Origin of the sequence: Pseudomonas anatoliensis (assembly GCF_017976235.1) — a bacterium.
GTDB classification, from domain to species: domain Bacteria; phylum Pseudomonadota; class Gammaproteobacteria; order Pseudomonadales; family Pseudomonadaceae; genus Aquipseudomonas; species Aquipseudomonas anatoliensis.
On sequence record NZ_JACVHC010000009.1, the window covers coordinates 1 to 56961 of the forward strand.

Below are 56961 nucleotides of genomic sequence, written 5' to 3' on the forward strand. Positions count from 1 at the left end.
GAACCATGACCTGGTCTTCGTGGCCTTCCTGGTAGGTGTTGCCAACGGAGTCAGCGGTGAATGCGCCTGCAGTGATCAGGCCTTGTTTTTCGCCGGTAACCGACATGTACGCTGGTGTTGCCATGGGGTGCTCTCCTTGCGGATAAATTTAAGGTGCCCGGGAGGCGAAATCGCCCGGTGGGTGCCTGACTGTTATCAAGGAGCGTGCCAGGTTTTGCAAAGTCCCCGGAGCGCGGGGGGCAAAGTGCTCTGGACTGCGGTTGCGAGGGTTTTTTACACAGAATCGAAGGCGAAAGTGCGCAAGAAGTTGCGCAGTACTGCGCAACTTCTTGCGCACTTGGCTGCAGGCCTCGTGACGTATAGGCTGTAGCGCTTCAGAGGGGTGTTTTATTATGGGGTACTGCGCAACTTCTTGCGCAGTACGGCCGAAGGCCGTCACTGGCAGTGCGATGAGTCAAAAGCAAAAAGATCGCAGCCTTCGGCAGCTCCTACAGGAAAAATACATTCCAGATGTAAGAGCTGCCGAAGGCTGCGATCTTTTGATCTACCGACGACCTGCCGTTAGATTATTTTCAGGCCCAGCACTTGCGCGCATTCTTCAATCGAACGCCTCTGCGTCTCGGCATACAACCCCAACTCATCAATGGTCGGGCGCCCCAGCGCCTGTTCGAACGCCTGTCGATTGGAGTGCTCGCCATAGTGCGCCTGCGCCGCATCCCCAAGGTTCGACTGAAAAATCCCCGCCGCACTGACCGGCAGGAAATCTTCGTACACCAGTGGCTCAGCTTTCACATAGCCATCGCGCAACAAGCCCTCCAGCGAGGTATCACCGAGACTACCCGCCCCCAAGCCTTTTTCAGTAGTGAAATAGCGAAAGTACGCCAGGCTCTGTTCACGCATGCCGTCGACGCTGTCGGGAAATTCGCCAAAGTGTTGAATCATCAGCGTGTTGTAGCGTGAGGCATTGCCTTCGTTGGGGAAATCACCGAGCTCATCGCGGGCAGCATTCAGTAATCGGTCATACAGCGCCCGGCCCTTGGGGGTCAGCGCGGCGCCGCGTTGTTCGATTTCGCCGAAACGCGCGCTGTGGCTGCCTCGGGTTTCGCTCTGATCGGTGAATGCGATTGGCTCATCCAGCGCTTTGAAACTGGTCTGGCGCAGCAGGATCGGGCATTGCCGGCGAGGCGGGCCTTCGACCACCGCTTTGGGCGTGATGCCATGGGCGGGCATCTGTTCCTGGACGATGTCGATGTCCAGCGTGCGTGGGGTCAGGTGATTGATGTGTGGGCCTTTGAACGCCACGACATCAGCGATCAACCGGTGTTGGGCGCTCAACGTCTGGTACTGCGCAGCGGTAACAGTTGCGCTGTGATGCCAGCGAAAGGTTTCCAATGCCTGTAGGACGAATTCCTGCGATTCGGTTTCGTCGAGTCCGCCAGCCGTTTCAGCCTGGGCGATCAAACGCAGCGCCGCGTCGGTAAAGATCGAACGTTTGGCCAGGACTGACTCGGCGAAAGCGCGCAGCTCAGGGTCTTCAATCAACTCCAGCCGCAACAACGACGTGAACACCCGGAACGGACTGGTCTGCAGCGCATCTTCATGCACCGCGCGAAATGCCGTGGAGTGCACCGGCACGCCCGCAGGCGTCAGGTCGTAGTAACCCACCGGTTGCATGCCCATGACCGCGAACAAGCGGGCGAGGGTGGCCAGTTCCGTCGCGGTGCCGACGCGGATGGCGCCATGGCGTTCCATGTCCAGGCGTTCGATTTCGCCGGTGCTGTCTAGCTGCCGAGCGATGCCTGGCTCACGGGAAAGCACGTCACGGTTGGTCTGTTCCACCAGTTCCATCAGTGCGCCGTACAGAGGCACCTCTTCGCGGTACATGTCGGACATCGCTTTGGAGAAGCGTTGGCGGATCAGGTCGGGGCTGACGAAAGGCTGCACGGTCATGAAATTAATTCCTGCCACGGTCACGTAATGGATAGGAGAAAAGATCGCAGCCTTCTCCTGCGCGGGCAAACGAAGAATCCTACGAACTTCATTCTGCCAACGACTGATCCACCAGTTCGATCCAGTGCAAAACCGGTGTGCGTCCGGCGCTGGCCAAGTGGCTCTGGCAACCGATGTTGGAGGTGACGATCAGCTGCGGGCGGCCGCTTTCCAAGGCATTGAGGCGGTTGTCGCGCAGTTGCCGCGCCAGTGTCGGCTGGGTCAGGGAATAGGTGCCCGCCGAGCCGCAGCACAAGTGGCCGTCCGGCACCGCCGTCAGGTTGAAGCCGAGGCGGGTCAGCACCGCTTCCACCGCACCGCCGAGTTTCAATGCGTGCTGCAAGGTGCACGGGCAATGCACGGCGATCCGCTGTTCGCTGGCGGCGCAGACCTGCTCCAGCGGTTCTTGCGCGAGAACCTGCACCAGATCGAGGGTCATTTCGCTGATCCGCCGTGCCTTGTCGGCATAGACCGGATCGGCCTCGAGCAAATGCCCGTAATCCTTGATGAACGCGCCGCAGCCGCTGGCGGTCTGCACGATGGCTTCGGCGCCGTTTTGCAGATGTGGCCACCAGGCGTCGATGTTCTGCCGGGCGCGGTCGAGGCCTTTGGCCTGGGCGTCGAGGTGATAATCCAGCGCACCACAGCAACCGGCCTCGGCTACCGGGATGACGCTGATGCCGAGTCGGTCGAGCACACGCGCCGCGGCGTCATTGGTGTTCGGCGACAAACCCGGTTGCACGCAACCTTCCAGCAACATGACGCGGCGCGCATGCCGAGGGGCGGGACGCAACCCCGACGTCAGCATGGGCTGCGGCAGTTTGCTTTCAAACATTCGCGGCAACAGCGGCCGAAACGTAGCGCCCACCCGCAGCAAACCTTTGAACAATCGCGGATTCGGCGCCAGTGCGCGCAGGCCTTCACGCAACAAGCGTTGCGCCGCCGGACGCGGCACCGCTTGATCAACCACGGCCCGACCGATGTCGAGCAAGTTGTGATAGTCGACGCCGGACGGGCAGGTGGTTTCGCAATTGCGGCACGACAGGCAGCGGTCCAGATGCAGTTGCGTTTGTGCGGTCGCCGGTGCGCCTTCGAGCACTTGCTTGATCAGATAGATGCGCCCGCGCGGACCATCGAGCTCATCGCCGAGCAATTGATACGTCGGACATGTCGCGTTGCAAAAGCCGCAATGCACGCAGCTACGGAGGATCTTTTCCGCCTCGGCGGCGCGGGGCAACTGTCGGGATTGCTCGCTGAGGGTTGTTTGCATGGCTAAAACTCCGCGTACATCCGGCCGGGATTGAACAGCCCTTGCGGGTCGAGTTGCGCCTTGAGTTGCCGGTGATAGCGCAGCAGCGTGGCGGGCAATGGCTGGAACGGTGACGAGGTGGCGCCATGGGTGAAGCAGGTAGCGTGGCCGCCGAGTTCCTGGGCAAGGATATGAATGTGTTGGCTGTCGGATTTCAACCAGCGTTGCGCGCCGGCCCAGTCGATCAGTTGCGCGCCGGGCAGATCCAACGCGCCGAGATTGTTCGGCAGCGACAGGCGCCACAATGGCAGGCCTTCGTCAAAGAATGGCGAACGTTGCTCGTTCAAATCACGCCAGAACAGCGAGTCCAGTGGTTCACCGCCCAAGCGTTGATGCGCCGCCGTCACCGAGCCCTCGCCACCCTCAAGTCGCAGATACAAACTGTCGCCATCGTGGCACGCGGCGCTGATTGGCAGCGGTTGCTGGCCCCATTCGGCGAGATTGGCCAGTGCCCGAGCGCAATCGATATCCAGGCGAATGCTCAGGCATTGCCGGGGTTTGGGCAGGACTTTGAGCGAGACTTCGGTGAGCACGCCGAGGCAGCCGTAACTGCCGGCCATCAGCCGCGAGAGGTCATAACCGGCAACGTTTTTCATCACTTCGCCGCCGAAACGCAGGTGTTGGCCCAGACCGGTAATCACTCGTGTACCCAGAACGAAATCGCGCACCGAGCCAGACCATGGCCGCCGAGGGCCGGACAAACCCGTCGCAATCATGCCACCGACCGTGGCGCTTTCACCGAATGCTGGCGGCTCGCACGGTAACATTTGCCCGGCGGCATCCAGTGCCGCGAGCAACTCGGACAATGGCGTCCCTGCGCGCACGCTGACCACCAGTTCGGTCGGCTCATAGCGCACGATGCCGCGATGCACGCGGATGTCGAGTACCTCACCGGCCACTTCGCGACCGAGAAACGCCTTGCTGTTGCCGCCCTGAATTCTCAGTGGCGTGGCATTGGCCCGCGCTACATTGACCTGATCGAGCAGGATGCTGGCGCCGTCGAAGTCAGCCATCAGAAGCGCTCCAGCTCGGGAAATGGCAGTTGCCCGGCATGAATGTGCATCGCGCCAAACTCGGCACAGCGGTGCAGTGTCGGGATGTTCTTGCCGGGGTTGAGCAGGCCTTGCGGGTCAAACGCGGTTTTGACGGCGTGGAACAGGGTCAATTCTTCGCTGTTGAATTGCGCGCACATCTGATTGATTTTTTCGCGGCCGACCCCGTGTTCGCCGGTGATGCTGCCGCCGACCTGCACGCACAATTCCAGAATTTTGCCGCCCAGAGCTTCGGCGCGGTGCAGTTCGCCGGGTTGGTTGGCGTCGAACAGAATCAGTGGATGCATGTTGCCGTCGCCGGCATGGAACACATTCGCCACGCGCAAACCGTATTCCTCGCTGAGGCGGGCGATGCCTTGCAACACGCCGGGCAATTCGCGCCGCGGAATGGTGCCGTCCATGCAGTAATAGTCCGGCGACAAGCGGCCGATGGCCGGAAAAGCGTTTTTGCGCCCGGCCCAGAAACGCACGCGTTCAGCTTCGTCACGAGCCTGACGCACCTCGGTTGCACCGGCCTCGGTCATCACGTCGCGAACCCGCTGGCAGTCGTCGTGGACATCCGCTTCGACGCCGTCGAGTTCGCACAACAGAATGGCTTCGGCGTCGACCGGGTAACCGGCGTGAATGAAGTCTTCGGCGGCGCGAATGGCGAGGTTGTCCATCATCTCCAAGCCGCCGGGAATGATCCCTGCGGCGATGATTTCGGCCACGGCGCGTCCGGCCTTTTCCACGGAATCGAAACTGGCCAGCAGCACTTTGGCGACCTGTGGTTTGGGCAGCAGTTTGACCGTGACTTCGGTGATGATCCCCAGCAAGCCTTCGGAACCGGTGAACAGCGCAAGCAAGTCGAAACCAGGCGAATCGAGGGCTTCGGAGCCCAGGGTCAGGCGTTCGCCTTCAATCGTCAGCACTTCGATTTTCAGCAGATTGTGCACGGTCAGGCCGTACTTGAGGCAATGCACGCCACCGGCGTTTTCGGCGACGTTGCCGCCAATCGAACAGGCGATTTGCGACGATGGATCCGGCGCGTAATACAGCCCGAACGGCGCGGCGGCCTGGGAAATCGCCAGATTGCGCACGCCGGGCTGAACCCGCGCAGTGCGGGCGGCCGGGTCGATGTGGAGGATGGTGTTGAAGCGCACCATCACCAGTAACAGGCCTTTTTCCAGCGGCAACGCGCCGCCGGACAAACCGGTACCGGCGCCGCGGGCGACCACCGGAACGTTTTGTTGATGGCAGAGTTTAAGCAGGGTTTGCACCTGCTCGAGCCGCCGGGGCAGGGCGACCAGCATCGGCGTGGTGCGGTAGGCGGAGAGGCCATCGCATTCGTAGGGTTTGAGTTCTTCCTCGCGCCAGAGAATGTCGAGGTCGGGGATGGCCTGTTGCAAGGCCTTGAGCAGATCGGCCTTGTTGACGTCAGGCAGCGGACCGTCGAGGCGTTCGTCGTAAAGAATGTTCATCTCAACCTCTCAACCACTCCCCCTGTAGGAGCTGCCGAAGGCGGCGATCTTTTGATCTTGCTTTTGATTCTTAAAAACCAAAGTCAAAAGATCGCAGCCTTCGGCAGCTCCTACAGGGGTGTGCAGGTTTTCATTTTTGCTTGCCCAAAAACTCTCGATACAAGCGCGCGGTGTCTGCGGGCTGTTCGACCATTGGCATATGCCCGACGTGGTCCCACACATCCACCTGCAAATTGGCGATGCCTTTGCTCCAGATCGGCACGCTGCTGACATCGATCAAGCGATCCTTGCGGCCCCACAGCAGCAGCGATGGGCATTTGATGTCGGCCAGTTTTGGCTCCATCGGCGGGCTGGCGCGGAAATCGCGGAAGATCTCTTCCAGTTCATCGCGCTGGTTTTCATAACGCTGGGCGATCGCATCCAGCACGGGTTTCGGCACCCAGGGCGGCGAGGCCATGGTCATCGCATAAAACTGCTGGAATTCTTCCCGGGAGTTGATCAGAAACGGGTTGTGCCCACGGGCCAGGTGGCGCTCCATGTCGCTGACCTCGGGCGCGGCGACGCCGGCCGGGTCGATCAACGCCAGCGAAGCGATCCGCTCCGGATACGTTGCCGCCAGCCAGGCCGCGATGTAACCGCCCATGGAGTTGCCGATCACGTGCACTTTCTCCACGCCGCAGACGTCGAGCAACTGGATCATGCGCTTGGCCTGAACCGCAATGTCGTAGCCGCCACCCGCCTTGAAGCCGGTTTCACCGTGGCCGGCCAGATCCGGAATGATCACCCGGTACTCGCGCACGAAATGCCGGGAGAAGCGCAGCCACAGGTTTTTGTCGCCGCTATAGCCGTGCAGCATCAGGATCGCACTGGGCGCTTCATATGGCCCGCCCTGCCAGGTCGAGACTGTCATCTCGGCGATCGGCACTTCGATCTTGTGCAGTTTGTACAACTTGGCCTCAATGGCCATGTTCAGGTCATACAGCCAATGGCCGACCGCCGGATAACTCAACCAGCTCCAGGCCACGAACACCGCGAGGGCGACAAACAGCAAAAGCATCGACGTCTTCCTTATACGTAGTCAGGACAAAATGTGGTCGGCCGGTTTCAGCGCCCGGGTCAAACGGTGATAGCTGAAACTGAAGCCGGGAAACATCGCGATCACATGACCGCTCTTGCTTTGATACCAACTGTGGCAGCCGCCGGACTTCCAGACCGTGCGCTCCATCTCCCGGTGGATCATTGCAGTGTAGGTACGTTCTGCCTCGGGGCGCACTTCGATGCTGCGCAGACCTTTGGCTTGCACGGTGCGGATGCAGTCGATGATGTAGTTCATCTGCGATTCGATGATGAACAGCGCCGAAGTGTGGCCAATACCGGTATTGGGCCCGGTGACGATAAACAGGTTGGGAAAGTCCGGCAGGCTGGTGCCGAGGTAGGCGCGAGGATATTCGGCCCAGACATCTCTGAGTTGCACGGCGTTCTTTCCGCTGACGGGGTAGGAAATAACGCCGTCGGTAGCGTCATAACCGGTCGACCAGACGATCAGATCAACATCGATGTGCTCGCCGTCCTGGGTGTTGATTCCGCTTTCATCGATTGACGCGATGCCCTGCTCGCGGCTGTGCAGGCTGACATTGGGCCGGGTCAGTGCCGGGTAGTAGGTGCTGGAGACCAGCACCCGTTTACAGCCGATGGTGAAGTCCGGCGTGAGTTTTTGCTGGAGCACGGGATCGGGCACTTGGCGTTTGAGAAAGCGCAGCGCCTGTTTCTGCACCATGTGAATCGCCGGTTTCGAGTATTTGAAGGCGATCACCCGTGTCTCGAACTGCCAGTAAATCAACCAGCGCAGCAGTTTGTAGGCCGGTTTCAAACCGAGTAACCAGCGCTGAAACGGCCCGAATACGCGATCGGCTCGCGGCAGCACCCAATGCGGCGTGCGCTGGAATACATGCAGTTGCTCGACCTGCGGGGCAATAACGGGGATTACCTGCGCGGCGCTGGCTCCGCTGCCGACGATGGCCACGCGTTTACCGCGATAGTCGTAGCTGTGATCCCAATTGTTTGTATGAAATGTCTTGCCCTGAAAGCGATCCTGCCCAGGGAAGTGCGGGATTACCGGTTGGCTCAATGGCCCGCTGGCATTGATCAGGAACTGCGCATGGAACGTGCCTTTGGTGGCGGTGTGGACGGCCCAGCGTTTTTCCGTGTCATCCCACTCGACGTGTTCGACATTGGCTTGCAGCTCCACGCGCTCACGCAGGCCGAACGTATCGATCACGTGCTCGGTATAGCGATGCAATTCCGCTTGTGCTGCAAACATCTGTGACCAGCGGTACGGCGCGAACGACAGCGAATAAAGCGGGGAGGGCACATCCACCGCCGCGCCGGGGTAGGTGTTCTGGCACCAGGTGCCGCCAAAGAAGTCGCGCCGTTCCAGCAAGCGAAAATCGTCGATCCCGGCCTTGAGCAGGTTGATCGCCGCGCACTGACCGCCAAATCCGCTGCCGATGATCAACACTTGGTAAGTCTGCATGGGCCTCCTTCTTATAGTTGTTTTTCCGTTTTACTCCTTTCATGTATAGCCAAAAATTTGCACGGTGCCCGGTCGCAAGGGTTACCGCATCTTTCCCCATTCCTCCGTCCACCCCAAAACCCTGTAGGAGCTGTCGAGTAAAACGAGGCTGCGATCTTTTGATCTTGTTTTAAGGTTCAAAATCAAAGGATCGCAGCGTGCCGCAGCTCCTGCATTCAGGGCGCTGACCGGTGATGGCTATTTAACGTTGCCCTGTTAGACTCCGAAGACGTCCGCCCTGCACTTTGCAGGTTCCGTCGAGTGGTCGAGGCCCTTATGGGAAAAACGGGAGGAAAGGGACTTTCATTGGCCAGGAGGCTGTACACATCGAGAGTCCTCGGGCTGCTGCTTGGGCTTTTGTGTGTGTCTGTGTCGATGTACTCGCTCGATCCGCCGTTGTGGGTCTGGGCGCTGATGTTGTCCAATGGCCTGGTCTGGCCTCATCTGGCTTATCAGCTGGCGCGCCGCGCTCGAGTGCCTTTTCATGCCGAACATCGCAACCTGTTGATCGACGCCTTTTTCGGCGGCTTCTGGGTCGCCGCCATGCACTTCAATCCACTGCCTACTGCAACAACCATCTCGATGATGGCGATGAACAACGTTGCCATCGGTGGGGCGCGTTTTCTGCTGGCCGGTTCTGCGGCGCAGCTGCTAGGCGTCGGCGTTGGGTTGGTGGTGTTTGCCCCGGCGTTCATTCCGCAAACCACGCCGGCGCAGATGTATGCCTGTTTCCCGCTGCTGCTTTTGTACCCGTTGGCGCTCGGCTGGATCTGCTTTCGGCAGGCCTATACGCTGGGCGTGCATAAACGTGAATTGCTGGCGCTGAGCCGCACCGACAGCCTCACTGGCCTGCTCAATCACGGTGCGTGGAAGGATCAACTGGAAATCGCTTTTCAGCGTTGCAAACGGCAGAAGCAGGGCGCGGCCATTGCGTTGATCGACATCGACCACTTCAAGGCAATCAACGACACCTACGGGCATGTGGCCGGCGATATTGTGTTGCGACAATTGAGCAAGATGCTCAAGCAGAACCTGCGTGCGACCGACGTAGCCGGGCGTTACGGCGGCGATGAGTTCTGCGTGATTCTGCCGGAGTTGCCGCTGTTCAATGCGGCCCAGGCCATGGAGGCGTTGCGTGAGCGTTTCGCGACGTTGGGTTATGAGCAGAATCCGGCGTTGAAGGTCAGTTTGAGTATTGGCCTGGCGGCGTACGATCCGGCGCACCCCGATGCGACCCGTTGGCTCAGTGATGCCGATCAGGCGCTGTATGAAGCCAAGGCGAGCGGACGGAATCGGGTGATTTGTAACAGCGATAGTTTGCCAAAGCAGCCGTTGCTGGACTCGGTCTGAGATAAATCCCCCCTGTTGGAACTGCGGGAACCACGTCGGATTTGTGGTGTGGCCGCCCCTCACCCTAACCCTCTCCCGGAGGGTTAGGGTGAGGGCTATTTCGTAGGAAAAGTGGAAGGCATGAGCGGCGCACAACTTTCCAAGACGTTTCCTACAACGTACCCTGTTGCCGCGTTTCGGTATCGACCCCTATAGTTCGGGCTCGCGGAATTTACCGCGAACGACCTTGGCCGGTCGGAAACCTGAAACGCAGCAGCTTCCATCGTGTTATGGCAGCTGTGCGCGGGACACCTGCGGGTGTGCCGGATCTTTCAGGTATCTGGTCGGCCAACCCGCACACAGCTGCCACCTTATTCGTTTGGCCGCGAACGGTGGTTGCGACACCTGGAGATACACCGATGAACGACCAAGTAACGCCACGCTACCTTCCCATCGACACCTATGACGCCGAATCCCCGGTGCTCTTCATCAATACCCACAAAGAACTCAGCGACATGGCGGCCTGCGCGATGCACCGGTTTGTGGTCGTGCGCGATTTGGCGGACACCTTGTCCAGCCTCAACCTCAAAGGCATTTCAGACTTTGACCTGACGCGGGTCACCAGCGCGGTGCACCTGTTGATGCGGGAAGGGTGTGCAATTCTGGATGTGATTCAAGCGCGGGCGGCGCAGCGGGAAGAGGCTTACAAAACCCCGGTTTAGCGGTGTAGCGGCTGACGCTATCGCGAGCAGGCTCACTCCTACATTTAATCCATGTCGAGCACAAACGTTGTGTTCACTGAAGATCCACTGTGGGAGTGAGCCTGCTCGCGATGGCGTCAGCTCGGCCAGCACATCACTCTTTGACGCTCATATATTCCTTCGCCCAGAGAATGTATTCCTCCGGCTGGGTGTAGGTGTGCGTCAGTTCGGTCGCGCTCAGGTCGGAGGCCTGGGTAAAGATCTGCCGCTGTTCACGCAAGCTGTCGTATGTGGCCTTGATCGCCGCGAAGTAAGCGCCGTGGCCGTCGATGGTCACGCGCACACCCAGTTCGGCCAGACGCTTGTCGTCGCGCAGCGCCGGGTTGCCGTAGGTGACCAGCATCAGTGGCACGGTCAGGTGCTCGGCGATCTGCTCTAGCTGATCGAAGTCCTGCACGCCAACCATGCAGATACCATCGGCACCCGCACCCTGGTACTGGCGGGTGCGGCTGATGATTTCCTGGATCGGCAGGATCCCGGCATTGGTGCGGGCGATGATCGCCATTTCCGTGTCAACCCGGGCTTCCAGCGCCGCGCGAATTTTGCCAACGCCTTCGGCCACGGTGATCAGGTCGGTGGATTTGCGCCCGAATTGCGCGGGCAACAAGGTGTCTTCGATGGTCAGGGCGGCAACGCCGGCGCGTTCCAGTTCGACGATGGTGCGCATCACGTTGAGGGCGTTGCCATAGCCGTGGTCGGCGTCGGCAATCACCGGCAATTGGGCGACGCGGCCGATGCGGGTGGCTTGTTCAGCGAACTCGCTGAGGGTGATCAAGGCAAAGTCCGGTGCGCCCAGCACCTGCAACGAGGCCACGGAGCCACCGAGAATCCCTACTTCAAAACCCAGGTCAGCGGCAATCCGGGCGGACATCGGGTCGAACACCGAAGCCGTGTGGTAGCAAGTGTCGGAGGCCAGCAGTTGACGGAAATTGCGGCGCAAATCTTGATGAGAAAGCCTGGTCATACGAGTTCCACCAATACCAAAGGAATGGAACGGCTTGAGCAAAGGTGTCAACGCCGAAGGATGAAAAGGCTATCACGCGAATGGGTCAAGGATCATGACGAATTTTCGAGGGGGGCATTTTCAGATGATCTTTAGCTGAAAGGATTCATCTTTGGTGCGGGGATTTGACTGTGGGGAAGGATTTATCTGTGGTGAGCAGATCTGTAAGGGCAGGGAATTTACCTGTGGCGAAGGATTTATCTGTGGTGAGCAGATCTGTAAGGGCAGGGAATTTACCTGTGGCGAGGGGATTTATCCCCGATGGGCTGCGAAGCGGCCCCCTTATCCGCACAACTGATTTTCTTTCAGGTACATCGCGGTTACCGGTTTTGCGACTGCTGCACAGCCGATCGGGGATAAATCCCCTCGCCACAGGTGATTTTCCCTAACGGGAAAATGCGATCTCCGAGGTTCAGGCAGCCACAGCCTGCTGCTGTTGATTGGGCAGCATCACCGCCCGCACCGAATTCCCCGGTTGCAGCTGCAGGCGTTTGGCCGTGAGACGGTCGATGACCAGGCTGCTGCCGACCCGGCGCGCCGGTGCGACGGTGATACGGCAGTTTTCCAGGCGCCGGTTGTGGATCAGCCACAGCGGTGCCTGTTCGTCCGGGCTGCCAAGGCTCAAGGACAATTCCAGGCTGTCACGTACCGTGCGGATGTTGCGGATCGGCGCTTCAATCACCGGCCCACCGTCGAAAATATCGATATAGCCCTTGTGGGCGAAACCCTCGGCCTGAAGGATTTTCAGCGCCGGCTCAGTGTTCGGGTGCGCCTGGCCGATGGCCGCTTGCGCCTGTTCGGTGAGCAGGCAGGTGTACAGCGGTTGGCGCGGCATCAGTTCGGCGATGAACGACTTGTTGCCCAGCCCCGACAGGTGATCGGCGTGGCAGAAATCCATCTGGAAGAAGTGCCGGCCAAGGCTGTCCCAGAACGGCGAACAACCCGTTTCATCGGCGCTGCCGCGCAGTTCGGCGATCATCTTCTCGCCAAACAGATGCGGAAACTCGGCAACGAACAGCAGACGCCCCAGCGACAGCAAGCGACCGTTGCTGCCGTGGCGATGGTCATGGCCCAGGAACAACGAGCACAGTTCCGATTGCCCGGTCAGTTCGTTGTTGAGGAACAGGGTCGGGATCTGCCGTTGAATGCCCAGATCCGGCGCCGAACTCACGGTCAACCCGACCCGATAGTTGTACCAGGGTTCACGCAGGCCGACCGCCCCGGCCAACGCACTGACACCGACCACACGCATGTCATCGTCTTCGAGCACGAACAGATAATCGGCGTCGGCACGCTCGACCTGCTCGGCGAACGCACGTTGTGCCCAGCGCACCCGGTGGGACAGGCGATCTTCATTGACCGGCAGGGTGGTGAACCCCGGGCCGGCCTGTTCTACCAGCGCCATCAAGGCTCGCAGGTCGCTGACTTTAACCGGGCGGACAATCATGCTGTAACTCCTTCTGCGCGCCTGTTCGGGCACTGTCGTTGGGTGCGGAACCGGACGTGGCTCACAGGGCGATCAGCCGAATCGGGCTGCCATTGGTCACGTTCAGCGCCGCACACATTGCAGGGGTGAGGGACAGGGGTTGATCGGGTTGGTAATCGAGTTCGGCGACGATGGCGCGAAAACCCTGCAGCGCATCATTGCTCAGCAGGTAACGGCCACGGGCATCAATGTGGGGTTGTTGCTGCACAGGCGCGATCTGGCTGCGGACGATCGAGTGGATGCTCGTCGTTCGCGCAAACAGTGTCGGGCCGGCGTCGAAGAGGTCGATGTAGCTGTTGGTTTCAAAGCCTTCACGCTCAAGAATGTCGAACGCTTCCTGGCCGTCCGGATGAATCCGGCCGATACAGTCCTGAGCCGCTTGCGGCAGCATCGGGACATAGATCGGGTATTGCGGAAACAACTCGGCGAGAAACGCGCGGCTTTGCATTCCGCACAGCCGCTCGGCTTCGACGTAAGGCAGATCGAAGAAGTGCTTGCCCAGCGCGTCCCAGAACGGCGAATGGCCGTTTTCGTCGCTGTAGCCGACGATTTCGGTGATCACTGCGTCGGCGAAGCGTTGCGCGTGGGCCGCGATGAACAGCAATCGTGCCCGTGAGAGCAATTCGGAGAATGGCGTTCGCACCAGCGCGGCGTCGATATGGAAACCGCGCAGCAGCGTGTGGTCGTTGAGGTCGTGACACAACGACAGCGCCGGCACACCGTGCTCGATGTTCAATTCCCGCGAGGCACTGGTGAAGTGACGGTTGCGCAGGCTGTAGAACGGTTCGTCGAAGCCGGCGGTGGCGAGAATCTCCGAGCAGCCGACCAGACGTTGACTGTCGAGGTCTTCGAGCACGAAGAAGTAGTTCTCCGGGCCGTGGGCCGTGGCGTCACTGGCAAACGAGGCACAGGAACCGGCGATTTTCTCGCGCAATCGCTCGCTGTCGTCCGGCAGGGAGGTTACCCCCACCAGACTGTCACGGGCCAATTGTTGGAGCTGGGTCAGGTCAGTCTGCTCGACTGGGCGTAAGACCAGCATGGATGTACTCCTGTATCAAAAGGTTCGGCAAATTTGCCGAACCTGACTATCACTGTCGGTTTCCACGCATTAAATCGGCGGTCGCCTGATTTGTTGTCAGACGCCGCTCTTTTTCTTGTCAGCCGTTGCTCGGGTCAGGCAGCGCGGTACTGGCGCTGAACTTGTTGAGGAAGAACAGGTACACCAGGCCCAGAGCGATCCAGATCAGGCCGAGTTTCTGCGCATCGACACCCATGTTGACCATGATGGCCGCGACGATGATGAAGCCGATCACCGGACAGATCAGGTGGCGCACAACCTGACCGGACTTTTGCCGACGCCAGTAGTAGTTGATCACTGTCAGGTGCAGCAGCATGAAACCGCTGAGCGCGCCGAAGTTGACCAGCGAGGTCAGGGTGTCGACCGAGTTGATGAACAGGTAGCAGATCACCAGCGACAGCACCGCCACCAGATAAATGCTCATGTACGGCGTGTTGTGTTTCGGATGAACCCTGGCCAGTATTTTTGGCAGCTTGCCGTCACGGGCCATGCCGAACAGCAGGCGCGAGACCGCAGATTGCGAAGTGACCGCCACAGCGATACCCCAGGACAGCGCCGTGGTGATAGCCGTCAGGGTCGCCAGCCAGCTACCGGCTGCGAGTTCGGCGATTTCATAGAACGCGGTGTCGGCGGACTTGAAGCCCAGGCCTGCTGCCAGATCGGTAGCGATCCAGGTTTGCACCACGAAAATCGTGCCCATTACCACCAGCGTGATCAACGCAGCTTTGCCAACACTACGACCCGGGTCGCCCTTGATTTCTTCGGCGAGGGTGGAAATCGCATCGAAGCCCAGGAACGACAGCACGGCAATCGACACGGCTTGCATCAGCAGGGCGAAGTTGAAGGTTTGCGGGTTGTACAGCGGCGCCAACGTCAGCTCGCCATTGCCGCCACCGTTGTGCAGGGCGGTCCAGGCATAGAACAGGAAGACGCCCAGCACGACCAGTTGCGCCAGCAGAAAGACAATGTTCATCCGTGCGGTAAACGTGATTCCGCGCAAGTTGACGAAGGTGGCGCTGACGAGGAATGCCAGAATGAAGCCGACTTTCGGAATGTCCGGGTACAAGTGGTTGAGCGCCATCGCCGCGTACACGTACAGCAGCGGTGGGATCAGCAGGTAGTCAAGCAGCATCAGCCACCCGGCGATGAAGCCGACGTGTTGATTGAGGCCGCGTTGCGCGTAGGAATACACCGACCCTGCAACCGGAAAAGCGCGGGCCATGCTGCCGTAGCTCAACGCGGTAAACACCATGGCCACCATGCCGATGATGTACGCCAGCGGCACCATCCCCGGTGCCTCGGCGTTGACGTAGCCATACACGCCGAACGGGGCGATGGGGATCATGAAGATCATCCCGTACACCACCAGGTCGGTGAGCGTCAGGCTACGTTTCAACTCTTGCTTGTAGCCGAATTCTTCAATTTCCATGAAGCGCAACTCCTTGTAAGCCAATCAGTCGTTTTAGTTGTTATATCGGTCCATCGTTTACAGCTTCAGCAGTGTTTTCCATTACAGCAGTGGCGCGAGGTATCCGGCCCAGCGCGACACCGCTTCGGGGCTGCGCAGCAAGTCGTTGCGCACCTCGATCAGCACCGAATCCAGGCCACGGGCATCGCCGTGTACCGGGACTGTCATGTCGCCCAGCGGATCAATCCTGTACGGCTGATTGCCCGCGACTACCAGCGGATGTGCTTCGAGGCCGTCGAGCACTTGTTGGGCGTAGGCCTTGGCCTGGCCAAACAGCACACCGACTTCCATGGTGCGCGGCTGGCCGTAATACACCGGCGTAAAGCTGTGAATCCCGACTATGCGCACCGGTTGGCCCTTGGCAATGCGCGCGTCGATCAGTGTTTGCAAGCGCGTGTGAAACGGCTTGAACAGCGTTTGCCGACGGTACTCGCGCGTGGCTTCGTCCAGCTCGCGGTTGCCCGGCACCTGATAGATCTCGCTCTGCGCCGGGATGCTGTCGGGGGCATGCCGTGGCCGATTGAGGTCGATCAGTAGCCGCGAATAGTTGGCGCTCAACAGCGTCGCGCCGAGTGTTGCCGACAATTGCTCGGCCAGTTCCAGTGCGCCGATGTCCCAGGCGATGTGCTCGCGGGCGGCTGTATCGTCCAGACCCAGATTGTTCAGGGGCTCGGGGATGTAGCAGCTGGCATGCTCGCACACCAGAATCAATGGATGCGTCGAGTCGGCGCGGCTCAGGTTGTAGACCGGTCTGGTAAACAACCCCAGCTCGGCGGATTCAGTACACGCGTGCATAGTGCTCACAAAGTTCAGCGATCGAGAGCTGTTCCGTCAGCGCCAGTTCCTCGGTTTTAAGGGCGTAATAACTGTCGAGCAACGGTTTGGGCAGCCATTCGTTGAGGGCTGCACTGTCGCGCAGGCAATCCAGTGCCTGAGCCAGCGAGGCGGGCAGTGCAACGATGCCCCGCGCCTGACGTTGCTCGTCATTGAGTGAATCGGGAATTTCATTGGTGATTGCGTTCAGCGCCAGACGCTGTTCGATGCCCAGTCGTCCGGCGATCAGCAGCACAGCCATCGCCAGATGCGGCGAGGCGGTGGCGTCCATGGCGCGAAATTCCAGGTTGAACTGCTTCGCCACGGATTTGCTGCCCAACGTCGAGGTCGGGCAGATGCGCAACGCCGCTTCGCGGTTCTGTTGCCCCAGGCAGGCGTAAGAGGCGCTCCAGTGATGTGGCTGCAAGCGCTCGTACGAGAGCGGTGTCGGTGCGGTGATTGCACACAGCGCCGGCAAGTAATGCAGGATTCCCGCCGCCCAATGCTGGCCGAGGCTCGACAGACCATTGCTGGTGCCTGCGTCATAGAGCATCGGCTGGCCGTCCAGATCGAGCAGGCTGACGTGCAGGTGCACGCCGTTGCACATCGCCTCAGCGGCAGTCTTAGGTGCGAAGCTCAGGTCCAGGCCCATTTGCCGGGCGATCTCACGGGCGATTTCGCGCACGTTCACCGCGCGGTCTGCGGCCGCGACCCCCAGCGCTGGTCGGCAAGTGATTTCGAATTGATGCTTGCCGTACTCGGGCAGAAACATCTCCGGCTCGACGCCGCCGGCACGCAGAGCGCTGAGCAGCCAGCCGCCGAACTCGGCGCCCTGGCGCTGGGCTTCGAGCGAGAACGCCGGAGGTTCGGGAAGGTCTGCATGCAGGTTGAATTCGTGTTCGAACGCGGCGTTGACCTGCAAGCCCAAATCGTCGCGGTAACGCTCGACCTCATCGCGCAGCAGCGTGCGCGGGCAGGCGCCGAATGGCTGGCCATCGGTTTCGCGAAGATCGCCGTGGATGAAGTCCAGCGGCGGGGCGTTGGCATCCGGCCCGTTGCTCACGGTGACGCGGCTGCTCAGATCCGGAACCAGGCGCAAGTCGCCATAAGCGCCCCACGGGCTGGTCGAAGCGATGGAATCCTGCGGGGTCAGGGCGCTGTTGGCTGGCACCCAGCCACAACCGGGGGCTTGGTAATGCTCAAGTTCGTCGGTGGGGAACGAGCGGCCACGGGTAATGCCGATCAGGTCAGTGGTGACGATAGTGGTCATCGGCAGCGGCGTCAGACGGGCGCTCATGGCTGCATCTCCTGCAACCGCCCGAGAACGGTGTCGGTGTCGGTGATCCAGCAGTAACCCTTGATCGCGTTAAGGCACGCGTGATGGCGTTCGGCAGTGCGGGTGGCGCAGGCGTCCTCGACCAGGGTCACCAGATAACCGCGGTCGGCAGCGTCGCGCACGGCCATGTCCACGCACTGATCGGTAACGATCCCGGCGATGATCAAATGGCGGGTCGCGAGGTTGCGCAGCACATAGTCGATGTTGGTCGAGTTGAAGACCCCGGACGAGGTTTTCGGCAAGAAGATTTCGTTTTCTGCGGGCGTCAGTTCGGCGATGATCTGTGCCTGCGGGCTGCCTTTGGGGACGTTCAGATTCGACAGTTTGTGGTCCAGCGAACGGTCGCGGCCATCGGCGGTAAGGCTCTCGATGACGGTGTGCAGCACGTTCTGCTGCGCCTCGCGAAAGCCATTCAGCAGGCGTTGTTGATTAGGCACGACCTGCGTCTGGACGCGGTTCAGAAAGTATTCGCCATCCGGACTTGTGAGGTGAGGTTCAAACTGCGGATCGAGCCAGGCGCGCTGCATGTCCACCAGCAACAAGGCTGTGTGGTCGGTGACAAATGGCAGGTCTCGCGACGAGCGGTGTGGAAGGGTGAACATCCTTATTTATCCTCCAGAAGGTGCGTATTGAAGTCGTTGCGCAGGGCGTCGATGCCTTCCAGGCGATCGGCCAGATTCGTGGTGCGCAGGGTCAGGCTGGCGATCAGTGCTTCGACTTGCGCCAGCGCCGGCACCATGGTGTCGAACGGCGAGGCCGACTCTACGGGGGCGCTGATAATCAGGTCGGCCAGTTCGCGCAGTGGCGAGGCGTAGATGTCGGTGAAGAGCACCACTCGCGCGTTGTTGTTTTTCGCCGCGCTGGCCACGCGCAGGGCCTGGGACTGGTAGCGGCGATAGTCAAACAGCAGCACCACATCCTGGCGTTGCAGATCGAACAGGCGATCGGGCAGTTGCGCGTTGTCTTCCAGTGCAAAGCAGCCGGTGCGCAGCAGGCGCAAGTGATTGAGCAAGTAGCTCGCCAGCAGGCTGCTGAAGCGTCCGCCGAAGCAGTGCACCTGATGCCGGGTATCGAGTAGCCAATCCGTGAGGATGCGCACGTCTTCGGGTTGAGTCAGCGATTGCGTTTCAACCAGCAGGCGATGGCTGTCGGCCAGATAATGACCCCAGGCGTCGTCCTTGTTTTGCTGGGCACGAGGTTGCAGCAGGGTGCGTGGTGAGCGCAGGCGATGATCCATGTCGCTGAGTAGCGCATCCTGGAACTCGGCGTAACCGCCGAAACCGAGTTTTTTCACCAGGCGCACGATGGTCGGGTCGCTGACGCCGGCGTGTTCGGCCAGACGTGCCATTGGTCCCAGACCGTTGCGTGGGTATTGATCAAGCAGGGCGCGAACGACTTTGCGTTCTGACGGTGTCAGATCGAGGCCGGGATCGGTGATCAGGTCTCTGAGAGGGGGCATCCTGGCTCCTGCTGGATGGGTGTGTCGAATTCGTTTCACAATCCGTTAAAACAGTATTTATGTAACTGACGCTACATGTCTAGTGAATTTTTCAGTGTGTTGAAAAGGCCCTGAAATGGGGCAAGATGCTTGTGTAACAAGGGCTACACGGTTGGCGACAAGCTTTGTAGTCCATCGCCCATGGGCATGTCAGACATTGCCGATTTTTTGGCATCTTAAAGTGATAAGGCGATGCAGCTAACAGCCTTGAAGCCCTTGATGTACGGCACAATTGCCCACTAACCGGCATTGCGCCGTTGTTTTTCATGACTCTCGACAGAGTGATTGATTGTGCACACCACCCGTTTGACCCTGATGTGCCATGCGCGAACCGTCGCACAAAAACTGGCGCGTTTTCCTACGAATGAGCCTGTTGAAAATATCGGCCTGGCTTCTGACGTATTGGCTGCGCGCTTCGACGCCTCACGGCGCCTGATCTGTGCGCCTGAACTGCGTACACGTCAGACCGCCGCGTGGTTGGGTGCTGACGCACATATTGATCAAGCGCTGCGCGATTGCGATTGGGGGCAGTGGCACGGGCAGGCGATCAAGGATCTGCAACGCTCGCAAACCGCGGCGCTACAGGAATGGCTGGAAGATCCGCACGCCACGCCCCATGGCGGTGAATCGATCGCGCAGGTGTGCGAGCGCGTGTCGAGGTGGCTGGTCAGTCTGCAAACCACGCCGGGGCACGTGGTGGCGGTCACGCATCCGTTCATCATCCGTGCTGCGTTGATTCACGTTATGCAGGGCTCGGCGTTTCATGACATTGATGTCGAGCCGTTGTCAGCGGTTGAACTGCGCTTCACCGGGCGCTGGCGGCTACGCTTGCCAGGTCACGACATTGAAGGAACACGCTGATGAAGCAGCTGCTGGTGATCGGTATCGGCGCCGGTAATCCGGACTACATCACGATGCAGGCGGTGAAAGCGCTGAATCGGGTGGATGTGTTCTTTTTGCTGGATAAGGGCCAGAGCAAGGACAAATTGATCGATCTGCGTCGCGAGATTTGTCAGCGCTATATCACCGATCCAGCGTATCGCTTCGTCGAAGCCCACAGCCCGGAACGCGAGCGCGGCGACGTGGACTACATCGCCAGCGTCGATGATCTGAACCGCGCCAAGCAGCAAACCTTCGAACGGCTGATCAACGACGAATTGTCTGACGGGGAGTGCGGCGGTTTTCTGGTGTGGGGCGATCCGGCGTTGTACGACAGCACCCTTCGCATCCTGCACGCGATTCTGGCCTCGGGTCGCTGTGCCTTCGAGTTTGAAGTGATGCCCGGGATTACCAGCGTTCAGGCCTTGGCGGCGCAGCACAAGGTGCCGTTGAATACCATCGGCCGCTCCGTTGAAATCACCACTGGCCGGCGCCTGGCGGCAGGGCAGGTAAGTGATGCCGACAGTTTGGTGGTGATGCTCGATGCCGAAGATTCCTACCACCACGTGGCTGATCTGCAGACAGAGATTTTTTGGGGGGCTTACCTGGGCACGCCGGATGAGATCTTGATCAGCGGCAAACTTTGCGATGTGGCGGATGAAATCGAGCGGGTGCGCAAGGCTGCGCGGTTGGAGCATGGATGGATCATGGATACGTATTTGCTGCGCAAGCCCTAGATCTTTGGTGCTTGAATGGGCCCCTTTGCGAGCAAGCTCGCTCCCACATCGACCTCTGTAGGAGCTGTCGAGTGAAACGAGGCTGCGATCTTTTGATCTTGTTTTTCAAGAGCAAGATCAAAAGATCGCCGCCTTCGGCAGCTCCTACAGTTGATCAGTGTCGTACACAAATCTTGCGGCGAACATTGATCCCCTAAGGATCTGTGTGCTGGGGAGACAGCGAGCGGATGTCGTGGATCCGCCCGCGGTCGGTAGTGCTCTTTATGCGCGTTCCAGCGCCAGGGCCACGCCCTGTCCGCCGCCGATGCACAGGGTCGCGAGACCTTTTTTCGCATCACGCTTGATCATTTCATGCAGCAAGGTCACCAGCACCCGGCAACCCGACGCACCGATCGGGTGACCCAGCGCGATGGCGCCGCCGTTGACGTTGACCTTGTCCAGATCCCATTGCAGATCCTTGGCCACGGCCAGCGATTGCGCGGCGAAGGCTTCGTTGGCTTCGATCAGATCGAGTTGCTCGATTGACCAACCCGCCTTGTCCAGGCAGCGGCGGGTGGCCGACACCGGGCCGATGCCCATGATCGCCGGGTCAACGCCCGCGTTGGCGTAGGCAGCGATGGTCGCCAGTACTGGCAGGCCCAGGGATTTGGCTTTTTCGGCGCTCATCAGGATTACCGCAGCGGCGCCGTCGTTCAGCGACGATGCGTTGCCAGCAGTGACGCTGCCGTCCTTTTTGAACGCCGGGCGCAGTTTGGCCAGCGATTCAGCGGTGGTCTCACCACGCGGTTGTTCGTCGACCTTGAAAGCGACCGGATCGCCTTTGCGCTGCGGGATCAGGATCGGGGTGATTTCATCGACAAAACGACCGGCCTCGATGGCGGCAGCGGCTTTGCGCTGGGAGGCGGCAGCGAAGGCGTCCTGCTGTTCGCGGCTGATCTCGTATTTGTCGACGAGGTTTTCCGCGGTGATGCCCATGTGGTAATCGTTGAACGCATCCCACAGGCCATCGCTGATCATGGTGTCGACGATTTGCGCGTGACCCATGCGCAGACCGGTGCGCGCGCCCGGCATTACGTAGTTGGACAGGCTCATGTTTTCCTGGCCGCCGGCGATAATCACGTCGGCGTCACCGCAACGGATCGCTTGGGCACCGAGGTGCAAAGCCTTGAGGCCCGAGCCGCAGACCTTGTTCAGGGTCATGGCCGGCACCGCGTGGGGCAAGCCAGCCTTGATGGCGGCCTGACGCGCCGGGTTCTGGCCGGCGCCGGCGGTCAGTACCTGGCCCATGATCACTTCATCGACCTGCGCACCGTCCAGACCGGTCTGTTCGAGCAACTGGCGAATCACCGCTGCGCCCAGATCAACCGCGGATACGCTGGCCAGGGAACCCTGGAAACTGCCGATCGCGGTACGCGTAGCGGCAACAATGACGACGTCTTGCATTTTCAAATTCCTCACTGGGCAGCGAACTGCATTTCCGGCACATGATCAGGCACGATCAGTTTACCGGCGGTTTTGGCCACGATCTCTTCAACGCTGACACCCGGCGCGCGTTCTTTGAGAATGAATGCACCGTTCTCGATTTCCAGATAGGCGAGGTCGGTCAGCACACGCTTGATGCACCCGGCGCCGGTCAGCGGCAGGCTGCAACGGGCTAATAGTTTGGACTCACCGTCCTTGGACGCGTGGGTCATGATGACGATGATGTTGTCTGCGCCAGCTACCAGGTCCATCGCGCCGCCCATGCCTTTGACCAGTTTGCCGGGGATCATCCACGAGGCGATATTGCCTTCGACGTCCACCTCAAACGCGCCCAGCACTGTGAGGTCGACATGGCCGCCGCGGATCATCGCGAAGGATTCGGCCGAAGAAAAAATCGAAGCGCCGATACGCGCGGTCACGGTTTGCTTGCCGGCGTTGATCATGTCGGCATCGATGGTTTCTTCAGTAGGAAAAGGACCCATGCCGAGCAGGCCGTTTTCCGACTGCAGCATGACTTCCATGCCTTCGGGGATGTAGTTGGCGACCAGGGTCGGAATGCCGATGCCGAGGTTGACGTAGTAGCCGTCCTGCATTTCGCGGGCGACGCGCTGAGCCATTTGTTCGCGGGTAAGTGCCATGTTGTTGTTCTCCGTAGGCCTGAATTATTTGCGGATGGTGCGCTGTTCGATGCGTTTTTCGAACGTGCCGCAAATGACCCGGTCGACGTAGATGCCGGGAGTGTGGATGTGTGCCGGATCCAGCTCGCCGGGCTCGACGATTTCTTCGACTTCGACCACGGTGATTTTGCCGGCGGTGGCGGCCAGCGGATTGAAGTTCTGCGCGGTATGGCGATAGATGACGTTGCCGAAATGATCGGCTTTCCAGCCTTTGACGATGGCGAAGTCGCCAGTGATGGACTCTTCCATCAGGTACTTGCGACCGTTGAATTCACGCACTTCCTTGCCATCGGCCACCGGAGTGCCGACGCCAGTCGCCGTGAAGAAGGCCGGAATGCCAGCCCCGCCTGCACGCATCTTCTCGGCGAGGGTGCCTTGCGGGGTCAGGGTGACTTCGATTTCGCCTTTGAGCAGTTGCTCTTCGAACAGCTTGTTTTCGCCGACGTACGAGGCGACGACTTTGCTGATCTGGCGGTCGGTCAGCAGCACGCCGAGGCCAAAACCGTCGACGCCGCAGTTGTTGGAGACGACGGTGAGGTCGCGTGTGCCCTTGCGCTTGATCTCGGCGATCAGGTTTTCCGGAATCCCACACAGACCGAAGCCGCCAGCGATAACGGTCATGCCGTCTTCAAGCCCGGCGAGGGCTTCCTCATAGGAACTCACGCGCTTGTCGAAACCTGCCATATGCACCTCTTTTATTATTTGCGGGCGGCTGGCTAGCCGAATGGTTGGAGTGTCTCGCCGAAGGATATATTTGTTAAGTTGATTTTTAAGGTTGATTGATAGATAAAACTCAACAATCGCTAAACTCACTGAATCGACGATTTTGCCTAATGGCCGAATCGACGAAATCCTGTAGGAGCTGCCGAAGGCTGCGATCTTTTGATCTTGACCCTTGAACATTCAGAACAAAATCAAAAGATCGCAGCCTTCGGCAGCTCCTACAGTTTTAACCGCGTTCATCCAGGCAGCATCGCAGGAAGCTATTCAGTATGACCATCAAACAAATCCGTGCCTTTCTCGCCGTCGCCCAGAGCCTGAGTTTTGCCGTGGCCTGCGAGCGGTTGCACCTGTCGCAATCGGCGCTGAGCCTGACCATCAAAGCCCTGGAAGAGGGCTTGGGTGGACGGCTGTTCAGCCGCAACACGCGCAATGTGGCGTTGACCGCAGAAGGTGAATCCCTGCTGCCGCTGGCCCGACGCCTGATTGCCGACTGGGACAACGCCGAAGACGAAATGCGTCAGCGCTTCAGCCTGCAACGCGGGCGGGTGACGCTGGCGGCAATGCCGTCGTTTGCCGGCAACCTGCTGCCGCCGATCCTCAAGACCTTTCGCGCGCGCTATCCCAACGTCAACGTGACGGTCAACGATGTGATCAACGAGCAGGTGCTGGAGATGGTGCGCGACCGTCAGGTGGAACTGGGCGTGGCGTTCGAACCGATGCAGAACACCTCGATGACATTCACACCGCTTTACATGGATCGGTTCGTCGCGGTGGTGCCGCAGGATTCCCCGCTGGCCGCCCGTACCGAGATCGACTGGCAGACGTTGTTACAGGAACCGTTCATTACCTTGCAGCGGCCGTCCACGGTGCGGGTGATGCTCGAAGAGCACTTGCAGGCGCGGGGCATGAAGTTGCCGGTGGAGTTTGAAAGCCACCAACTGGCAACAGTCGGGCGGATGGTTGCCAGTGGGCTGGGCGTGAGCGCTGTGCCGGCGCTGTGTGCCGAGCAGATGCAGGAATTGGGTGCGCGCTGCCTGACGTTGAATGACTCGGTGGAGCGGGCGATTGGCGTGCTGACTGAACCGGGCAATGAACTGTCGGCGGCGGCGCAGGCACTCTTCGACATCCTCAGGGCTGAGTATTGAACGCTGCCGCAGGCTGCGATCTTTTGATCTTCGCCCGTTCTCAATCTTGATGGGGAAATATAAACACCTGTCTTAAATGTTAATTGCACCCCGCTCACAACTCACCGAAGCTATCCTCCATCAGCTCTCCCGCCGTCGAGATGGACCTCTATTCAATGCAGACCCCCAGCGTCACCAAACCCCTCTGGCAAACCTACCTGCTGTTTCTGGCGCCGATGGTGCTGTCCAACTTCCTGCAGTCCATGTCGGGCACGGTCAACAGCATTTACATCGGCCAGATGCTTGGCACTCAGGCGCTGGCGGCGGTGTCGGGGATGTTTCCCGTGGTGTTCTTCTTTATCGCGCTGGTGATCGGCCTCGGCGCGGGTGCGGGAGTGCTGATCGGCCAGGCCTGGGGGGCGCGTGAGCCGCATATGGTCAAGGCGATTGCCGGGGCGACGCTGTTGCTGGGTGTATTGATTGGTCTGGTCGCGGCGGTATTGGGCAGTGTGTTTGCGCGGCAGGCGCTGACGGGTTTGGGGACGCCCGCGGATGTTCTGGACGATGCGGTGGCATACGCCCACGTGATGATGTGGATTCTGCCGTCGCTGCTGGTGTTTGTGCTGTTCACGCAGTTGTTGCGCGGGGTCAGCGATACGGTGTCGCCGTTGCTGGCGCTGGTAGTGTCGACCTGTGTCGGGCTGGCGCTTACGCCGGCATTCATTCGTGGCTGGTTCGGCTTGCCGCAACTGGGCATTCAGAGTGCAGCGTATGCGGGCCTCGCGGGTAACCTGGCGGCGATGGCGTGGCTGGCGTGGCGGCTGATTCGCAAGAACCATCCACTGGCGCCGGACCGCGAATTTTTTGCGGCGTTGCGGCTCGACAGGGTGATTCTTGGCAAAGTCCTGCGTATCGGTTTGCCGACCGGCGTGCAGATGATTGTGTTGTCGCTGTCGGAATTGGTGATCCTGGCCTTGGTCAATCAGCACGGTTCGCAAGCGACGGCGGCGTACGGCGCGGTGACGCAAATCGTCAACTATGTGCAGTTCCCGGCGTTGTCGATTGCGATCACCGCTTCGATCCTCGGCGCACAGGCCATTGGCGCGGGGCGACTGGAACGGATGGGGCCGATCTTGCGCACCGGTCTGTTGATCAACGTGTGTTTAACCGGCGGCTTGATTGTGCTGGGTTACCTGTTGTCGCACTGGTTGCTCGGTTTGTTCCTGACCGAGGATTCGACTCGGGCAATGGCCGAGCATCTGTTGCACATCATGCTCTGGAGCCTGTTGGTGTTCGGCTTCCAGGCGATCATCGGCGGCATCATGCGCGCCAGTGGCACGGTGCTGGTGCCGGTGGTGATCGCCATTGTCTGCGTGGTGGGCGTGCAATTGCCGGCGGCCTATTGGCTGGACGGGCAGTTTGGTTTGCAAGGTGTCTGGATGGCGTTCCCGGTGGCTTACCTGGGGATGCTGGTGTTGCAGACGCTGTATTACAAACTGGTCTGGCAGCATCAGAAAATCGAACGTTTGGTTTGATTTGTGTAGGAGCTGCCGCAGGCTGCGATCTTTTGACTTGAAGTTTTCAAAAGCAAGATCAAAAGATCGCAGCCTTCGGCAGCTCCTACAGGGTAGGTAGATCAGTTGGCGCAACTGCCTGATGTTTGGAGAATCCCATGTCGATCCGCTTGCTGCTCGCTGCCGCTTTTTGCCTGTGTGTCGTTCCTGTCGCGCAGGCCGTTGAATACACCCGGGTCAACACCACCGCCAGCCAGATCAGCTTCACCTACAACCAGATGGGCTCGCGGATGTACGGCACCTTCGGCAAGTTTGACGCGACGCTGGCCTTCGACACTGACAACCTCGCCAACGCCCACACCACCTTGCATATCGACCTCACCAGCATCGACGCCGGCAGCGAAGACGCCAATACCGAACTGGTGAAACCGGCGTGGTTCGACACCGCGAAATTTCCCGTGGCAGTGTTTGAATCGAGCCATTTCACGCAGGTTTCCGAAAACCACTACCTGATCACGGGCCGATTGACCCTCAAGGGCATCAGCCGAGAAATTGCGGCCCCGGTGGAGTTGAAAGCAGGCAACGCCATCGGCATTTTCGACGGCGAACTGGTGCTCAAACGTGACGAGTTCGGCCTCGGCGCGGGGGAGTGGGCAGACACCGTGGTGTCCAAAGACATCGCCATCAAGTTCAAGGTTGTGGCGCCTCAGCAGTGACACCCGCCCAACACCTCAATGACTGCCGAACAACTGACGGATCAGGTTCGGGGTGCTGCCGGTCCAGCGTTTGAACGAACGTCGAAAGTTCGCTGCATCGGTAAAGCTCAGGTATTCGGCCACTTCGTCGTTGCTCATGCCTTTGACCTGATACAGGTACAGCGCCACGTGTTTGCGCACCAGATCCACCTGTTGCTGGAACCCGCTGTCGTGTTTCTGCAGCTTGCGTTTGAGGGTCGCCGGGCTCATGGCGAATGCCTGCGCAGCCTGTTCCAGGCTCGGTGGCTGACGGACGTGATCCTGCAAGTGGCTGTAGAGGCAATCGGTGAAGCTGGCGGCAAAACCCAATTGCTCGATCTGCCGCGTGGCTTCCTGGCGCGCGACCTGACCGGCCGTGGCGGAGGCGCCGGGCCACGGTCGGGCGAGAAATTCGCGCGGGATGCGCATCAGGTCCAGCGGTCGCTTGAACTGTGTGTGCTCGCCCAGATGCACCCAATACTGCTCGACATAACGCGGCTCGGCATGACTGAAGCTGCATTCCCACGGCAGGCGCTGGCCGCTGAGCCACTGACTCATGGCGATCAGCGAGGTCATGCCAGCTTCCAGCAGAAAACGCCATTGCTCGCCAGCGCCGCAACTGTCCAGCCAGTACACGTAGGCAAAACTGTCATCGAGCAATAGACGCGGTGTCATCAACGGGCTGAGCAAGGCCTGTTGCTGCACCAGCGTGTCGAGCGCCTGATGCAGATTCTGGGCGTGGCGCAAGGCATGGCTGGCCGCACCGTAATGACCGGGCAGCAAGCGTTGGCCGAACAGGAAACTGCTGTCATCGGCGTCGAGCAAGCGCCGACTGTTGTCGATCAGAGCGAGAAACTGCTGCGGACTGAGGCGAGTCTGACCGGCCAGAATGTCTTCATGAAACAACCCGGTGCCGCGCAGCAGTCGATGGCTGTCGATGTCACGCGACAGCGCCAGGTCTATCAGCGTCGCCGGTTGGTAATGCCCGGGGATGAAACGGCTGTCGCTTTCGTACCAGTTGGTTTTGACGGTCATGGTCGGCCTCAGGCGCTTTTGGCCAAGGGCGACTTGGCGCGTGCCAGTGCCAGGTTCAAGCGTTTGAGCAGCGCTTCGGGCGTCTCGTCGAGGGCCATGACAGCCGCGGTACTGGCCGCCAGTTGCAGGCGCTCGCCGTGTTGGCGGGTTTTATGCGCCAGCGCTTGCACGGCGAACTGCAGCTCCTGCGCGAGCAGTTGCGCCTGACGTTCGCCCGTATTGGGCAGCAACACCACAAAGCGGTCGCCGGCCAAGCGACAGAGCAGATCCTGACGGCGCAGGTTGAGCAGCAGCAAATGGCTGAGGGCCTGCAACACGGCATCGCCTTCGGCATGCCCGTACGCCTGATTGATCGCGGCGAAGTTATCCAGATCCAGTACCAGCAAGGACAGCGGTTGCTGCTGGGCGATGCTCTCGCCGAGGCTGTCGGCCAGTTGCCGTTTCAGATAATCGGCGCCGCCCAGCGGGGTGAGTTTGTCGAACAGCCGATGCTCGCGGAACAGCCGCTCGCGTTTCTCCATCTGCGCACTGATCGCCAGTTGTTCGCGGTGCCAGTGATAGATGCCGATGGTCAGCAGCACCATGCCCACCGGCATCGGCCCCGACTCCAGCCAGTGATCCCAGGTGATGCTGTCGGGCAGGCGGATGAACTCGTCGAGGCTGTCGATCCACCAGGAAAAGAAGATGCAACTCAGCCCCAGCGCCAGGTAGTTGGTGACCCGCCCGGCCGGGCGGCTTTTCAGCACCAGCCCCAGCCAGACCAGCGCCAGCAGCGCCGAACCACCTTCGCCGATGATGTCCAGCCAGACCCATTCGCTGACCGCTTTAAGCTCGCCGCACGCCAGGTGCAACAGCAAACCGAGGTTGGCCGCCAGCAGCAGTGCAGCAAGTTTCCAACGATGGGGTTTGAGCACTGAGAACATGGCCGTGATCCTTTGGCGAAGAAGCAATGCGCGCCAGCACAGCAGATATTTATGACAGTCGGGTGACGGCCGGGGGAGGTCGAATCAGCTCACCGGCCAGTGCAATATTTCTTCAAGAACACCACGTCCCCTGTAGGAGTGAGCCTGCTCGCGATAGCGTCAAGTCAGCCAATATTAATGGTGACTGGAAAAACGCAATCGCGAGCAGGCTCACTCCTACAAGTGCCGTGGTGGGTGGAAGAGGTCATTTCAGCTCATTTGCACAGACAAACCGCAGCAAATGCCCGGTTTACACGGCTGACCGTCAACCCTGTCACAGAAGCGTCATCCGCCGCCCCTAGCTTGCCCTTCCAGTTGCCGGGCCACTTGCCTGGCCTGACCGGATTCTTTGGGGGAGGACACACATGTACCAGCGCAGCAGTTATCCGCGCAGCGGCACCGTCGGGCTCTTCAGTTTCACCCTGACCGCTTTGGCCATGGCGGTGGCCAGCGCGCAACTGCACGCGGCCGATGCCAGTGCCAATGTCGAACACGTCGAAGTGGTTGGTCAGGCGGCGAGTATCGACTCGGCGCTCAAGGAGCAGCGTCGATCCGACAGCATCAAAAGCGTGGTACACGCCGACGGCATGGCGCAGTTGCCCGATGAAAACGTTGCCGAAGCGGCGCAGCGCATGCCGGGTGTCAGCGTCGAACGCGATCAGGGCGAAGGGCGTTTTGTCAGCGTGCGCGGCCTCGGGCCGGATCTGAACAGCGTGACCATCAACGGTACGCTGGTGCCGTCGCCGGAAAGCGAACGCCGTGCCGTGGCGCTCGACGTGTTGCCTTCGGAGCTGGTGCAGTCGCTGTCGGTCATCAAGACCCTGACCCCAGACATGGATGCCAACTCGCTGGGTGGTACGGTCGATGTCAAAAGCCTGTCGGCGTTCGATCACAAAGGGCTTTTCTACACCGGCGGCACCGAGGCCAGTTACGACAAGAACTCCCATCAGACCAGTCCCAAGTTCTCCGGTGCGGTCAGCGACCGGTTCAGCCTGGGCGACGGCATCGATAACTTCGGTGTCGCGGCCGCGTTGAGTTGGCAGAAGCGTGATTTCGGTTCGGACAACGTCGAAACCGGCGGCGCCTGGGATTTCGCCCGTGGCGCGCAACTGGAAGAGTTCGAACAACGTGACTACGACATCAGTCGCGAACGCACGGGCGGCGGTCTGAACTTCGATTACAAACCCGACGACCTCAGCAGCTATTACCTGCGCACCCTCTACAGCCGCTACAAGGACAGCGAAACGCGCAACTCGACGAGCATCGAGTTTGCCGACCCACAGGCCGCCGGCGTATTGGGCGACGCTGAAGGCAAACGCAAACTCAAGCAGCGCGAAGAGACCCAGGAAATCCAGTCGTACGTGTTCGGTGGCGAACGCATGATCGGTCTGTGGACGCTCAGCGGTCAGGCCGGCTACAGCCGCTCCAGTGAAGACAGCCCCGGGCACATCGCCAACGCGGAGTTCGCTGGCAATGACGATTTCGCCGACAGCGGTTTTTACAGCAACGACAAGCCGCGGCCGATCATGGGCCAGGGTTTCTACGACGCCAATAACTTCAGCCTCGACAAGGTCGACTGGGAAAAGCAGAACACCCAGGACACCGAGAAAAACCTGCGTCTGGATCTGGCCCGTGACTATGACTTGAGCGGCTACGCGTCGCAGGTCAAGTTCGGCGGCAAAGTCAGCCGCCGCAACAAGGACAACGACCTCGATGCCTGGGTCTATGAAGATTTCGATGACCTCGGTTTCAGCGACGATCAACTCAACCTCAGCCGCTTCGCCAAGGGCTCGGTGGATTATCGACTGGGCCAGTTCGGGCCGGGAATTAGTGGCAGTGCGATCAAGAACCTGATCGGCGGACTGAACCGCGACGATTTCTATGACCCGGTCGAATCAACCGTCAACGACTTCAAGATGAGCGAGGACATCAACGCCGGTTACCTGATGAACACGGTCGATATCGATGACTGGCGTTTCATTGCGGGCCTGCGTTACGAGGGCACCGAGTTCGAAGCCAAAGGCACCGGCGCCACCGACGGCGACTTCGAGCCCACCGAGACCAAACGCAGTTATCACCACTGGCTGCCGGGCCTGCATGCGCGTTATCAACTGGACAAAAACACCCAGGTGCGTGCGGCGTGGACCAAGTCTGTGGTGCGTCCGACCTTCGGCCAACTGGCGCCGGGGTTTGTCATCGATGGTGATGAGGCGACGTTCGGCAACCCCGAGCTGAAACCACTGGAGTCGAGCAATCTCGACCTCGGGATCGAGCACTTCATGGGCCATGCCGGCACGGTGTCGGCGTTTGTGTTCTACAAAGACATCCAGAACTTCGTCTACAACACCGACGTGGCCGGCACGGGTGCCTGGACCGACTTCTCCGAAGCGCACACCTTTGCCAACGGCGACAGCGCCAAACTCTACGGCCTGGAGCTGGCGTACTCGCAAAAATTCGACTGGTTGCCGGCTCCATGGAACGGTCTGTTGCTGGGGGCGAACACCACGTTCAGTCGCTCCGACGCCGAAATAAAAGGCTTCGATGCCGCCACTGGCACTAACCGCAAACGCAGCATCGATCTGCCTAGCCAGTCCGACACCGTCGGCAACGTGATGCTCGGCTGGGAAAACGACAAGGTCAGCCTGCGCCTGTCGGCCAACTACAAATCCGACTACCTCTACGAACTGGCTTCGATCAGCGACAAGGCCCACGACCTGCACGTCGATGCGCAGACCTTCGTCGATTTCAGCGCGCGCTACTCGCTGACGAAAAACCTGCAACTGAGCTTCGAGGCGCAAAACCTCACCGACGAGTCGTACTTCGTCTACACCGGCCACCGCGCATACAACGGCCAATACGAAGAATACGGCCCGACCTACAAGCTCGGCCTGACCTTCACCCATTTCTAAGCCTCGGAGGGCGGCCGGGTGCCGCCGTCGATCCACGCACGACAAGGATTCTGCCGGTTCATGAGTATTTCTTTGCGACACAAACACTGGCTGCTCGGCGCACTGATCGCCCTGACCGCCAGCCAGACGCTGGCCGCCACGCCGAGCCTGGCACTCACGCCGTGGGCGCCCAAGTTGAAATTTGAAGCGCTGGGTTTTTTGCCCGGTGATGCGCGCCTTGGCATCAGTGCTGCTGAAGGCTTGTTGTTGCTTGATGGCCAGGGCACGGAGCTGGCGCGTTTGCCCGGTTCCTTCAGCGGGCTCGACAGCCGCGCTGACGAGCGTCACGTGTGGGTTGCCAGCCTGGACAACGCCAGTCAGCGAGCGTTGGTGGTCGGCCTCGATCCGGCGCAACGACAATGGGATGCGCCGCTGTATCTGCCGACCCGAGACTTCGCGGTAAACGGCGTGTGCCTGTACCGCGACAGCGCCGATAACCTGTTTGTGTTTCTGGTCGGCGAGGAGGGCAAGGGTGAGCAATGGCTGGTGGGCAACGGCGGCACGCTCAATGCTCAGGCGCAACGGGTGCGGGGTTTGCCACTGCCGCCATCGGCGCAGTTTTGCCAGGTCGACGATGCCGCCGAGCAACTGGTGGTCAACGAAGAGAACGTCGGCTGGTGGGCGTACCCGGCGGCTGCCGAAGCCGAGGTAAAACGCTCGCCGGTGGCGCTGCGCGAGCCGTTCGGTCAAATCAAAGGCGAGGCCGGTGCCATGGCGCTGGTGCCTGGCGGCGTCATCGGGCTCGATCCGAAAGCGGCGCAGTTGCACCTCTACCAGCAACAGGGCGAGGGCTGGACGGCGCAAGCGACGTTGCCGTTGGCAGATTTGAAAGAGCCGGAAAACCTGGTCGTGCGCAACACCGCCAAAGGCCTGCAAGTGTTGATCCGCGACGATGACGATGGCCGCGTCTACCAGGGCAATCTCGACTGGCAAGCCACGCCGGTGGCGTTGCCGCCGAAGCTGCCAAATATCGCGGCGCAAGCGCAGAGCGATCCGGTCGCACGGCAGGGCGATGCTGCGGACGACCCGGCGATCTGGGTGCATCCGCGGCAGCCATCCCTGAGTCGCGTGCTTGGCACCAATAAAAAACAGGGCCTGATGGTGTATGACCTGCAAGGCAAACAGGTGCAGGAGTTGCCGGTCGGTCGCCTGAACAACGTCGATGTGCGGCCCAACTTCAAACTGGGCGCGCAGACGGTGGACCTCGCGGTGGCCAGCCATCGCGATCACAACAGCCTCAGCCTGTTCGCCATCGACCGCAACAGCGGCGAGTTGCGCGACATTGGCGAAGTGCCGACGCCGTTGAAAGACATCTACGGCCTGTGCCTCTTTCAGCCGGCCAGCGGCGAGATTTACGCCATTGCCAACGACAAGGACGGCACCTTTCTGCAATACCGCCTCGGCGCCCCAAACGGCACGGTGCAGGGCGAGTTGGTACGCCGCTTCAAGGTCGACAGCCAGCCCGAGGGCTGCGTCGCCGATGATCAGCGTCAACGTCTGTTCATTGGCGAAGAAGACGTCGGGGTCTGGGCGGTGGACGCCCGCGCCGAGCAGCCTGCGACCCTCACCAGCGTGATCAAAGTGGGTGGGCCGCTGCACGCCGACGTCGAAGGTCTGGCGCTGTATCAGAGCCAGGCGCGGGACTATCTGGTGGTGTCCAGCCAAGGCAATGACAGTTATCTGCTGCTGGACGCCGAGCCGCCATTTGCCGTTCACGGCGCATTTCGGGTCGGGCTCAACGCGGCGGCCGGGATTGACGGGGCGTCGGAAACCGATGGCTTGGAGGTGACCTCAGTCAACCTCGGCGGGCCCTGGAGCCAAGGCCTGTTGGTGGTGCAAGACGGCCGCAAGCGCATGCCCGAGCAAAGCCAGAACTTCAAGTTCGTGCCGTGGGCCGAGGTGACCAACGCCCTGAAGTTGCCCTGATCCGTCATCAATCGGTCATCACTTTTTCATCGAATAGCGGCACGGTCGTTGCCTCGGCAGCGCCGGCCATTGCCCACAAGGAGTTTCACCATGCAGGCCACGCTCGAACACATGACAATCTGGGGGCTGATCAGCGACGCCAGCCTGTTGGTCAAAGCCGTGATGCTGACCCTGTTGCTGGCATCGGTACTCAGTTGGTACTTGATCATCCAGCGCAGCCGCGTGCTGCAACGGCGCGACCGCCAGTTGAACGGTTTTATCCAGCGCTTTCGCCTGGCGCCCGAGCTGTTGCCGCTGTACCGCGAAACCGCCCAGGTGCAAGAGCCCGAGGCCGGTATTGAACCGATCTTCAACGCCGGATTCGCCGAGTTTCGGCATCTCAATCAGCACCCCGGCAGCCAGGCCGACGCGGTGCAGGAAGGTGTCGAGCGGGCGCTGCATGTCGCCATCAGCGAACAGGAGCTGCAACTGGAAAAGGGTTTACAGTTTCTTGCCACCGTCGGTTCGGTCAGCCCTTACATCGGTTTGTTCGGCACCGTGTGGGGGATCATGAATTCATTCCTCGGCTTGTCTCAGGTGCAGCAGGCGACACTGTCGACCGTCGCCCCGGGCATCGCCGAAGCACTGATTGCCACGGCCATCGGCCTGTTTGCGGCGATCCCGGCAGTCATTGCCTACAACCGCTTTGCGGCGCGTAGCCAGATGCTGCTGACGCGTTACTACGCCTTCGGCAACGAGCTGCAAGTGCGGCTGCATCGCCAGTTGCACGGCACGCCGATGAACCTCGCCGCTGCGGCCTGAACAGGAGAACCACGATGCTAGTCAGGCCACAACGCAAGCATGGGCCCAAGGCTGAAATGAACGTGGTGCCTTACATCGATGTGATGTTGGTGCTGCTGGTGATTTTCATGGTGACCGCGCCGATGCTGACTCAAGGGGTGAAAGTCGAGCTGCCGAAGATCGCCAGCGAAGCCTTGGCCACCGACACCCGCCAGCAGATTCTGACGCTGTCGGTGAAGGCCGGCGGCGGCTATTTCTGGAATCTGGGCGGGGAACTCGATACGCAGCATCAGACCGATAGCGCCGTGGTCCTCGACGAAATGCGCGCCAAGGTCGAGCAGATTGTCGCGCAGCGCCCGGATACGCAGGTGTATATCCGCGCCGACAAGGACGCCGGTTATGGCAGCGTCGTTGCCGCCATGGCCGCGTTGCAGCAGGGCGGTGTCAGCAATCTCGGGCTGGTGACCGAGGCCCCGCAATGACGGCGATGATCATGCACAATCCTCCAACCCTTGCAGCGCCGAAGCCGCACCACGACTTCTGGCAACACAGCCTCGCGGCGACGCTGGCGCTGGCGTTGCATGCCGGGGTGCTGGCGCTGTTGATCAACACCTGGTCGCCGTCGGCACCCGAGGTCAAACCACCTCGGGTGTTGACCACGCAACTGGTGATGGTCGCACCCCCGGTCCAGCCGCCTGCGCCTGCGCCTGAACCAACGCCGGCGGCGATTGCCGAGCCGGTTGTCGCGGCGCCGGTCGAACCGGTGAAACCACTGGCCGAGCCGCAACCTCAGGCGCCAAAAGTCGAACAAGCGGCACTCGCACGCAAGCGAGTGGAGGAGCGCAAACGCGAGCAACAAGCCGAGCAACAGCGCCAGCAAACCGAGGAGCGCAAGCGGGCAGACGCCGCCACGCAGCAACGCCTGGCACAACAGCAAGCCGCACAGCAACAAGCCAATCAGGCTCAGCAACAGGCACAACAGGCCGAACGCGCACGCCAGCAGGCACTCGCCGACAGCCGTCAGTATCTACCGCTGAGCAAAGATGCGCCGGAGTATCCGGAGCGGGCGCTGGATAAAAACATCGAGGGTGATTGCTCCGTGGAATACACGGTCAACCCGCAAGGCCGGGTCGAGCATCCCAAGGTGCTGGACGGCTGCCATCCACTTTTCATTCGCCCGTCATTGGCGGCGGCGCAAACCTTCCGTTATCAGCCGCGGATCGTCGAGGGTGTCGCGGTGTCGGTGCCAGCGGTGCGCAATACCTTTCATTACCGGATCAAGTGACCCGGGTGACCCTCCCTGTAGGAGCTGCGGCAGGCTCGGGCCGCGATCGGACGATCTTTTGACTTTGGGTTTTTACAATCAACAGCAAGGTCAAAAGATCGCAGCCTCCGGCAGCTCCTACAGAGGCAAGTGCTGTGACAGGTTATGATGTCGCGGTTTTCCGCCGGAGTTCAGCCGCCATGCACCGCATCACTCACTACAAAACCCCTTGCCCCGAGAGCGTCAACAGCCAGATTCTGCAGATGGTCGTCGACTACCTGACCGACATCAGCGCCGTGGGCCTGGGCCCGAGCAACCTGTTGTACAACGTCTATCAGTACGCGGTTGGCTACGAAATGCATCTGTATCTGGAAGCGTTGAATGGCGAGAAGGGCACCGAGGTGGAGTTGCTGGTGGCAACCGATGAGGAAGATCCGGAGCAGGTGATCGGCTTCCTGTTGTACCTGCCGGTGCAGGGCGACTGGGAGGCGTGCAGCGTCGCCTACATGGCGGTGCGTGAAGGGCATCGGCGTCAGGGTGTGGCGCGGGCGATGATCGGCGAGATGGTCGGGCGCTATCCCCACGCCGAACTGGCGTGCACCGTCGGCAAGGTCCCGTATTTCGAGGCGCTGGGCTTTGAAGTGATCGGCCAACGCGAGACGCAAGTGCTGATGAGTACACGGCATTACCGCAGCAACGGCCTGCGCGGATTTATCGATACCACGCCCATCTACCGTTCGCTGGAGGTGCAGCAGATTCATACTTATCTGCTGAACAAGAACAGCAAGCGCGCCATGCTCGACGCCGAGAAGCAACGTGATCGGCATTTGGACCAGACCACGCGTCATACCGAAGAATTTGTCCGCCAGCGCCTGACCGTGCACTGATCAGTCATTGGCATTCCAGGCTGGGCTCACAGCACTTATGCCTACGCACCTCTGGTCGAACAAAGCCGCTGGGTATCTCCATCGTGGAAACTTGCGCGGGCGCTCTTAAGTACCACTAGCCCCTCGCGCGACGGCTCGTTCGACCATCGCCATGATGGTTGCATACAGTTCGTCACTGGCCTGTTCAGCGCTGATTTCGCCATTGGCGGCAGCGTTGGACAGCGCTTCAGCGGCGCCAAGCATTGCGCGTAAACCGGCTTGAGTGATTTGCCCGCCGTTGGCATAAAGCGACAGGACGCTGCGACATTTTTCCAGGAAGATCGCCTCGTACTCGCGCTTGATCCTCTCCAGTTCCGGTGTGCTGGCCAGTGCAGCAATCACCCCGGGAATCTCGTTGCCTTGCAGCAGAACGCAATCGACGTACGCCGTGGCGATCACCGTTGCGGTGCCAGTCAATGTCGGATCGCAATCGGCGATGGCGGCGTCCATGACCAGCGTCTGCCGCGTATCGAAATCCCGATACAGCGCAGCGAGCAAACCTGCGCGGGTGACGAAGTGGTCATAGACAACGGGTTTGGTCACACCGGCCTGCTCGGCGAGATAGCCCAGGGTCAGGGCGTCGGTGCCTTCGGCGCGAATAATTTGCCAGGCGACGTCGAGCAACTGGCGCAGACGGTCTTCGCGGGACAGGCGTCGGCGTGGTTGGGCGGGGGAATTGGGATCGGGAATTTCTGTGGTTGACATGGCTATATACCAAACGTAACTTACAAAGCGTAACTTACCAAGAGTATATAAGCCTTGGTCAACAATCACCAATTGGAGATTTCCCATGCACACATTGATCGTTGTCGCTCATCACGATCCTCATTCATTGACTCATGGCGTGGCGGCACAGATTGCCGAAGGTCTGACGCTGGCTGGTCCGCAGAGCACCTTTGAAATCGCCGATCTCTACGCCGAAGGTTTTGAACCGCGCTTCGGCGCAGCGGATTTCGCCGTGCATCACCGCGAGGCCAGGCCGCCCGCTGATGTTCTGGCGGAACAGGCCCGTATCGATCGCGCCGACACCTTGGTGCTGGTGTATCCGGTGTACTGGTGGTCGATGCCGGCGCTGCTCAAAGGGTGGATCGACCGAGTGCTCAGCAACGGCTGGGCATTTGATTTCAGTGGCGATCTAAAGCACGTGAAGCTGCTTCAGCGCATGCGCGTGCATCTGGTTCAGCTCGCCGGGGCGGATGCGCGTACTTATGAACGCCATGGTTACGGCGCGGCAATGAAGGCGCAGATCGAACACGGGATCTTCGATTACAGCGGCGCGACAGTGCTGAGTTCGACGTTGTTGCCTGAGTCTGAGTTGCGCGATCCCAAGCAGCAGTTGGAAGTAGCCCGCGAACTCGGCAGCCAAATGCACACATAACCCCGTGTAGGAGCTGCCGAAGGCTGCGATCTTTTGATCTTGTTTTTATGGGGCAAGATCAAAAGATCGCAGCCTTCGGCAGCTCCTACAGGGGATTTGTGGTGTGTCAGTGGATGTGTTTGAAGACCAGCGCTTTGAGGCCGCTTTCGGCGTCAATGTCCGGAAACTCCGGCGGGTTTTCCAGGCGCTGCTCGAAGCGCAGACTCGGCGCCTCTTGCGTCACCCCGTCGATCAAAAAGTCCGAGCCGAACGCCGGATCATTCATGCACGCCAGCACAGTGCCCTGCGCGGTCAGCAGTTCCGGCAGGCGGCGCAGCACGCGCTGGTAATCCTTGGTCAGCAGGAAACTGCCTTTCTGGAACGATGGCGGGTCGATGATCACCAGGTCATACGGGCCGCTGTTGATCACCTTGCCCCAGGACTTGAACAAATCGTGGCCGAGGAAGCTGACCTTGCTCAGGTCATGCCCGTTCAGCCGATGATTGTCGCGGCCGCGGCTCAATGCTGCGCGGGACATATCCAGATTGACCACATGGCTGGCGCCGCCTTCGATGGCCGCCACGGAAAAGCCGCAGGTGTAGGCGAACAGGTTCAACACGCGTTTGCCGTTGGCCTGCTCGCGTACCCAATCGCGCCCGTAACGCATATCCAGAAACAGCCCGGTGTTCTGCTTGCGACCCAGATCGACGCGGTATTGCAGGCCGCCCTCGACGATGGTCATTTCTTCAATCTCATCCCCCAGCAGCCATTCGGCAGTGCTTTGAGGCAGATAGCGATGCTGGATCAACAGGGTATGCGCGCCGGATTGCTGCCACTGCGCCGAAGCGGTCAGATCCAGCAGCAAACGCTTGAGGTCGTCAAGCTGCTCGGGGACAGGCTCCTTGAACAGCGACACCAGCACCACGCCTTGCAACCAGTCCACGGTCAGCTGTTCCAGACCCGGCCAGCAACGCCCGCGCCCGTGGAACAGGCGACGGGTTTCGCTTGGCGCCGCCGCGAGCGCGGGCAACAAATGGGCGTGGAGGGTGGCGAGGGCTTCAGGATTCATCGATCAGGGTCGGCAAGCAAAAGGGTCGGCATTTTAACCATAATTACGTCATCGCGAACGCCTGTCGCGAACAGCCAAATACGACCTTTCGGAAAAGAGCTGTATCAAAAATGAATTTCTGCAAAAGTCGCCGCTCATACCAGATAAGCAGCGGATTTGAGCCGCTAAATCGTTAATGCAATTCAGGGAGTGCAGTTCCATGTGCCCAACACCGATGGCGGACACGCACCTTCCTGACGGATTGATTCTGGTGGTTGAGGATGATCCGTTGATTCTGGAGTTTCTCTGCGAAATTCTTCAGGAGGAAGGTTTCAAGGTCGAGCCGCAAGCCAGCGCCGACGCGGCATCGATTTATCTTGAGCAGCACGCACAGCAAGTGGCGTTGTTGCTGACCGACATCACCATGCCCGGCATTCTTAATGGCGCCGATCTGGCCAATCTGGTCGGCGATCGCTGGCCGGAAAAACCGGTGATGGTGATGTCTGGCTATGAAACGCCGGAGACCTCCGGGGTCAAGCGTCCGGTGGCCTTCATCAAAAAGCCTTGGGCTATCGGTCAATTACTGGACACTGTGGACAGCGCGTTGAAGTCGAAGGCGCCGCTGGCGCATTGACACGCCGGGTGCAACGGCCGGGCAAAGTGCTACATTGCCGGGCCAACCTGCCTGCCATTGCCAGAGGATGCGACCCTTTTGTCCGCTCACACTAGTGTTTTCGACCGCGCGTTCGGCGCGTTCCTGTTCGACATGGACGGCACCGTCCTCAATTCCATCGCCGCTGCCGAGCGTGTCTGGGCAGCGTGGGCGGTACGTCATGGCGTGGACGTCGCGACGTTTTTGCCGACCATTCATGGCGCACGTGCCATCGACACCATCCGACGTCTGAACTTGCCGGGTGTGGACGCGGAGGCGCAAGCGGCGTTCATCGCGCAAGCGGAAATCGCAGACGTTGAAGGCGTTGTCGAGATTCCCGGCGCGAGGACTTTTCTCAATAGCTTGCCCGCCGAGCGCTGGGCGATGGTGACGTCGGCCCCGCGGGATCTGGCCTTGCGCCGGATGGCAGCGGCTGGCATTCCCGCGCCTGCATTGTTGATCACCGCCGAGAATGTACAGACCGGCAAGCCGGACCCCGCCGGTTACCTGCTGGCTGCCAGCCGCTTGGGAATTGAGCCCGGCGACTGCCTGATTTTTGAAGACGCTACCGTCGGCATCCAGGCCGCCGAAGCCGCAGGTGCGCCGCTGATGATCATCACCACGACGCATCAGCACCCGCTTGAAACTTCACACGCGACCTTGGCCAGTTACGAGGCAATCAGTGTCAAGGTCGACAGCACTGGCCACCTCCACCTGCAAAAAACCTGACCCACACATTCCCCCTGTAGGAGCTGCCGCAGGCTGCGATCTTTTGATCTGGTTTTTAACAGGCGAAATCAAAAGATCGCAGCCTGCGGCAGCTCCTACAGAGAGTTCAGAGAATCCGGAGAGTACGGAAATTCAGAGATTTCAGAGAGTGCCATCATTCCTGCGGGAGGGGGTGGGTCAGGACTTTCCGGAAGGTCTCCACCAACGGTCGCAAATTGATCCGGTGCCACGCCGCCCATAGCGGTGTGCTAAACGCCAGCCACGGCACTTCGCGCAGCACCACACCCGGCGGCGCGTTGTGGCTCAGCCCCTTCTGAATCATCGCAATCCCCAGCCCCGACGCCACCAGCCCCAGCGCGGTAAACGGCTCGGTGGCCTGCATGCGCACATCCGGGGTGAAGCCTGCGCGGATGCACGCGCTGACAAATTCGTCACTTGCATCCTGGCGCGGCTGCACGCCGATCCATTCCTGATCGGCCAGATCCGACGGGTTCAGCGTAGTCTGGCGGGCCAGTGGATGCTGTTCCGGCAATGCCAGCAGCATCGGATCATCCAGCACCTGAAAGCCGAGCAGATCCGGATCGTCATCGGTCGGCGGTTCGCTCACCAAGGCGATATCGAGACTACGCTGACGCAGGCCTTCCAATTGCTCGGCGGAGCTCAAGTTGTACAGCGCGACATGCACATTGGGCCGATCGACCCGCAGCACGCGCAAGGCGTTGGGCAGGACGCCGGCGTGCATGGCGTTCTCGATGTAGCCGATGCACAAGCCGCCTTCTTCGCCACGGCCCAGACGCTTGCCGAGGGATTCGAGGCGATTGGCATGAGTCAGCAAAGCACGGGTTTCAGCGAGAAAAGTCTGGCCATCGCGGGTCAGGCGTATGCGCTGCTGGCTGCGCTCGAACAGTGTCAGGCCCAGGCGTTCTTCGAGCTGGGCGATTTGTCGGCTCAGTGGCGATTGGGAAATGTGCAGGCGTTCCGCTGCGCGGCCGACGTGTTCTTCCTCGGCGACGGCGACGAAGTAGCGCAATTGGCGAATGTCGATCATGTCAGACCTCTGGGGACTCAAGTGCTGCGCATTATGTCTTGGACGGTCTCGTCGTCGCAATCTAGGATTTGCTCAACGGTCACGCAGATCACGAACGAATGAGGACAATCCAATGAGCTTGAAAGACAAACTGCCCGGCCAACTGGGCTTCGGCACCGCACCACTGGGCAACATGTTCCGCGCCATCCCCGAAGAAGAAGCGCAAGCCACCGTGCATGCCGCATGGGAGGCCGGCGTGCGTTACTTCGACACCGCGCCATTTTACGGCTCGGGTCTGTCGGAGATTCGTTTGGGTGAAGCACTCAAGCAGTACAACCGCGACGACTATGTGCTCAGCACCAAGGTTGGCCGGGTCATTCTCGATGAAGTCGAAGACGCTGCCGCCCGTGACCTGGGCGAGAAGAGCGGGGTGTTCGAACACGGGCGCCCGAACAAGATCATCAACGACTACAGCGCCGACGCGACCCTGCGCTCGATTGAAGACAGCCTCAAACGTCTGCAAACCGATCGCCTCGATATCGTCTGGGTCCACGACATCGCTCAAGACTTCTACGGCGATCAATGGCTGGAATACTTCAATCAGGCCCGCACCGGCGCCTTCAAAGTGCTGACCCGTTTGCGCGAAGAAGGCGTGATCAAGGGGTGGGGCCTGGGCGTGAACAAGGTCGAGCCGTGTGAACTGACGCTGGACCTGACCGAAGCGCAGCCGGATGGCTTCCTGTTGGCCGGCCGCTACACGCTGCTCGACCACGAACGTCCGCTGCAACGCTTGATGGATTCTGCGTTGGCGCAAAACGTTGAAATCGTCGTCGGCGGGCCTTACAGCTCGGGCATTCTGGCGGGCGGCGCGCACTTCGAATACCAGAAGGCCAGCCCTCAAGTCATCGCCAAGGTCGAGCAGATCAAACGCATTGCTGCCGCTTATAACGTTGATGTGAAAGCCGCAGCACTGCAATTTTCTCTGGCCAATCCAGCGGTCGCCGCAGTGATTCCCGGGGCGAGCAAACCGGGGCGGATTGCTGAAGATGTCGCGGCACTGTCAGCGGTAATTCCTGCGGGGTTCTGGCAGGCCATGCGTGAAGCGAAACTGGTGTCCGAACGTGCACCATTGCCAATCGATGAGGTGAAAGCATGAAGATTGATCTGAGCGGGAAACTGGCAATTGTCAGCGGCAGCACCGCTGGCATTGGCTTGGGCATCAGCCAGTCGCTGGCCGAATCCGGCGCCACGGTGGTGGTGATCGGCCGCGACACGGCCAAGGTCGAACAGGCGCTGGCGAGCATTCGCCAGAAAGTGCCGGGCGCACAATTGCGCGGTCTGACCGCGGATCTGGGCACGGCGCAAGGTGCAGAAAAACTCTTCGCCGCGGAACCGAAAGCCGACATTCTGGTGAACAACCTCGGCATCTTCAATGACGTCGATTTCTTCGACGCACCGGACAGCGAGTGGACGCGCTTCTATGAAGTCAATGTCATCTCCGGCGTGCGTCTGGCGCGGCATTATGTGCCGGCGATGGTCGAACAGGGCTGGGGGCGAGTGATCTTCCTGTCTTCGGAATCCGGGGTGGCGACGCCGGCCGACATGATCAACTATGGCGTGACCAAAAGCGCCAATCTGGCGGTGTCCCACGGCTTGGCCAAACGTCTGGCTGGCACCGGCGTGACGGTCAATGCGATCCTGCCGGGGCCAACCTTCACCGATGGCCTGGAGGAGATGCTCAAGGATGCCGCCGCCGAGTCCGGTCGCAACCTGCGCGATGAGGCCGACGCCTTTGTGCGCAAGGCTCGTCCGACCTCGATCATCCAGCGCGTGGCCGATGTCGAAGAGGTCGCGCATCTGGTGACGTACATCGCTTCGCCGCTGTCCTCGGCCACCACCGGCGCCGCCCTGCGGGTCGATGGTGGTGTGGTCGACAGCCTGACTATCTGAATTTCTGAGAGAGACGTTTTTTATGGCAACTGCATCAGCAACAATCGATATTCCGGCTTCGGCCGATCAGGTCTGGCAATTGATCGGCGGCTTCAACACGCTGCCGGACTGGCTGCCGTTTATTCCAAGCAGCGAACTGAGCGATGGCGGGCGTGTGCGCAGCTTGAAAACCGCCGATGGCGCGGTGGTGGTTGAGCGTTTGGAAACGTTCAATAACGCGGCGAAGACCTACAGCTATTCGATTGAACAGGCACCGTTCCCGGCCACCGACTATCTGGCGACCATCAAAGTGGAGGCCCAAGGGCAGGGCGCGCGAGTCACCTGGTCGGGCCGCTTCAGCGCCAAAGGCGTGAGTGATGAGGAAGTGGAGGCGCTGTTCCAGGGCATTTACCAAGGTGGCCTAGAGGCGCTGCGCGCCAACTACCCGGCCTGATAGCCACAACATAAAACCTGTGGGAGCTGGCTTGCCAGCGATGGCGGTAGACCAGTCAAATTCATACCGACTGACCCACCGCTATCGCTGGCAAGCCAGCTCCCACAGGGTTTTGTGCTGTTCGCAGAGTGTGCTGGCAACCCAAAAAACTGTAGGAGTGAGCCCAATGATCAAGTCTGTGAAATCAGACTCTGCCGACAATCCAGCACCAGTTTCGCCCCACCCACATCACTGCTGCCCACCGCCAGTTTGAAACCATGCAAGCTGACAATCGCCGCCACGATCGACAGCCCCAGCCCAAACCCGCCTTGCGGTTGCCCGGCCTCGGCGCGATAGAAACGCTGGAACACCGCTTCACGCTCGGCCTCTGGAATGCCCGGCCCTGAGTCGTGCACTTCGATGCGCGTGTGCCCGCCATCATTCACCCCGCGCAAAATGACCGTGCCACCGGCGGGCGTGAATTTGATCGAATTGCTCAGCAGGTTCGCCAAAGCCTCGAACAACAACGCCCGATCACCATTGAGCGCAGGCAAGGTCTCCGGCATGTTCAGCTCAAAGCGCAGTTCGCCTTCCTCGGCCAGTGGCAGATAGAACTCGTGCAATTCCTCCAGCAACGACACCGGATCAAGCTCGACAAAACCGGAACGGCGCTGACGATCCTCCAACTCGGAAATCCGTAACAATCCACGAAACCGCGCCATCAGGGTGTCCGCCTCGGCCAACACCAGATCCAGTTGCGCCGCTTCTTGCGAGCCTTCGCCGGCCTGCTGTTGCATGCGATACAGCTGCGCGCGCAAGCGGGTCAGCGGTGTGCGCAAATCATGGGCGATGTTGTCGCAGACGCCTTTGACTTCGTTCATCAAGCGCTCGATGCGCTCAAGCATGGCGTTGACGATGGCGGCGAGCATGTCCAGTTCATCGCGGCGATTGGACAGCGGCAAACGGTGGGTCAAGTCCCCGGCCACGATGGACTGCGCACTCGCCTGAATCGCCCGGATGCGCCGCAACGGTCGCCGTCGCAGCAAATGCCAACCGGCAATCCCCGGCAGAATCGTCAGCGACACTCCCCAGAACAACGCATGCAAAATGATCTTCGTCACCGCGAACAGCGAACCGTTATCGCGCAGCAACACCAGCCAGCGGCCGTCGCGGGTCTGGGTCGCGACGGCGTCGCAGCTGTCGCTGGGCAAGGTCGGATCATCGGAGTCGGCGCATTCGGCGAGCATGTGGATCTTGCCATCGAGCGGCAAGCCTTCGGGGATCTGCTGCAAGGCGCCGCTGAGGTAAACGCCTTGGGCATCGAACAGGCCGTAGGCGTCGATGCCGCGAATGTCGAAGGTCATGCTGGCGGAGAGGGCGTCTTCCAGTTGCTCACCGCGAAAGTGCGAAAACAGATGCTGGCGTTGCATCAGCGAATGTTTGGCGAGGTTGTCGAGGTAGCCGGAAACCTCGTAATACATGACCCCCATGAGGATCGCGCTCCAGGCCACGAACAGCGAACTGTACAGCGCCAGCAAGCGGCTGCTGGAAGAACGCCAGCCGTCAGACGGGTTCGGCAATGACATAACCGGAGCCTCGTACCGTGCGGATCAGCGGGACATTGCCCGCCGCGTCGATTTTCTTGCGCAAACGGCCGATGTGCACGTCGATCAGGTTGGTCCCGGGGTCGAAATGATAGCCCCAGACCTCTTCGAAAATCATCATCCGCGAGAGGATCTGGCCGCTGTTGCGCATCAGGAATTCCAGCAACTTGTACTCGGTCGGCAGCAGCGTCAGCACTTGCTCGGCGCGGCGTGCCTCGTGGCTGATCAGGTCCAGCTGCAGATCGGCGACCTGCAACGTGGTGGCCTGAGTAGCGCCGCTGTTCTGCCGGCGCAGCAAGACTTCGACGCGCGCCGCCATTTCGTCGGTGGCGAACGGTTTGGTCAGGTAGTCGTCGCCACCGGCGCGCAAGCCGCGCACGCGCTCGTCGACATCGGAAAGGGCGCTGATCATCAGGATCGGCGTAGCGACGCCCATCGTGCGCAGGGTGGTGACGATGGCCAGGCCGTCGAGCTCCGGCAACATACGATCGAGAGTGATCAAGTCGTAGTTGCCGCTCACGGCACGGTCGAGGCCCTCGCGGCCATTGTCGACCCAATCCACATCGAGGCCGTGGCTGCTCAGTTCGGCGACAATTTCCCGGGCAGTCACGGCATCGTCTTCGATGGTCAAAATACGTGTCATAGGGCTGGCCTTGATCGGTTCAAACGGAATGGCAGCATTTTGCCAAGAAATTTCCGTGGCGCTTTAAATTAACTTTCATGTTGTAGCTGCCATTGGGCGGGGTCGAGGATTAATTTTCCGGAACATTGATATCATCTGGCCATAACTTCAACAGGGAGTGGTTCCGTGCGTATTTTCAATCGCTTTGGCTGGATGCCTGTTATCACTGTGTTGCTGGCCTTGCTCAGTGCTTCGGCAGTCGCCGCCAATACCCCGTGCTCGGGCAAGAAAGGTGGAATTGATCGCTGCGACGGCGACCTGTTTCTGTGCAACGACGGCTCTATCAGTGGCTCGAAGAAAAGCTGTGCGGCGATGTACGGCAACCAGGGCCAGAGCCGACCGCAAACGCTGCTGCAAAGCGACGATGGATGCGCCTGTGGCACGGGTTCGTTTTGCACTGGGCCACGGGGTGGGGTGTACTGTCTTACCCCCAGTGGCAACAAGAGTTACAAGCGTAAGTGATCGTCTTTTGGCCAATGCATAAAACCCGCCGAATTCAGCCACTTGTTGCAATTTGCAACGTCCTAAGAAGTTCAGATTTTCTAACGTGTTGAAATAGAAGGATTTATTAAATTCGCGCATCTGGCACGGTCGCTGCAATTCCTCTTCTGACGAGTTGTAACACCATTTTTCATGCCTGGAGCACTACAACAATGAATAGATCCTCTGATGGGTTTTATGCTGCCTACGAAGGAGAGTCGAGCAACGTCTCAGGGGTGTCCTGGGGCGCGATCTTCGCAGGTGCCGCGGCGGCCGCTGCACTGTCGATGATTCTGGTGCTGCTGGGCTTTGGTTTGGGTTTCTCTGCCGTTTCACCGTGGGCCGGGGAGGGCGTGAGCGCCAAGGGCCTGGGTATTTCAACGATTGTCTGGCTGGCGCTGACGCAAATTATTGCTTCCGGGCTGGGTGGTTACATCGCCGGTCGCCTGCGGGTGAAGTGGGCGAACATGCACGGTGACGAAGTGTATTTCCGCGACACCGCCCATGGTTTCCTGGCGTGGTGTGTGGCGACTCTGGTCACCGCGATTCTGGTTGTTGGCTCGGTCAGCAGCGTGATCAGCGGCGGCGTGCAGGCCGGTGCCAGTGTTGCCGGTGGTGCAGCGAGCGCCATGACCCAAGCGGCCGGCACTGCTGCGGCCAATACCGATAGCAACCAGTACGGTTACTACATCGACAACCTGTTCCGCGATGACCGTCCAGCGTCCGTCAGCGATGACGCTGCACACGGCGCAGTGGCGCGGATCTTCACCCAGAGCCTGGCCAATGGTCAGCTCAGCGCTGAAGACCGCACTTACCTCGCCCAACTGGTTGCGCAACGGACCAACCTGAGTCAGGCCGACGCCGAACGTCGTGTCGATGAAGTGTATGCCCGCACTCAGAAAGCCATTGCCGACGCCAAGCTGAAAGCTCAGCAAGCCGCTGACACCGCTGCGAAAGTCGCTGCCATGACCTCGCTGTGGATGTTCGTCGCGCTGTTGGCCGGTGCGTTCTTCGCAAGCTTTGCAGCCATCTTCGGCGGTCGTCGTCGGGATGCGGTCGAGTACGTTGAAGTCGACACCTACACCACTACCTCCACACTGCCTCCAGTTCGTTAACAGGGAGAATCACCATGCGCTCACTACTGCTGTTTTTCCTCGGTATCCCGATCCCGATCATCATCCTGATTGCGCTGTTCGTACACTGACCGACTGTTCTATTGAGGCTCATGCCTCGGCCGCTTCTACCTTCGGGTAGAAGCGGCTTTTTAATGCCTGCACATTGACCTGTAGGAGCTGCCGAAGGCTGCGATCTTTTGACTTTGTTTTTAACAAGCAAGATCAACAGATCGCAGCCTTCGGCAGCTCCTACAGGGGGGGTGTGCAGATTTCACTGGCCTGGATCAATATTTCCGTTGGCGATATCGCCTAACGTAAATGATCCAGGCCTTTGCTGAGACATGGACTACATTGTTCTCGCGCGCATCTTGTTGCGCTGACGGAGTACGCCGCGAGCCCGCCCGAGCCAAGAATCAAACGGGCCGCCAGGTGTAGTGCAGCAAGGAGCTGACACAACCTCAACCGAACCTTTTCACGGATGAACATCGCAATGCACTGCCTAGAAAGAACCTTTGATATCCAGCCCTTGGCGCAGGCGGATATGACCGTGCACATCAACGGTCTGCCGGTCACTGCCGCCATCGGTGAAACCGTCCTCAGCGTTATCCAGTCCCTCGGCGTGCGCCAGATCGCGCGCAACGACCATGATCAGATCAGCGGCGCCTACTGCGGCATGGGCGTGTGCCAGTGCTGCCTGGTGAAAATCAATGGCCGGCATAAACGCCGTGCCTGCCAGACCGTCGTGCGCGATGGCATGCAGATCGAAACCCAGGTCAACCGGATCGCCGGGCAGGAGGTCGTATGAGCCTGCGACCGGTGATCGTCGGCGGTGGTCCGGCGGGGATGGCGGCGGCCATCGAACTGGCGCGCCATGGCGTGCGCTGCACCTTGCTGGAAGAGGCCTCGCGCCTCGGCGGTGTGGTCTATCGCGGGCCGCTGCGTGACGGCGTGCAGCTGGATTATCTCGGACCACGTTACGCCGAAGTGCTGGGCAAACTGCACGGCGAATTCCAGGAGCATTGCGGGTTGATCGACGTGCACCTGAACCATCGTGTGGTCGGCGCCGAAGGCACTCGCGCGCTGGTGGTGTTGGACGCAGACGAGCAACTGCACGAGATCGAGTATTCACAATTGTTGTTGTCGGCCGGTTGCCACGAGCGCAGCGTGCCGTTTCCCGGCTGGACACTGCCAGGGGTGATTCTGCTCGGTGGCCTGCAACTGCAAATCAAAAGTGGCGTGGTCAAACCGCAAGGCCCGGTGATTATTGCGGGGACCGGCCCACTGCTGCCGTTGGTGGCGACGCAACTGCATGCCTCGGGCGTCAAAGTTGCCGGCGTGTATGAAGCCTGCGCGTTCGGCAAGATCGCCCGCGAAAGCCTGGCGTTGCTGAACAAGCCGCAATTGTTCCTCGATGGCTTGAGCATGCTCGCCTACCTGAAACTGCACGGCATCGCGATGAACTACGGCTGGGGCGTGGTCGAAGCCCACGGCGAAGGCGAACTGAAGAGCGTCAGTGTGGCGCCGTACTCGCAGACCTGGACGCCGGACATGTCCCGTGTCGAGCGCTTCGAGGCGCAGACCCTGGCGGTCGGTTACGGCTTTATTCCGCGCACCCAACTCAGTCAGCAAATGGGCCTGGATCATGGCTTCAGCGATGACGGTTATCTGCGCGCCCATTCAAATGTCTGGCAGCAGAGCAACCAGCCTCACATCCATCTGGCCGGCGACATGGGCGGGATTCGCGGTGGTGAAGCGGCGATGCTGGCCGGCAAGATTGCAGCGACGTCTATCCTGCTGCAGCGCGGTGTGCTCGACGAGGATCTGGCGCTGGTTCGCCGCGACCGCTATCTGGGCAAACTCAAAGCCATCGTGCGTTTTCGCGCGGCGGTGGATCGCTACACCGAACGCGGTGTTGGCCAGACAGCATTGCCGAACGCCGACACGGTGATTTGCCGCTGCGAACACGCAACCCGCGCCGACATCGATCTGGCGCTGGAGCAGGGCGTGCAAGACATTGCCAGCCTGAAAATGCGCACCCGCGTGAGCATGGGCGACTGTCAGGGGCGGATGTGCGTTGGCTATTGCAGCGACCGCTTGCGTCAGGCCACCGGACGCCAGGATGTCGGCTGGCTGCGCCCGCGTTTCCCGATTGATCCGATCCCTTTTTCCGCATTCCAGTCTGTCGGCACGGAGGCCGCTTCCCATGAGTAAGTTTTACGACGTGGTCATCGCCGGCGGCGGTGTGATCGGGGCGTCCTGCGCCTATCAATTGTCCAAACGCAAAAACCTCAAGGTGGCCCTGATCGACGCCAAGCGTCCGGGCAACGCGACCCGCGCGTCAGCCGGTGGTTTGTGGGCTATCGGCGAGTCGGTGGGCCTTGGGTGCGGGGTGATTTTCTTCCGCATGATGTCGGCCAACCGCAAGCGCGAAACCCAGGGCGCGGCGGTAGCGGTGGACGCCAGCACGCCGCACATCCTGCCGGAGTCGTTCTTTGATTTCGCCTTGCAGTCCAACGCGCTGTACCCGGCGCTGCACCGTGAGCTGAAAGACAATCACGGCATGGATTTCAAGTTCGAAAAGACCGGGCTCAAATTCGTGATTTATGACGATGAAGACCGGCTCTATGCCGAGCACATCGTCGGTTGCATTCCGCATCTGGCCGAGCAAGTGCGCTGGCTCGATCAAGCCGCACTGCGCGAAGCCGAGCCCAGCGTCAGTCATGAAGCACGCGGGGCGCTGGAGTTTCTCTGCGACCATCAGGTCAGCCCGTTCCGCCTTGCCGATGCCTACATGGAAGGCGCGCGGCAGAATGGTGTCGATATCCTGGTCAACACCAACGTCACCGGCGTGTTGCACCACGGCACGCGGGTGACCGGCGTACAGACGGCCGAGGAGGGCGTGTTCCACTGCAAGACGCTGATCAACGCCGGCGGTGCCTGGGCGGCGGACTTGAGCGAATGGGCGACCGGCATCCGCATTCCGGTGAACCCGGTAAAAGGGCAGATTCTGCTGACCGAGCGCATGCCGAAAATCCTCAACGGCTGCCTGACCACCAGCGACTGCTACGTGGCGCAAAAGGACAACGGCGAGATCCTCATCGGCAGCACCACCGAAGACAAAGGCTTCGACGTCACCACCACCTACCCGGAAATCGCCGGGCTGGTGCAGGGCGCGGTGCGCTGCTTGCCCGAGCTTGCGGACGTCAATCTCAAACGCACTTGGGCGGGTCTGCGCCCAGGTTCGCCGGATGAGTTGCCGATTTTGGGGCCGATGCGTGGGGTGGAGGGATATCTGAATGCGTGCGGGCACTTTCGTACCGGCATTCTGACCTCGGCCATTACCGGCGTGTTGCTGGACAAACTGGTCAACGACGAGCCACTGCCGCTGGACATCACGCCGTTTCTGGCGGATCGGTTTGAGACAGTCGCGGTCAAGCAAACACCGGAGTTAGAGCCGGCCTAAACCCAACCGCAATTACTGAAACACTGAATCACTGAACCCTGTAGGAGCTGCCGAAGGCTGCGATCTTTTGATCTTGCTTTTTAAAAACAAAGTCAAAAGATCGCAGCCTTCGGCAGCTCCTACAGGTGAATGTGATCGATCATTCCCGCGCAGGGTTTGGCAGCAATCAGTCTTTGCGCGATTCTTCTTCAAGTTGATCCGACTCAAACAAACGCGCCAGTTCCGCCCGGGCTTCCTGGGCGGTTTGCAGGACTTTGGCTGCGTCGTCGTACACCGCGTGTTGCGCCTCCAGCACCTGTTCGTCGTGGTGCTTGAAGCGTTTGATCCGCGCATCGGCCTGGGCCTGGGTCAGCCCGAGGCCAACCAGTGTGCGCCGGCTCATTTCCAGACTTGAATAGTACGTCTCTCGAATCGCCTCGGCGCCAACATCGACCAAGCGGTGAACGTGCTGACGGTTACGGGCCCGGGCGATGATCTTCATGTGCGGGTAGAGCTTGCGCACCACCTCGGCGGTCTTGATATTCGTCTCCGGATCATCCGTGGCGATGACAAAATATTCTGCCTCGCCGACCTTGGCTGCATGCAGAATTTCCGGGCGCATCGGGTCGCCATAGAAGACCGGCACACCACCGAAACTGCGCGACAGTTCGATGGTTTCGACCGAGGTGTCGAGGGCGACAAACTTGATGTTCTGCGCCCGCAGAATCCGCGCAACGATCTGACCCATCCGGCCCATGCCGGCGATCACCACGCGCGGGGTATCCGTGTCGATGTCGCGGAATTTCTCGGGTACTTCCACCGGTTGCACTTTTGGGCTGACCAGCCTTGCGCAGAGCAACAGTAACAACGGCGTCACCGCCATCGACAGGGTGATGGTCAGCACCAGCAGGTCATACAGCCGCGGCTCGAACAGCCCCTGATCGCGCCCGATCTTGAACACCACAAACGCAAACTCACCCCCCGCCGCGAGCACGATGCCGAGGCGAATCGCACTGACCTTGTTCAAGCCACCGGCCAAACGTCCCACCACAAACAGCAACGGCAGCTTCAAACCGATCAACAACAGCGTCAGCCCCAGCACGGTAATCGGCGCGCTGAGCAACAGACTCAGATTGGCACCCATGCCGACGCTGATGAAAAACAATCCGAGCAGCAGGCCCTTGAACGGTTCGATCTGCGCTTCAAGTTCATGGCGATATTCAGAATCGGCCAGCAACAAACCGGCAAGAAACGCCCCCAGCGCCATCGACACACCGACCAGATCCATCAGCCACGCCGTGCCGATCACCACCAGCAACGCAGTAGCGGTAGAGACTTCCGGCAGACCGGTTTTCGCCACCACGCGAAACACCGGCCGCAACAGATAACGCCCGCCGATCACCACCACGGCAATAACGCCGAGCACCTGCAGGCTGTGCCGTATATCGTCGGCAGTGCTGGTGTGATGATCGACACCGGCAAGCATCGGCACCAGCGCGATCAACGGGATCGCGGCGATGTCCTGGAACAGCAGAATGGCAAACGCCAGGCGCCCGTGGGGGCTGGTCAGCTCCTTGCGCTCGGCAAGGCTTTGCAGGCCGAACGCGGTGGACGACAGCGCCAGACCGAGGCCCAGCACAATCGCGCTGTTCAGCGGCTGGCCGAAGACCGACAACGCCAAAACGCCGATCACCGACGCGGTCAGCAGCACCTGCGCCAGACCGACACCAAACACCGATTTACGCATCACCCACAACCGTCGCGGCGACAGCTCAAGGCCAATGATGAACAACAGCAACACCACGCCCAGCTCAGAAATATGCGCCACGCTCTGCGGATTGCCGATCAGGCCCAGTACTGACGGGCCGATGATCACCCCGGCAAACAGATAACCAATCACCGCGCCCAATTGCAGACGTTTGGCCAGAGGCACGGTGAGCACCGCCGCGAGCAGAAAAACAACAGCGGCTTGCAACAAATTGCCTTCATGGGGCATGGGTTTACTCCTGACAACGGCACGGCGGGGGCGACAAGGATAAGGGTTGAACCCACCTCAAACCAAATCCCCCTGATTCGGGTGTTCAACACAATCCCCGTGTAGGAGCTGCCGAAGGCTGCGATCTTTTGATCTTGCTTTTTTAAAACAGAATCAAAAGATCGCAGCCTTCGGCAGCTCCTACATGGGGCGATTCAGATCTGTAACATATTGCATCAATTGGTTACATTTATAACCCAAGCGAATCAATCCCCGAGTCCCGCCATGGCCATCAACTTCGACCTCAACGACCTGCAAGCCTTTCGGGCGGTCGTTGAGCAGGGCAGTTTCCGCAAGGCCGCCGACACCGTGCGCCTCTCGCAACCGGCCTTGAGCCGACGCATCGAGAAGCTTGAAGACGCTCTCGGCGTGAAACTGTTCGAGCGCACCACGCGCAAAGTCAGCCTGACCCAGGCCGGGCGCGGTTTCATGCCGAGTGTCGAACGTTTGCTGGATGATCTGGACGTTGCACTGCTGGGCATCAGCGAAGTCGCCTCGACCCGACTGGGCCACGTCACCGTCGCTTGCGTGCCGTCTGCCGCGTACTACTTCATGCCGCGTGTGGTTGCGCGCTATCACCAGCAGTTTCCGCGAATCAGGATCAAAGTCCTCGACTCCAGCGCCCACGATGTACTAAGCGCCGTGGTCAATGGCGAGGCCGATTTCGGTTTGAGTTTTATGGGCACGCAGGATGCCAAAGTCGACTTCGAACCGCTTGTGCAGGAGTGCTATGTCGTGGCGTGCCGTCGCGATCACCCGTTGGCCGGGCGCAACAGTGTGACGTGGGACGAGTTCTACCAGCAGGATTACATCTCGCTGGACAAGACTTCCGGCAATCGGTTTTTACTCGATCAGGCCTTGAGCAGCGTGGTGCCGCAGCGTCAGAGCATCTGCGAAACGCGGCATGTGACGACGATGATTGGTCTGGTGGAGGCAGGGTTGGGCGTAGCGGCGGTGCCGTTGATGGCGATGCCGGGGCCGGATCATCCGATCCTGACGCGGATACCGCTGACGGATCCGCAAGTGATACGCAGCGTTGGCATCATCAAGCGCCGGGATCGCACGCTGACCCCGGCGGCACTGGAACTGGAGCGGCTGGTGGTGGAAATGAAAGTCCAGCCGCCGATTATCAACGCTTGACCGAATCCAGCCCGGTCGCCTGCACGTCAGCCTGTGCGGCCGGCGCAGCGAGGTAGGCGAGCAGTGCTTTGGCCTCGGCGGGATGTTGCGCGTTGACCGGAATACCCGCAGCGAAACGCGTCACCGATTGCACCGACTCTGGAATCTTCGCCACGAAATTCACCCCCGGCACCGGCAGCAATTCGCTGACCTGCTGGAAGCCCAGTTGATAATCCCCCGTGGCAACCACCGAGCCCACGGGGATTTTCGCGATCATCTTCGCCTTCGGTTTCAACTGATCTTCGATGCCGAGTTTCTTGAACAACTGCTGCTCGATGTACACGCCGCTGGCGCTGTCGGAGTACGCCACCGATTGCGCGTCAAGCAGGGTTTTCTTCAGGCTCTCGACGTTGCTGATGTCCGGTTTCGGCGCGCCAGCGCGAACCACCATACCGATCCGCGAGTCCGCCAGTTCTACCCGCGACGCCGGGTCGACCTTGCCTTGTTTGATCAATTCGTCGAGGGCGTAGCCGACCATGATCACCACGTCGGCATGCTCGCCACGCGCGAGGCGATTGGGGATAGCCTCTGGCGCCTTGCCCATCGATGGGCCGAACTGGGTGTCGAGGGTGTTGCCGGTGGCGGTGGCGAATTTCGGGCCGAGGATTTTATAGGCCGCCGTGAAGCCGCCCGAGGTCATCACGTTTACCTGTTCGGCGTGCACCAGGGCGCTGAAAGCGAGGAGGGCGAGGGCGCCCAGATTCAACAGTTTTTTCATGGTGATGGTTCCTTATGCAGTAGCCGGTTGCAGACGGCCGCCCGCGCGGCGATAGAGGTAAAGCGTGGCGAGCAACGCGCACAGCGCGCCGATGCTCATCCAGTACCCCGGCGCGGCTTTGTCGCCGGTGTATTGGATCAAGAAGGTCGACATCGCCGGCGTGAAACCGCCGAAAATCGCTGTGGCCAGGCTGTAGGCGAGGGAGAAACCGGCGACGCGTACTTCCACCGGCATGATCTCGGTGAGCGCCGGAATCATCGCGCCGTTGTACAAACCGTAAATAAACGACAGCCACAACAGCGACAGCAGCATGTGGCTGAAACTCGGTGATTGCACCAGGTACGAAAGCGCCGGATAGGTCGTGGCCAAGGCCAGCAGCGACATCGCGATCAATACCGGGCGGCGACCGATACGGTCGGACAACATGCCGCCGATCGGCAGCCAGAAGAAGTTCGACACACCGACCAACAGCGTGACCAGCAACGCATCGGACGTGCTCAGATGCAGCACGGTTTTGCCGAAGGTCGGCGCGTACACGGTGATCAGGTAAAACGCGGTGGTGGTCAGGGCGACCATCAGCATCCCGCCGAGCACCACGCCCCAGTTCTGGCCGAGGGTGCGGAACACTTCGCCCATGCTCGGGCGGTGCTTGCGCGCAGCGAACTCTTCGGTTTCCGCCAGATTACGCCGCAGGAAAAAGATGAACGGGACGATCATGCAGCCGATGAAAAACGGAATCCGCCAGCCCCAATCGGCAACCACGTCCGGCGCCATCCACGCGTTCAGCGCGTAACCCAAGGCAGCTGCGACGATGATCGCCACTTGCTGACTGGCTGACTGCCACGCGGTGAAAAAACCTTTGCGGCCCGGTGTGGCGATCTCGGAGAGATACACCGACACGCCACCCAGTTCCGCACCGGCCGAGAAGCCCTGCAACAGCCGCCCGATCAATACCAGCGCCGGGGCGAACAGGCCGATGGTTTCGTAACCGGGCACCAATACAATCAATATCGTGCCGCTGGCCATGATCGACAGGGTGACGATCAAACCTTTGCGCCGACCGACATCATCGATGTAGGCGCCAAGCACAATGGCCCCCAGCGGACGCATCAGGAAGCCTGCGCCGAACACTGCAAAGGTCATCATCAGGGAGGCGAATTCACTGCTCGCCGGAAAGAACACCGCCGCGATCTGGGTGGCGTAGAAGCCGAACAGAAAGAAGTCGAACTGTTCGAGGAAGTTACCCGAGGTTACTCGGAAAATGGCACCGGCTCGTGAGCCGCCTTGTGGGATTGAGGCTGTCATAGAAAAAACTCCACCGCTTTTATGACGTGCGCTACGGGGAGGCGGCGCACGGTTTTTATTGAGGCGGATGGTGGCGCAGATGTAACAATCTGTTAATTGCATTGTTGGTATGGATTGATGTTGAAAGTGGATCAATGCTGATCGGTTCTAGGCATGCACCTTTGTGCCTGAGAACAACACAAAATTTGTGGGAGCTGGCTTGCCAGCGATGACGACCTCTGGGCCGACCATGCTCTGGGTTGTTTTGGGTGAATATCCGGTTTTTTGGTGATGGCGACTTAGGGTTCCGCCCTTACGGCGGGTCACTTTTGGCAAACGCCCCAAAAGTAACCAAAAGGTCTGTGCCCTGACGTCCGGCCCG

53 protein-coding genes are annotated in these 56961 nt (G+C 60.2%); 25 read left to right on the forward strand and 28 right to left on the reverse strand.

Going from position 1 to position 56961, the window contains the following annotated elements; all coding sequences use genetic code 11:
- The 7 genes from tssD to ICA16_RS25285 form a co-directional block, all read right to left on the reverse strand.
- A partial coding sequence (tssD, locus tag ICA16_RS25255) for a type VI secretion system tube protein TssD (RefSeq protein WP_141401807.1) occupies nt 1-124 on the reverse strand: 124 nt, incomplete at its 3' end.
- Nucleotides 125-561: 437 nt separating this feature from the next.
- The gene (gene hglS, locus ICA16_RS25260; protein WP_210555063.1) at nt 562-1950 is read right to left on the reverse strand and encodes a 2-oxoadipate dioxygenase/decarboxylase HglS; all 1389 of its coding nucleotides are present in this window, start codon (nt 1948-1950) and stop codon (nt 562-564) included.
- Nucleotides 1951-2038: 88 nt separating this feature from the next.
- Entirely contained in the window at nt 2039-3259 is a 1221-nt protein-coding gene (glcF, locus tag ICA16_RS25265; protein ID WP_210555064.1) for a glycolate oxidase subunit GlcF, read from the reverse strand.
- Between the two features lie 2 nt (nt 3260-3261).
- The gene (glcE, locus tag ICA16_RS25270; protein ID WP_210701874.1) at nt 3262-4311 is read right to left on the reverse strand and encodes a glycolate oxidase subunit GlcE; all 1050 of its coding nucleotides are present in this window, start codon (nt 4309-4311) and stop codon (nt 3262-3264) included.
- The gene (gene glcD, locus ICA16_RS25275; protein WP_210701875.1) at nt 4311-5810 is read right to left on the reverse strand and encodes a glycolate oxidase subunit GlcD; all 1500 of its coding nucleotides are present in this window, start codon (nt 5808-5810) and stop codon (nt 4311-4313) included. The genes glcE and glcD overlap by 1 nt, the downstream gene beginning before the upstream one ends.
- A gap of 130 nt (nt 5811-5940) precedes the next feature.
- Nucleotides 5941-6867: an alpha/beta fold hydrolase gene (locus ICA16_RS25280; protein WP_210701876.1), complete on the reverse strand. Its 927-nt coding sequence runs from the start codon at nt 6865-6867 to the stop codon at nt 5941-5943.
- 21 nt (nt 6868-6888) lie between these two features.
- Complete coding sequence (locus ICA16_RS25285; RefSeq protein WP_210701877.1) at nt 6889-8343, reverse strand: flavin-containing monooxygenase; 1455 nt, start codon at nt 8341-8343, stop codon at nt 6889-6891.
- Nucleotides 8344-8658: 315 nt separating this feature from the next.
- On the opposite strand from ICA16_RS25285, the gene ICA16_RS25290 reads away from it, so the two are divergent.
- Entirely contained in the window at nt 8659-9732 is a 1074-nt protein-coding gene (locus ICA16_RS25290; RefSeq protein ID WP_210701878.1) for a diguanylate cyclase, read from the forward strand.
- A gap of 398 nt (nt 9733-10130) precedes the next feature.
- On the forward strand, nt 10131-10433 hold the full coding sequence (locus ICA16_RS25295) for a hypothetical protein (protein ID WP_150616492.1): 303 nt from the start codon (nt 10131-10133) through the stop codon (nt 10431-10433).
- A 133-nt stretch (nt 10434-10566) separates the two neighbouring features.
- Here the strand turns inward: ICA16_RS25295 and ICA16_RS25300 are convergent, their stop codons facing one another.
- The 8 genes from ICA16_RS25300 to ICA16_RS25335 all read right to left on the reverse strand — a co-directional run bounded on the left by ICA16_RS25300 (nt 10567) and on the right by ICA16_RS25335 (nt 19115).
- On the reverse strand, nt 10567-11436 hold the full coding sequence (locus tag ICA16_RS25300) for an isocitrate lyase/PEP mutase family protein (protein WP_042559747.1): 870 nt from the start codon (nt 11434-11436) through the stop codon (nt 10567-10569).
- 451 nt (nt 11437-11887) lie between these two features.
- Entirely contained in the window at nt 11888-12922 is a 1035-nt protein-coding gene (gene astA / locus ICA16_RS25305; RefSeq protein ID WP_150616491.1) for an arginine N-succinyltransferase, read from the reverse strand.
- 61 nt (nt 12923-12983) lie between these two features.
- Nucleotides 12984-14000, reverse strand: coding sequence for an arginine N-succinyltransferase (locus tag ICA16_RS25310; RefSeq protein ID WP_210701879.1), 1017 nt, complete (start codon nt 13998-14000; stop codon nt 12984-12986).
- 118 nt (nt 14001-14118) lie between these two features.
- Complete coding sequence (locus ICA16_RS25315) at nt 14119-15468, reverse strand: APC family permease (RefSeq protein WP_210701880.1); 1350 nt, start codon at nt 15466-15468, stop codon at nt 14119-14121.
- An 81-nt stretch (nt 15469-15549) separates the two neighbouring features.
- Nucleotides 15550-16302, reverse strand: a complete 753-nt coding sequence (locus tag ICA16_RS25320; RefSeq protein WP_210701881.1) for an N-formylglutamate amidohydrolase — start codon at nt 16300-16302, stop codon at nt 15550-15552.
- Nucleotides 16286-17617, reverse strand: coding sequence for a type I glutamate--ammonia ligase (locus tag ICA16_RS25325; RefSeq protein WP_210701882.1), 1332 nt, complete (start codon nt 17615-17617; stop codon nt 16286-16288). The genes ICA16_RS25320 and ICA16_RS25325 overlap by 17 nt, the downstream gene beginning before the upstream one ends.
- Nucleotides 17614-18258: a cysteine hydrolase family protein gene (locus tag ICA16_RS25330; protein WP_210701883.1), complete on the reverse strand. Its 645-nt coding sequence runs from the start codon at nt 18256-18258 to the stop codon at nt 17614-17616. Before ICA16_RS25330 ends, ICA16_RS25325 begins: the two co-directional genes overlap by 4 nt.
- A gap of 2 nt (nt 18259-18260) precedes the next feature.
- Nucleotides 18261-19115, reverse strand: coding sequence for a MurR/RpiR family transcriptional regulator (locus ICA16_RS25335; RefSeq protein WP_150604538.1), 855 nt, complete (start codon nt 19113-19115; stop codon nt 18261-18263).
- A gap of 330 nt (nt 19116-19445) precedes the next feature.
- On the opposite strand from ICA16_RS25335, the gene ICA16_RS25340 reads away from it, so the two are divergent.
- Both ICA16_RS25340 and cobF read left to right on the forward strand, forming a co-directional pair.
- Nucleotides 19446-20015 (forward strand): histidine phosphatase family protein, encoded by a 570-nt coding sequence (locus ICA16_RS25340; protein WP_210701884.1) that lies wholly within the window; start codon nt 19446-19448, stop codon nt 20013-20015.
- Nucleotides 20015-20770, forward strand: a complete 756-nt coding sequence (cobF, locus tag ICA16_RS25345) for a precorrin-6A synthase (deacetylating) (RefSeq protein ID WP_210701885.1) — start codon at nt 20015-20017, stop codon at nt 20768-20770. The genes ICA16_RS25340 and cobF overlap by 1 nt, the downstream gene beginning before the upstream one ends.
- Nucleotides 20771-21031: 261 nt before the next feature.
- Here the strand turns inward: cobF and ICA16_RS25350 are convergent, their stop codons facing one another.
- Genes ICA16_RS25350 through ICA16_RS25360 form a run of 3 tightly spaced genes read right to left on the reverse strand, consistent with a single transcriptional unit; the run spans nt 21032 to nt 23613 of the window.
- Nucleotides 21032-22213 carry an acetyl-CoA C-acetyltransferase gene (locus ICA16_RS25350; RefSeq protein WP_210555076.1) on the reverse strand — a complete coding sequence of 394 codons (1182 nt, stop codon included), beginning with the start codon at nt 22211-22213 and terminating at the stop codon, nt 21032-21034.
- Nucleotides 22214-22224: 11 nt separating this feature from the next.
- Nucleotides 22225-22890, reverse strand: a complete 666-nt coding sequence (locus ICA16_RS25355; RefSeq protein WP_150604542.1) for a CoA transferase subunit B — start codon at nt 22888-22890, stop codon at nt 22225-22227.
- Nucleotides 22891-22914: 24 nt separating this feature from the next.
- Nucleotides 22915-23613, reverse strand: coding sequence for a CoA transferase subunit A (locus ICA16_RS25360; protein WP_150595564.1), 699 nt, complete (start codon nt 23611-23613; stop codon nt 22915-22917).
- 308 nt (nt 23614-23921) lie between these two features.
- Here ICA16_RS25360 and ICA16_RS25365 point away from each other — a divergent pair, with 308 nt between their 5' ends.
- From ICA16_RS25365 to ICA16_RS25375, 3 genes are all read left to right on the forward strand, one after another.
- On the forward strand, nt 23922-24797 hold the full coding sequence (locus ICA16_RS25365; protein WP_150604543.1) for a LysR family transcriptional regulator: 876 nt from the start codon (nt 23922-23924) through the stop codon (nt 24795-24797).
- A 155-nt stretch (nt 24798-24952) separates the two neighbouring features.
- Entirely contained in the window at nt 24953-26311 is a 1359-nt protein-coding gene (locus ICA16_RS25370) for an MATE family efflux transporter (protein WP_210555077.1), read from the forward strand.
- 137 nt (nt 26312-26448) lie between these two features.
- On the forward strand, nt 26449-27006 hold the full coding sequence (locus ICA16_RS25375) for a YceI family protein (RefSeq protein WP_210701886.1): 558 nt from the start codon (nt 26449-26451) through the stop codon (nt 27004-27006).
- A gap of 15 nt (nt 27007-27021) precedes the next feature.
- On the opposite strand, the gene ICA16_RS25380 is transcribed toward ICA16_RS25375, so the two are convergent.
- Together ICA16_RS25380 and ICA16_RS25385 are read right to left on the reverse strand one after the other, a co-directional pair.
- Nucleotides 27022-28059, reverse strand: a complete 1038-nt coding sequence (locus tag ICA16_RS25380) for an AraC family transcriptional regulator (RefSeq protein WP_210555079.1) — start codon at nt 28057-28059, stop codon at nt 27022-27024.
- 8 nt (nt 28060-28067) lie between these two features.
- Complete coding sequence (locus tag ICA16_RS25385; protein WP_150616478.1) at nt 28068-28982, reverse strand: GGDEF domain-containing protein; 915 nt, start codon at nt 28980-28982, stop codon at nt 28068-28070.
- A 404-nt stretch (nt 28983-29386) separates the two neighbouring features.
- On the opposite strand from ICA16_RS25385, the gene ICA16_RS25390 reads away from it, so the two are divergent.
- The 6 genes from ICA16_RS25390 (at nt 29387) to ICA16_RS25415 (ending at nt 36826) form a co-directional block, all read left to right on the forward strand.
- The gene (locus ICA16_RS25390) at nt 29387-31930 is read left to right on the forward strand and encodes a TonB-dependent receptor (RefSeq protein ID WP_210701887.1); all 2544 of its coding nucleotides are present in this window, start codon (nt 29387-29389) and stop codon (nt 31928-31930) included.
- Nucleotides 31931-31990: 60 nt separating this feature from the next.
- Entirely contained in the window at nt 31991-33895 is a 1905-nt protein-coding gene (locus ICA16_RS25395; RefSeq protein ID WP_210701888.1) for a phytase, read from the forward strand.
- Nucleotides 33896-33985: 90 nt separating this feature from the next.
- Nucleotides 33986-34696, forward strand: a complete 711-nt coding sequence (gene tolQ / locus ICA16_RS25400) for a protein TolQ (RefSeq protein WP_150595556.1) — start codon at nt 33986-33988, stop codon at nt 34694-34696.
- A gap of 14 nt (nt 34697-34710) precedes the next feature.
- A complete protein-coding gene (tolR, locus tag ICA16_RS25405; protein ID WP_150616474.1) occupies nt 34711-35157 on the forward strand; it encodes a protein TolR in 447 nt (148 codons plus the stop codon).
- A complete protein-coding gene (locus ICA16_RS25410) occupies nt 35154-35960 on the forward strand; it encodes an energy transducer TonB (protein ID WP_210701889.1) in 807 nt (268 codons plus the stop codon). The genes tolR and ICA16_RS25410 overlap by 4 nt, the downstream gene beginning before the upstream one ends.
- Before the next feature lie 179 nt (nt 35961-36139).
- Nucleotides 36140-36826 (forward strand): GNAT family N-acetyltransferase, encoded by a 687-nt coding sequence (locus ICA16_RS25415; RefSeq protein WP_210701890.1) that lies wholly within the window; start codon nt 36140-36142, stop codon nt 36824-36826.
- Nucleotides 36827-36931: 105 nt separating this feature from the next.
- Here the strand turns inward: ICA16_RS25415 and ICA16_RS25420 are convergent, their stop codons facing one another.
- Complete coding sequence (locus tag ICA16_RS25420; protein WP_210701891.1) at nt 36932-37570, reverse strand: TetR/AcrR family transcriptional regulator; 639 nt, start codon at nt 37568-37570, stop codon at nt 36932-36934.
- An 85-nt stretch (nt 37571-37655) separates the two neighbouring features.
- Here ICA16_RS25420 and ICA16_RS25425 point away from each other — a divergent pair, with 85 nt between their 5' ends.
- The gene (locus ICA16_RS25425; protein ID WP_210701892.1) at nt 37656-38243 is read left to right on the forward strand and encodes an NAD(P)H-dependent oxidoreductase; all 588 of its coding nucleotides are present in this window, start codon (nt 37656-37658) and stop codon (nt 38241-38243) included.
- 106 nt (nt 38244-38349) lie between these two features.
- Here ICA16_RS25425 and ICA16_RS25430 read toward each other — a convergent pair whose 3' ends face one another.
- Complete coding sequence (locus tag ICA16_RS25430) at nt 38350-39291, reverse strand: class I SAM-dependent methyltransferase (protein ID WP_210701893.1); 942 nt, start codon at nt 39289-39291, stop codon at nt 38350-38352.
- Nucleotides 39292-39490: 199 nt separating this feature from the next.
- Between ICA16_RS25430 and ICA16_RS25435 the strand changes: the two genes are divergently transcribed.
- Nucleotides 39491-39904, forward strand: coding sequence for a response regulator (locus ICA16_RS25435; protein WP_150604556.1), 414 nt, complete (start codon nt 39491-39493; stop codon nt 39902-39904).
- A gap of 78 nt (nt 39905-39982) precedes the next feature.
- Nucleotides 39983-40651: an HAD-IA family hydrolase gene (locus ICA16_RS25440; protein WP_210701894.1), complete on the forward strand. Its 669-nt coding sequence runs from the start codon at nt 39983-39985 to the stop codon at nt 40649-40651.
- Nucleotides 40652-40805: 154 nt separating this feature from the next.
- Here ICA16_RS25440 and ICA16_RS25445 read toward each other — a convergent pair whose 3' ends face one another.
- On the reverse strand, nt 40806-41699 hold the full coding sequence (locus ICA16_RS25445) for a LysR substrate-binding domain-containing protein (RefSeq protein ID WP_210701895.1): 894 nt from the start codon (nt 41697-41699) through the stop codon (nt 40806-40808).
- Nucleotides 41700-41811: 112 nt separating this feature from the next.
- Here ICA16_RS25445 and ICA16_RS25450 point away from each other — a divergent pair, with 112 nt between their 5' ends.
- The 3 genes from ICA16_RS25450 to ICA16_RS25460 are packed head-to-tail and all read left to right on the forward strand — an operon-like array spanning nt 41812 to nt 44061.
- On the forward strand, nt 41812-42834 hold the full coding sequence (locus ICA16_RS25450) for an aldo/keto reductase (RefSeq protein WP_210701896.1): 1023 nt from the start codon (nt 41812-41814) through the stop codon (nt 42832-42834).
- Nucleotides 42831-43628: an SDR family NAD(P)-dependent oxidoreductase gene (locus ICA16_RS25455; protein WP_150616465.1), complete on the forward strand. Its 798-nt coding sequence runs from the start codon at nt 42831-42833 to the stop codon at nt 43626-43628. Before ICA16_RS25450 ends, ICA16_RS25455 begins: the two co-directional genes overlap by 4 nt.
- A gap of 22 nt (nt 43629-43650) precedes the next feature.
- Nucleotides 43651-44061 carry an SRPBCC family protein gene (locus ICA16_RS25460; protein ID WP_210701897.1) on the forward strand — a complete coding sequence of 137 codons (411 nt, stop codon included), beginning with the start codon at nt 43651-43653 and terminating at the stop codon, nt 44059-44061.
- A gap of 170 nt (nt 44062-44231) precedes the next feature.
- Here ICA16_RS25460 and ICA16_RS25465 read toward each other — a convergent pair whose 3' ends face one another.
- Nucleotides 44232-45626: a sensor histidine kinase gene (locus tag ICA16_RS25465; protein WP_210701898.1), complete on the reverse strand. Its 1395-nt coding sequence runs from the start codon at nt 45624-45626 to the stop codon at nt 44232-44234.
- Nucleotides 45604-46287: a response regulator transcription factor gene (locus ICA16_RS25470; RefSeq protein WP_042559723.1), complete on the reverse strand. Its 684-nt coding sequence runs from the start codon at nt 46285-46287 to the stop codon at nt 45604-45606. Before ICA16_RS25470 ends, ICA16_RS25465 begins: the two co-directional genes overlap by 23 nt.
- Before the next feature lie 192 nt (nt 46288-46479).
- On the opposite strand from ICA16_RS25470, the gene ICA16_RS25475 reads away from it, so the two are divergent.
- The 5 genes from ICA16_RS25475 (at nt 46480) to hcnC (ending at nt 51384) form a co-directional block, all read left to right on the forward strand.
- A complete protein-coding gene (locus ICA16_RS25475; RefSeq protein ID WP_210702027.1) occupies nt 46480-46788 on the forward strand; it encodes a YdcA family protein in 309 nt (102 codons plus the stop codon).
- Between the two features lie 191 nt (nt 46789-46979).
- Complete coding sequence (locus tag ICA16_RS25480) at nt 46980-47921, forward strand: hypothetical protein (RefSeq protein WP_150604563.1); 942 nt, start codon at nt 46980-46982, stop codon at nt 47919-47921.
- Nucleotides 47922-48411: 490 nt separating this feature from the next.
- Complete coding sequence (locus ICA16_RS25485; protein WP_210701899.1) at nt 48412-48726, forward strand: (2Fe-2S)-binding protein; 315 nt, start codon at nt 48412-48414, stop codon at nt 48724-48726.
- A complete protein-coding gene (gene hcnB, locus ICA16_RS25490) occupies nt 48723-50132 on the forward strand; it encodes an FAD/NAD(P)-dependent oxidoreductase (protein ID WP_210701900.1) in 1410 nt (469 codons plus the stop codon). Before ICA16_RS25485 ends, hcnB begins: the two co-directional genes overlap by 4 nt.
- A complete protein-coding gene (hcnC, locus tag ICA16_RS25495; protein ID WP_210555092.1) occupies nt 50125-51384 on the forward strand; it encodes an NAD(P)/FAD-dependent oxidoreductase in 1260 nt (419 codons plus the stop codon). The genes hcnB and hcnC overlap by 8 nt, the downstream gene beginning before the upstream one ends.
- Before the next feature lie 166 nt (nt 51385-51550).
- Here the strand turns inward: hcnC and ICA16_RS25500 are convergent, their stop codons facing one another.
- Nucleotides 51551-53359, reverse strand: coding sequence for a monovalent cation:proton antiporter-2 (CPA2) family protein (locus tag ICA16_RS25500; protein WP_210701901.1), 1809 nt, complete (start codon nt 53357-53359; stop codon nt 51551-51553).
- A 264-nt stretch (nt 53360-53623) separates the two neighbouring features.
- Here ICA16_RS25500 and ICA16_RS25505 point away from each other — a divergent pair, with 264 nt between their 5' ends.
- Entirely contained in the window at nt 53624-54538 is a 915-nt protein-coding gene (locus ICA16_RS25505) for a LysR family transcriptional regulator (RefSeq protein ID WP_210701902.1), read from the forward strand.
- Here the strand turns inward: ICA16_RS25505 and ICA16_RS25510 are convergent.
- Nucleotides 54528-55295, reverse strand: a complete 768-nt coding sequence (locus tag ICA16_RS25510; RefSeq protein ID WP_210701903.1) for a substrate-binding domain-containing protein — start codon at nt 55293-55295, stop codon at nt 54528-54530. The two genes, ICA16_RS25505 and ICA16_RS25510, sit on opposite strands and share 11 nt — an antisense overlap.
- A 12-nt stretch (nt 55296-55307) precedes the next feature.
- Nucleotides 55308-56600: an MFS transporter gene (gene tcuC, locus ICA16_RS25515; protein ID WP_150616457.1), complete on the reverse strand. Its 1293-nt coding sequence runs from the start codon at nt 56598-56600 to the stop codon at nt 55308-55310.
- Between the last annotated feature and the right edge of the window lie 361 nt (nt 56601-56961).

Coding starts and splice junctions, on each gene's coding strand:
- hglS (WP_210555063.1), bottom strand. CDS start 1,950: ATGACCGTGCAGCCTTTCGTCAGCCCCGACCTGATCCGCCAACGCTTC.
- glcF (WP_210555064.1), bottom strand. CDS start 3,259: ATGCAAACAACCCTCAGCGAGCAATCCCGACAGTTGCCCCGCGCCGCC.
- glcE (WP_210701874.1), bottom strand. CDS start 4,311: ATGGCTGACTTCGACGGCGCCAGCATCCTGCTCGATCAGGTCAATGTA.
- glcD (WP_210701875.1), bottom strand. CDS start 5,810: ATGAACATTCTTTACGACGAACGCCTCGACGGTCCGCTGCCTGACGTC.
- ICA16_RS25280 (WP_210701876.1), bottom strand. CDS start 6,867: ATGCTTTTGCTGTTTGTCGCCCTCGCGGTGTTCGTGGCCTGGAGCTGG.
- ICA16_RS25285 (WP_210701877.1), bottom strand. CDS start 8,343: ATGCAGACTTACCAAGTGTTGATCATCGGCAGCGGATTTGGCGGTCAG.
- ICA16_RS25290 (WP_210701878.1), top strand. CDS start 8,659: ATGGGAAAAACGGGAGGAAAGGGACTTTCATTGGCCAGGAGGCTGTAC.
- ICA16_RS25295 (WP_150616492.1), top strand. CDS start 10,131: ATGAACGACCAAGTAACGCCACGCTACCTTCCCATCGACACCTATGAC.
- ICA16_RS25300 (WP_042559747.1), bottom strand. CDS start 11,436: ATGACCAGGCTTTCTCATCAAGATTTGCGCCGCAATTTCCGTCAACTG.
- astA (WP_150616491.1), bottom strand. CDS start 12,922: ATGATTGTCCGCCCGGTTAAAGTCAGCGACCTGCGAGCCTTGATGGCG.
- ICA16_RS25310 (WP_210701879.1), bottom strand. CDS start 14,000: ATGCTGGTCTTACGCCCAGTCGAGCAGACTGACCTGACCCAGCTCCAA.
- ICA16_RS25315 (WP_210701880.1), bottom strand. CDS start 15,468: ATGGAAATTGAAGAATTCGGCTACAAGCAAGAGTTGAAACGTAGCCTG.
- ICA16_RS25320 (WP_210701881.1), bottom strand. CDS start 16,302: ATGCACGCGTGTACTGAATCCGCCGAGCTGGGGTTGTTTACCAGACCG.
- ICA16_RS25325 (WP_210701882.1), bottom strand. CDS start 17,617: ATGAGCGCCCGTCTGACGCCGCTGCCGATGACCACTATCGTCACCACT.
- ICA16_RS25330 (WP_210701883.1), bottom strand. CDS start 18,258: ATGTTCACCCTTCCACACCGCTCGTCGCGAGACCTGCCATTTGTCACC.
- ICA16_RS25335 (WP_150604538.1), bottom strand. CDS start 19,115: ATGCCCCCTCTCAGAGACCTGATCACCGATCCCGGCCTCGATCTGACA.
- cobF (WP_210701885.1), top strand. CDS start 20,015: ATGAAGCAGCTGCTGGTGATCGGTATCGGCGCCGGTAATCCGGACTAC.
- ICA16_RS25350 (WP_210555076.1), bottom strand. CDS start 22,213: ATGCAAGACGTCGTCATTGTTGCCGCTACGCGTACCGCGATCGGCAGT.
- ICA16_RS25355 (WP_150604542.1), bottom strand. CDS start 22,890: ATGGCACTTACCCGCGAACAAATGGCTCAGCGCGTCGCCCGCGAAATG.
- ICA16_RS25360 (WP_150595564.1), bottom strand. CDS start 23,613: ATGGCAGGTTTCGACAAGCGCGTGAGTTCCTATGAGGAAGCCCTCGCC.
- ICA16_RS25365 (WP_150604543.1), top strand. CDS start 23,922: ATGACCATCAAACAAATCCGTGCCTTTCTCGCCGTCGCCCAGAGCCTG.
- ICA16_RS25370 (WP_210555077.1), top strand. CDS start 24,953: ATGCAGACCCCCAGCGTCACCAAACCCCTCTGGCAAACCTACCTGCTG.
- ICA16_RS25375 (WP_210701886.1), top strand. CDS start 26,449: ATGTCGATCCGCTTGCTGCTCGCTGCCGCTTTTTGCCTGTGTGTCGTT.
- ICA16_RS25380 (WP_210555079.1), bottom strand. CDS start 28,059: ATGACCGTCAAAACCAACTGGTACGAAAGCGACAGCCGTTTCATCCCC.
- ICA16_RS25385 (WP_150616478.1), bottom strand. CDS start 28,982: ATGTTCTCAGTGCTCAAACCCCATCGTTGGAAACTTGCTGCACTGCTG.
- ICA16_RS25390 (WP_210701887.1), top strand. CDS start 29,387: ATGTACCAGCGCAGCAGTTATCCGCGCAGCGGCACCGTCGGGCTCTTC.
- ICA16_RS25395 (WP_210701888.1), top strand. CDS start 31,991: ATGAGTATTTCTTTGCGACACAAACACTGGCTGCTCGGCGCACTGATC.
- tolQ (WP_150595556.1), top strand. CDS start 33,986: ATGCAGGCCACGCTCGAACACATGACAATCTGGGGGCTGATCAGCGAC.
- tolR (WP_150616474.1), top strand. CDS start 34,711: ATGCTAGTCAGGCCACAACGCAAGCATGGGCCCAAGGCTGAAATGAAC.
- ICA16_RS25410 (WP_210701889.1), top strand. CDS start 35,154: ATGACGGCGATGATCATGCACAATCCTCCAACCCTTGCAGCGCCGAAG.
- ICA16_RS25415 (WP_210701890.1), top strand. CDS start 36,140: ATGCACCGCATCACTCACTACAAAACCCCTTGCCCCGAGAGCGTCAAC.
- ICA16_RS25420 (WP_210701891.1), bottom strand. CDS start 37,570: ATGTCAACCACAGAAATTCCCGATCCCAATTCCCCCGCCCAACCACGC.
- ICA16_RS25425 (WP_210701892.1), top strand. CDS start 37,656: ATGCACACATTGATCGTTGTCGCTCATCACGATCCTCATTCATTGACT.
- ICA16_RS25430 (WP_210701893.1), bottom strand. CDS start 39,291: ATGAATCCTGAAGCCCTCGCCACCCTCCACGCCCATTTGTTGCCCGCG.
- ICA16_RS25435 (WP_150604556.1), top strand. CDS start 39,491: ATGTGCCCAACACCGATGGCGGACACGCACCTTCCTGACGGATTGATT.
- ICA16_RS25445 (WP_210701895.1), bottom strand. CDS start 41,699: ATGATCGACATTCGCCAATTGCGCTACTTCGTCGCCGTCGCCGAGGAA.
- ICA16_RS25450 (WP_210701896.1), top strand. CDS start 41,812: ATGAGCTTGAAAGACAAACTGCCCGGCCAACTGGGCTTCGGCACCGCA.
- ICA16_RS25455 (WP_150616465.1), top strand. CDS start 42,831: ATGAAGATTGATCTGAGCGGGAAACTGGCAATTGTCAGCGGCAGCACC.
- ICA16_RS25460 (WP_210701897.1), top strand. CDS start 43,651: ATGGCAACTGCATCAGCAACAATCGATATTCCGGCTTCGGCCGATCAG.
- ICA16_RS25465 (WP_210701898.1), bottom strand. CDS start 45,626: ATGTCATTGCCGAACCCGTCTGACGGCTGGCGTTCTTCCAGCAGCCGC.
- ICA16_RS25470 (WP_042559723.1), bottom strand. CDS start 46,287: ATGACACGTATTTTGACCATCGAAGACGATGCCGTGACTGCCCGGGAA.
- ICA16_RS25475 (WP_210702027.1), top strand. CDS start 46,480: ATGCCTGTTATCACTGTGTTGCTGGCCTTGCTCAGTGCTTCGGCAGTC.
- ICA16_RS25480 (WP_150604563.1), top strand. CDS start 46,980: ATGAATAGATCCTCTGATGGGTTTTATGCTGCCTACGAAGGAGAGTCG.
- ICA16_RS25485 (WP_210701899.1), top strand. CDS start 48,412: ATGCACTGCCTAGAAAGAACCTTTGATATCCAGCCCTTGGCGCAGGCG.
- hcnB (WP_210701900.1), top strand. CDS start 48,723: ATGAGCCTGCGACCGGTGATCGTCGGCGGTGGTCCGGCGGGGATGGCG.
- hcnC (WP_210555092.1), top strand. CDS start 50,125: ATGAGTAAGTTTTACGACGTGGTCATCGCCGGCGGCGGTGTGATCGGG.
- ICA16_RS25500 (WP_210701901.1), bottom strand. CDS start 53,359: ATGCCCCATGAAGGCAATTTGTTGCAAGCCGCTGTTGTTTTTCTGCTC.
- ICA16_RS25505 (WP_210701902.1), top strand. CDS start 53,624: ATGGCCATCAACTTCGACCTCAACGACCTGCAAGCCTTTCGGGCGGTC.
- ICA16_RS25510 (WP_210701903.1), bottom strand. CDS start 55,295: ATGAAAAAACTGTTGAATCTGGGCGCCCTCGCCCTCCTCGCTTTCAGC.
- tcuC (WP_150616457.1), bottom strand. CDS start 56,600: ATGACAGCCTCAATCCCACAAGGCGGCTCACGAGCCGGTGCCATTTTC.